Source organism: Lysinibacillus sp. SGAir0095, from assembly GCF_005491425.1.
In the GTDB taxonomy this organism is placed as follows: Bacteria; Bacillota; Bacilli; order Bacillales_A; family Planococcaceae; genus Ureibacillus.
Map to the genome: position 1 here is coordinate 3,376,200 of NZ_CP028083.1, position 57,671 is coordinate 3,433,870.

Genomic DNA, 57,671 nt, shown 5'->3' on the forward strand with positions numbered 1-57,671 from the left:
ATCTCCATTTTGAACTTCAGCAATTAATTCATGTCCCAGGTCGATTAACTGGTTTTCATACTCAATTGCTGTTTGAATTTTTTCATTAAATTCCTTATGAGCATTAATTTCTTGTAAGTCAACTAGGAAACCTGATACCTCATCAAGTCGTTGTTCTAGTAATTCCAACTGTTTTGATGAATCTTCCAATATGTATGAGCGCATTTGTAACTGTTGTAATGGTACATAGCGTCGAATGTCATTTATGACAGCAAGTTGTTTGATATTGTCCTCAATTACTCTTTCATATTCCTTGTTTACATGGTTTAAACTATAGATACTAGTTCCACCGATTATTATCATTAAAATAATAACGGCTGAAAATGAAGCTAGCATTTTTTTTGCAATGCTCAAAGTATTTTCCTCCAATTACTAATTTATTACTATAATACATACCTTTTCATATTATAATAGAATCATTTTTGTATACAATCAACTTATCTGCTCAATTGTATCTATAAATCTGTTAAATATAATAGTAATTGGTCCTAATATTTTCCCTTTTATTAACTCGCTACAATGGTAATTTAATATTATTTTGAAAACAATTGTATAATTTTGTAATTCATTCACTTATACTTTAAGTAGTTATGACTATTTGAAAATTAGGAGGATGTAAGATGCAACTTGGTTCATTTTCTATCAGTTTAAATGTAAAAGATATTAACGCTTCAAAAGCTTTTTATGAGAATCTTGGGTTTAATGATCTAGGAGGAGATATTACACAGAATTGGCTCATTATGAAGAATGGAGATTGTGTTATCGGTCTGTTCCAAGGAATGTTTGAAAAGAACATTATGACATTTAACCCCGGTTGGAATCAAAATGCTGAAAATCTTGATTCCTTTACAGATGTTCGTGAGCTACAAAAACAGCTTAAGCAAAAAGGCATTAAAATTTTAACTGAAGCTGATGAATCAACTGAAGGACCAGGATATTTCACAATCGAAGATCCAGATGGCAATCCTATTCTTATTGATCAACATAGATAATCTTCCGGTTTGGCTAATAAGCAGCATGAAACAATTAAAGTTTTCATGACCCAATGTAGAATAATTTGAGTGAAACTTTGTCATAAGTAAAAGGAGGTGTTTCATATAGTGGAAACACCTCCTTTCTTCGTTTGAAGTAATTTAGTTTTCAATCGTTTATAGTCTGACTTTTGCTAAGTCACTTTTATTTTATATCGTTAATATTTCTCTTATATCTTCTTCCGTTAAAGAGGTTTGAGTTTTTCCATCGGAATCAACAATCTCCGAAATGAGGTCTCTCTTTTTTGCTTGGAGTACATTCATCTTTTCTTCAATTGTCCCCTTTGCCACCATCTTAATCACTTGTACATCATTTTTCTGACCCATTCGATAGGCACGGTCTGCGGCTTGATCCTCTACTGCTGGATTCCACCACAAATCATATAAAATGACCGTATCTGCTCCAGTCAGGTTTAAACCCGTTCCACCAGCTTTTAATGAGATTAAAAAAAGATCCTGCTCCCCATCATTAAAACGATTACACAAATCTACTCTTTCTTCAGAAGGTGTTTTTCCATCGAGATAGAAATAGCTTTGTCCATGCATCGTCAGTTCTCTCCCTATTAGTTCAAGCATTTTAGTAAATTGAGAGAAAATCAAAACTCGTCTTCCCGATAGTCGAGACTCCTCTAAAATTTGCATAAGCTGTTCAAACTTTGCCGAACCACCTTTATATCCATCAACAAACAAAGCGGGATGACAACAGATTTGGCGTAATCTTGTTAGACCTGCTAAAATCCGAATTCGATTCTTTTGGAATGTTTGTTTATCAAGATGCTTTAACGTATCATGTCGGAGCTTGGCTAACATGGCTGTATAGAGCTTCTTTTGTTCTGGAAGCAGCTCGGAAATATCAAGATGCTCATGTTTTTCAGGCAACTCCGGCAACACGTCAAATTTAACACGGCGGAGTAAAAATGGCCGAACACGACGGGCAATCGACTTTCTTGTTAGATGACTGTATTCCTCAAGCCCTTGGAAAAGCTGAGGGAATACGACATGATAGATGGACCATAGCTCTTCAAGTGAATTTTCCACCGGTGTTCCAGTTAAGCCAAATCGATTTTTCGCCTGGATTTTCTTAACAGTTCTAGCTGTTTGCGTATAAGGGTTTTTAAAGCTTTGTGCTTCGTCATAAAAAACCGTATGAAAGGATTGTTTCTCATACCATTTACTGTCCCGACGCAGTAGTGGATAGGATGTGATAATGACATCGACTTCATGTAGTTCCCTCAACAGCCTTTCTCTATCTTCCTTTTTCCCATCAATAACAATTGCTTGAAGCTCTGGTGCAAACGTAATGATTTCATGGAGCCAATTATACGTTATAGATGATGGACAAACGATTAAAACAGGAAGTTTTTGTTCACGTATACTTGCTAGCTCCGAAACGATAAACGTAATACTTTGCAAAGTCTTCCCGAGACCCATGTCATCTGCCAGCACTCCGCCAAAACCGTAACTTGCCAGTGCCTTCATCCATTTAAATCCTTGCTTTTGGTAATCCCTTAGAATAGGATGTAAATTTTCAGGCACAGTAAACTCTAAGTTGGATGGCTGCAGTAATTGATCAACAAACTGACGGAAGGATTCTTCGGGAGAAAACACTTCACTTTCATCCATCAAATCAAGAAACTTTAGCCCTTCTAGAATTGGCATATTTAAACTAGCTTCAAAATCATCTTCTTGAGCAGGTATTGCCGATAGAAAACGACGAATCTCCTCCATTTCCCTAGTTTGCAGTGATAGCAAGGAGCCACTGGGAAGTCGATAGTATTTTTGTTTGATTTCAAGTGCTTTTAAGATTTCCTTTATGTGCTTGTCGGCAATACCGTCCATCTCAAACTTAAACTCCAGCCAATCAGTTCGTTCTTTAGGTACCTTCACTTTTATTTTCGGAAATGCATTGTCCCTCACAATACGAACACGGACAGCAGTAGTTGCATAAACTTGGGCAAGTCGCTGAAGCTGAGGCACTGTATGATAAAGAAATTCATACTCCAATTCCTCATTTTGCATATAATACCCGCCTTCGGTTATTGTAAAGCCACTGTCCTCCATCAGTTCCAGTATTTCATCTTCTTTAGTTAGATCTCTAATAATCATGGGACCAATAGGCGTTTCTCGACTTTCCAATGGTTGAATCACGACATTTTCATAATGAAATTCAAGACCTGCAAGGAGGCGATTTTTTAAACGGTCCAAGTAAACCTTAACCACCAGTGGAGTTTTCATGAATTGTTCTGTTACCCCTCTGGATAGCTGCACATTGCCGATTTTTTTTAAACCAGGAACCACTTTTTTCATAAAGAATTCTATTTGGTCCTTATTTATGGAAATCGCATTTGATGCTGGAGTTACAATCATTTTCTTCAGTTGAACCAGTCGTTCACAATCCTGTCCATCTAACTGATAGATCTCTCCCTCACTAATCACAACATTATAGGCATCCAAAATGATTAATTGATTAAATCCTTTCATATGGAGAAGATAGTTTTGATGATCTTCCACTAAATAAAATTGTAAAGGAGGCGGATCATTTTGAAACTTTAAGCTTGTATAGGAATAGTCACTCCTCTCCAGTGTTACAGAAGGTGCATTTAATAGTAAAGGTTTTAGACTGGGCCACGCAGATGGAGGAATAAGCAAATGTTCATTACTGATTGCATACCCGGTCATATCAGCTTTTGTTTCTAGATAAACCCTTTCGTCCTGAGCCACATGAATTAGCTGGTGAATTAATGCATCGACTTCAGCAGAAAAACATTGCAGCGCTGGATCATAGTTTGCTGTCGACGAAATAGAACTTGTTTTCCCTTCACGGACATCCTGTAAAAATTGCCGGATATTTTGCACCTTGGCAGTTGCAATATCTGCTTCAATTCCAAACAAATACTCATTCCCTAGTATCATAACTGGTTTCAAGTTAAAACGAGCCTCAACAACTCCTCTTTTTTCAAAATGAAGCTGTTGTCCACTTTTCCTGCTGGCTTCTCGCGTAAAAAGTGTCATGAAATCATTTGTTAATTCGCGTTCCTTTTCATTATGTATATTTTCATAAGAAATTCCTTGTTTTTTCAGTTCGTAAAGTGCAATTAGAACCGCTGCAGTGTGCTGACAGCTGTGTTTAATATTTGGCAACGATGGGCAGCTACAAGAAGATAGAAATTCCCCATTTTTCAGCCGCTCAATTGTCACATGGAAGTCTTCAGTTCCCTTGACGGTTGCTTCACAAATTTCTGTTGTATGGTTGTTAATGGAAACTTTACCTGCACGATAAAAAGAGTCTCCTCTTTTAAAGGAGACGGTTCCACACATATCTTTGATGGTTTTTAAATTTATTTTAATATCCATGTTTGGCTGCTCCTTTCAAGAGAGTATCTGTATTTTTACGATCAATTCTTTATCTACTTTCATTTTATCATGGAATTTAAATGTGTTCGAGAATGGGGGCCGTAAACAAAGTCATCCCACCGAATAAGCAAATCGAGTAGAGGGAAAATAAATTAACTTATTTTCGCCCCTCTCACAACACCGTACGTACGGGTCTCGTATACGGCGTTTCAATTTATATTACAGTGTGTACTTCTAAGTAACGTTCAAGAGCAGAGGGTATTCCCCTCTGTTCTAGTCTTTTATTAGACATTGCTCTTTGAACAACTTTCGATAATCCGATAAATCGATAACCTTTCCTACAGAATGTTAAGCCTTTGGCTTCTTCTTCGGGTATCCCTAATTGGATTAGCGACCGAATCTGTTTTCTTGGTACCTTCCATTGTTTCCAAATAATTACCCTTATTCTTAAGCGTAGTTTCATATCAATTTCACGCATAGCCGTTTTCATGTTTGCAGTTCTAAAGTAATTTACCCAACCAAATATTACTTGTTTTAGTTTCAATATTCGGTAGTCTAACGGAATGCTCCAGTTTCGCTTAGTTAGTTGCCGAAGTTTCCTTTTAAATTTCTGTACTGACATTGGATGTGGTCGAACTTGATATTTCTTGTATTTTGAATCGTAATAATATCCAAACCCCAAGAATTTCAAATCTTTTGGACGAGCGATTTTACTCTTTTCTGCATTGACTATCAACCCTAATTTCTTCTCTATAAACTTCACGACTGATTCCATCACTCGATTTGCAGACTTCTCGCTCTTTACGAAGATAAGGGCGTCATCCGCATATCTCACGAATTGAAGCCCTCTACTTTCTAGTTCCTTGTCCAGTTCATTCAACATTATGTTACTTAACAGTGGGCTGAGGTTTCCTCCTTGCGGAGTTCCAATTGGTGTTTCTTCATATGTACCCTTTACCATGACCCCACTGACCAAGTATTTTCTTATTAAAGAAATGACATCTCCATCAACGATTGTATTGGATATAATTCGCATTAGTTTATCATGGTTGACTGTATCGAAAAATCTTTCAAGGTCAATGTCCACTATCCAATCGTGTCCATCATTCAGAAATTCGAGGCTTTTTATAATTGCCATCTCACAACTTCTATTTGGTCTGAAACCGTAACTGTATTCACTAAACTCTTTTTCAAATATCGGGCTGAGTACTTGATGAATTGCCTGTTGAACGACCCTATCCACTACTGTTGGTATTCCCAGTTTGCGCATCTTACCATTTTCTTTTGGGATCTCCACTCGTAAGGCAGCTTGTGGTTGGTATTTTCTAGTTCTGATGCGCTCACGTAGCTCATCCTTGTTTTCTTTCAGATACTGTTTAAGTTCATCGACCGTTATTCCATCGACCCCACTTGCACCTTTATTTCTAAAGACACATAAGTAGGCTTCATTCATATTTCGATTGCTTAGAATCTTTTCTAATAGTTGCACACTCGTTTCTCCTTTCCTCTCACGTAGTAAGTAATATCTCCATTTTGGCTATCATTTGAGATACGCTCATACTTTCACCATTAACACATTCGGAGTCCGTCACTTACGCATTTGTGGCGTTGAAACACTATAAATTGTTCGGCCCTTCATGACCAAATGTCATTACTATGGCTTCTGCTGACTTCTTGCGACTAACCGTTTTCGACTGTATCTATATACATCCGCAAGACCTCCCAGGGTAAGACAACTACCTTTCCTCTTTTACTCGCCTGATTTACCCTACAAAGTTACGCACACCTTTTGGACTTTGACTTGTTATGGAGTCTTATCCCTTTGTATAGCCTTGGTATCAGATTTCTGTTCGTCAAGTCAAGATTTTATTCCACGCTTCCTCCAGCCCTTATCTCACGATAAGTACCTTGCGCTTCCTTAGTGGTTGGTCGATGTGTACCCCCACAGTGGACTTTCACCACCTAGATAGTTGCCATGCCTGGCACACATAAAAAAGAAGAATTCTCTTTGGAATCCTTCTTTTTTATCTTAATTGGTTATATTATTTAGTGAAATCAATCTGAACCATTAATGGATCATGGTCGCTTGCACGGCCCGCTTCTTCAGTAAAGTCAGCATTTACATGTAAAATATCTAGGATTGACTTTGCTTTTAAATTATCTGATACGAAGATATGGTCAAGAGCCTGTGAGTTACCCTGATACGTATAAGAGTAACGGTCATTTTCAGGTAAAGTATTAATCATATTAACCATGGATTCATTTTCTCCTTCGAATATTTGAAGGGCAGGTGTCCATTGGAAGTCGTTGAAATCACCGACAGCAACAATATTTGCATCTGGATTCGCTGTTTGAATTGTTTCGACGAAGCCACGAACAATTTGTGCAATTTCTTTGCGTTGGACTTCACTTCCTAATACTGCTGGTTGCTCTGTACCAAATAATGGTGAATCCCCACCTTTTGAATTCCAGTGGTTAACAACTACAATCACCTGTTCGCCGTTAAAATTAAATTCTGCTGCAAGTGGCTTACGGCTACTGTTGAATGCAGAACTTGTCGGATTAATACGCCCTGGATTTAAAGTTAATTTCCCATCCACATACTCAGTTCCATTATTTGCAGAACCAGTAATTGAACCTTCTGGTAAAGATACTTTTGCTGGATTGTATAAGAATCCAACTCGGATATTACCTCCAGGTGCACCACCGTCTTGATTGTATTCAGGATCAATATTCACATACTCATAAGTGGGACCACCAGCAGCAATAATTGCCTCAATTAATTTTTGATAGCTCTGATCTGCAGATGAATCTCCTGAAGCTGTTGCTCCATCATTGTCTTGCATTTCTGTAACTCCAATAATATCTGGTGAATTTAACCCATCTACAAATGCTTCAGCAATATTTCTAACTTTCGTAGCATTTGAAGTTGCAGAGAAGTTCTCTAGATTATAAGATGCAATTGTTAACTTGCCTTCTGCTTTTTCAATTGATGTAGTCTCTTTTGTTGTTGCACCTTTTGTTGTTGCAAATGATGATTGATCAACATAGACTTTAAAGTTAGAATAGCCATAATTCACAAAACCAACAACAGGAGCATTTACATAATCACCTGTATTAATATTCCCGCCATTCGTTACTTCTTTTTCGCCATTGAATAATTTAAATTGAATACGCTCACCGTTTGCGTCATTCTCTCCCAATAATAAACCACCGTTTAATGTTGTTGCTTGTACTTCATCAAATACAGTGATAATCTCGCCATATTCCTCAGGAGAAACAACACGTAATTTAGATGTTGCATCCGTTCCTATTTGTACGCGCATTCCTTCCAAGCTTTCCCAGTAATCCATTGCATCTGTTGAAGGAGTAAATACATCGAATCCATTTGTATCAATTTCTGTCGGAATATCATTCGAAGTAATAACGATTGGTGTTGGTAATTCAACATTTTCTTCCAGAACTTGAATTGAACCATTCTTTGCATTTAATTGAGTTACGGTTAAATCCGTATCTGCATCAGCATACCCATCGATACGATATTCATCTACTACTCCAGAGACGCTTACCAAATCGCCAACTTTAAAAGTATAATTTCCAGATGCACTGCCAGCATATACAACAATACCTTCTGACGTACTTGAAACATTATCTGCTTTTGAATCTGGTGTTTGCATATGGAAGTATTGTTGATTATTTAATTCATACACTGAAGTAATGATCCCTTCAACACCTTCTACAGTCGTACCATCCATTGGTGAAGTATGGCCCTCACCTTGAATATCACTGATTGAAACCACACCATCATAAACGTCATACGAGATACTAAATACATCACTATTGGATAAACCTTCTTTAACTGCAATTGCTTTCAAAGTCGTTTTTTCAGTTATTACAATCGGTGCAGTATATTCCATACCATTTTCAACTGTTGGCTCAGTCCCGTCAGTAGTATAGTAAATTGTAGCTTCATCAGTTAATGTTGATAATTCAACTGCTGTTCCTGTTGGAATTGATGTGGATGTTGTAGAAGCTGTAATAGTTCTTACTTTTGAAGCATCTTCAACTACATCCTCTATACCACGAGGGATGATTTGGAATGCACCATTATACTCCTGAATAATCCCCGTAATAGAATCATATGTTTTCCCTATTTCAAGACCAAGCACACTATTTTCATCACGAACGATAAACACAGTACCCACTTCGTCTTTTGCCTCATAATTACCCGAGCCATTATTTTTAGTTATGGTTACTTTTGTTACACTGGCTAATTTTGATTCATTTTCTTCTTTTAAATCTGCTCCAGCAAGTTCTGTTGGTGTAACTTCTTTAGTTCCTACACTCTCAACTAATGCTGGACTTTGTAATTGCAACAAACCGTTGTATTCGGATAATTTACCTTTAACAACAATTTCATCACCAATATTCACATTTTCAGCCAAGCCATATAAAGCCATTGCGCCAGTTTCATCTTGGATATGAATTGTATTTTTTAATTTAGCTGTTACAACACCTTGAATTTGTACTTCACCAGTTCCTAAAGTACGAGCTTCTGCCATCGAAATGGTTTGTAATTGTTCAGGAATATATGGATGTTTACCTAAGTTATCAAAAACATCCTTTCCTAAGTTAGTCCACTCTGTTTCAAATGAAAATACATCATTAGGATTCTTGTCTCCTGTTTTAATTGACTCATTACGAACAAGGGTAACATCTTTTGCAAAGTCTGTAGATGAACCAATTTGTCCTAATGAATCAATAATTTCTCCATTTTTCTTAAGGACTACTGGATCGTTCCCGTTAAAATTAATCACCGATGAATTTTCAATACCATTTGTTCCTGCTAGGGATTTAATATCAACATTAGCATCTTTATGATATAGAACGATAGTTTTACCCGCTTCTAAAGTACCCGCTAAGGTAATTGATTTTGGATTATCTGCTTTCCCATCCGCATACAGCTCTAAAGAGTATTGTGATAAATCAAGTGTCTCATTAGTATTGTTATACAATTCTAATGCCTTATTGAAACTTCCACCTTCAATATATTGTGAGATAATTAAATCTGTTTCCTGCTCAGTTTCTTCCACTTCAACAATTCGTCCTTCAATTTCTGTTGGAATTGTTTGAAGTGATTGTAAATGATCTCTGAAGTTTTCCCAGTCAGATAATCCTAAGTCAGTTACACGCCCCTGTTTATAGGCTTCTCCAAGCATATCGTAGCCGTCCCCACCTTTGGCAGTAAAGGCGTTTGTTGCTACAGTGTATGTTTGGTCATCCTTAATTTCAGTATAAGACCCGCCTTCATTTTTATAAGAAATGGAAATGATTCGTTGTCCTTCTTCAGTGACAACCCCATCCTTAGCAACTCTTGCTGGTTTAGAAGAATCGTATTCAATCTTTGCACCAGCTACATGTAAGAAGCCACCGTTTTCTAATGGATATTGACTTAAACTTGTTTCAAATGCAGCTTTTAATTCCGCTCCTGTAACGTCCATTAATGCAAGTGTATTACCAAATGGCAGTACACTGATTACTTCACCAATTGTAATTGGACCTGCTCCAATGCTCGATCGAATACCACCACCATTTGTGAATGCCATTACAACATTTTCTTCGTATTCTTTTGCTTTAGAAAGCATTCCATCCGTGATTAAATTACCTAAAATCGTTTCATTTTTACGTACACTTAATTTCTCGGTATTTCCTTCATCGGAGGTACGTGGATTTGTAAGTGGTGCTGTTAGGTTTACACCGATTTCAGTCTCATTCAGTTCCTTTACTTTATCTTTATATGGTTTTAAAATTTCAACAGCTTGTGGATCTTCTTCCAACTTTGAAACTTCTAACAGCTCACCATCATGCGCTGTTATTACACCATTTCCATCAAATGTTACATTAAGATTTCCCAAGAAATCGCTATATTGATATGCTTGTACAATAACTGTAGGATCTTTTTTCTTTCCTTCTGAATCTTCTTCTACAATCACAGGCTTCTCGATTTTTGTATGACTATGTCCACCTACAATAACATCTATACCTTCTACTGATTTCGCTAGTATTTGATCATTATCAACTGCTTCATTATCGTCATACCCGATATGCGTGACAGCAATAATTTTATCTACACCCTTATCTTCAAATGCTTTTACAGCTTTTTCTGCTTCAGAAACATAGTTTTCGAAGGCAATGCTCCCCGGTGAGGAAATTGATGTAGTTTCTTCTGTTGTTAGACCAAAGATTCCGACTTTTTCACCGTTAATTTCTTTTACAATTCCGCTATAAATTTGACCGTTCTCCGGATCACTTGAGATTAAATCATTAAATAATCCAGCGAATTTTTCGTTTTGAGAAAAGTCGACATTCGACGAAACGAATGAGAATTTTGCTCCTTCAACAAAATCAGCCAATGCTTGATGCCCTTCTGGACTTGAACCAAGGTCGAATTCGTGATTACCAAAAGTCATCACGTCATAACCCATATAATTCATTAGTTTTAAATCAGCTTGGCCTTCAAATTCATTAAAGTAAAGTGTGCCGCTAAATACATCCCCTGCATCAATAAGAAGTGAATTTGGATTTTCTGCTCTTACCTGTTTCACTGCAGTTGCACGTTTTGGCGCAACATCAGTACGACCGTGTGTATCATTCGTATGCATTAACGATAATTTAAATTGTGAGTCAAATTCATATACTGCCACAGTGCCTGAAATTTCATGTGTTGCAGTTAATAAAGCATTGCCAGTTGGGCTCTCTTCAGCAGGAATGAATACTAATCCCTCAGGTGATACATCTCCTGCTACATCTTCAGAGAAATCACGACTTGAAATAAGCGTAACAAATTTAGGGTTACTCACATCAGATAGATCATAAACCATCACTCCGCTATAGCGTTCTAATGCGATAAATGCATATGGTACTCCGTCAATTTCACCAACAACAGCTGATTCTGGCTCTGGTCCTTTATCATCACTACGATTATCCATTTTAATTTCATCGTTCGTTGTATTAAAGTTAGCTGGATCCAATTCCGCAAGTATTCTCTCGAAGTCACTTCCACTGTCATAAACTAATTCCATTGTATCAGCATCAAAGACAGAGAAACTTCTACCGCCAAAACTATAAAGTGCTTCATATTGACCTTCTGCATTCTTGCCATTTTCTTTTGAAACTTTTACTTTACTGAAAGCTGCTAACGTTCCATCGTCGCCTTTTTTTACTTCTTCCACGAAAGCATCCAACTCTTCTTGTGTATAACCATTATAGTTTTCTGCTTTTAGATCAAGTGACTCGATAATATCTCCAACTTCTACTACCTCAGAGTATGCTTCGTAATCACGGGAATCACCTTCATTAGGTGTAATAATGTATGTTTTACCATTTACCGAATACGTATCAATTGCATCTGGCATGTAATAAGAAAGAATCGGTTGTTTTTCAATTTTAACTTCTTTATTGTTCAAGGCATCTAGTTCGTTCCCGACTTCGGAGTAGTCTTTCACTCCAAGACCTTTTACAGAAACGATTTTATTTTTTACTAGATCGATAGTAGCAATTGCATTATTTTCTTGTAGCGTAACATACGCCGTTTTACTATCTTTTGAAACGGTAATATATTCAGGTTCTAATTGTGATAAAATGGACCCCTCTGAGCTTACACGGACATTTTCATCCAGCATACTTTCAGTGAATTCCAATGTGTTTGCTTCATAAGTTTCTAAATCAATTACAGATATTGTACCGTTTGGATTGGCAGTGTAATCATCACTTGGTTCACCTTCATTTGCAACAAGAACCTTTTTACCATCCGGTGTAAATGTCACCATATCCGGTAATGAACCAACTTGAACAGCTTTTATAAAAGTACCATCCTTCTTAGTAAAGATAATATAACCCGGATCTGTTTTTGGATCACTTACAGCAGAGATTGCAATGATATCTTCTGTTGGATGTGAAGCGATACTTGAAATATCTTTCACACCAACAATTCCATAGTCTTTTAATAGGAATCTGTCAGATTGAATATTTTGCATATTCCCTGATTGCAATTCTGCAAGTGATTCAAATGATAGAATATCGAAACCGGCTACAGCGCCATTTGTTACAAATGCTAGTTTACGTTTGGCATCATATGCAAGAATTTCAGTACCTGTTTCTCCTTCGCCACTATCATACCGAGCAATTTGAGACCACTTTAATTGGTTTGATGATTTAACAACACTTTGTGCAATCTTTTGGATTTGCGCCTTTGCATTTTTAATATTCGTTAATCCTGCAAAGTCAGCATCTACTGCTCCTGCCTTTTTCGCAGCGGAGATTGCTAGCTCTGCAGTGTCAATCGCAGATTTTACAGTATTTTGATTATCTGCAGTAATTTTCGTAGCTACTGGAATTGCGGCTATTTTTTGATTTGCAGTATTAATTAATGCTTGCTTCACCTGTGCTGAATTATTTCCGCCTGTTGAGCCACCTGTGCTTGGTGGAGTTACAGTTGAGCCGGCTTCATCTTCAATGTCTTTAATTTTATCTTTAACACTGTGGTAGTTTGAAACAACCTCTTCTACTTTTGAATTTTTAGGAACAACTAATTTATCAATTTGTACATTAACTCCGACTTCTACCTTTGTTTCTTTGTTCCCAACAACTAATTCCTTGACTTGTCCTGCTACTTTAAGGGCAAGTTCAACTGCTTTTTCGATATCGACTTGCTCAATAGTACCAGTACCTTTTAATTCGATTTTTACATTAACATTAATACTTACTTTTTCAATATCCGCATTTACTTCAATAGAAGACACTGTTGCTGAAACTTTTACTTCCGGTAATTTTTTATCTGAATTTAACTGAACATTATTTCGTTTTACTTGAATACTTTTTACTGTTGAATTATTTAAGTTAATTTTAGGGCCTTCGTTCGTGTTTGCAATAAATGCAAATATTGATGCTACAGGATTTGAAGCCGCTTCATTAATAATCAATTCACCATCTGTTACTATAGTGTTCGATGAAAATTCTTTTGCGACTTTACTTGTTAATATAATATCGCCTTTTACTTTAAGGCTATTTACTGCAATATAATCGCCATTAACAGTTACATCACCTTCAATTACTGTATTTCCACCATTCAAAACAATTGGAGAACCATCTTTCCCTTCAGCATTTAATGTTAATGCAGAAATTCCAGTAATTTTTCCATCTCTAACTGTGGCAGTCATCTCTGCACCTTTTAATGCGGAGGCATTGTTTGTAGCGAAAAATGATTTTAAAGATGCATCAAAAGTTAGCTTCCCATCAGTAGTTTGAACGCTGGAATTAGAGAAATTTTCAATTGTAAAAGAAACAGTATCAGATTTAGCACTCTCGGCACGTACTAGGAACTGTGCAAATTGACCACGTGTGACGTTTGTTGCACCTCCAAATGTTGTTTTTGTGGTACCAACTGATATTTCATTTTCATACAATGCAGTAATATATTGTTTATAATCAGGGTAAATATCTGTAAATGGGGTTACTGCTCCTGTAGATGCTTTCAAGTCAAATGCTTTTGTAAGTATAATCGCCATATGATTTCGTGTGATGGGCTTGGCTGCCCCATATGTGCCGTCTTCAAATCCCTTGATATAACCTGCATTCGCTAATGCCGCGATTGCACCAAAATAAGGATGAGAAGCAGAAACGTCTTTAAAGTTAGGGTTTTTAACATTTTTAGTATCTAATTCAAGTGCACCAGCCAAAATAACCGCAGCTTGTCCACGTGTTAATTCGCTATACGGTTTAAACGTACCATCCGGAAAACCCTTTATTAACCCACGATCTACTAAATCAAGAACTGCATCAGAAAAATAATCATCTGCTTTTACATCAGGAAAGGCATTTCCGGCAGCCTCTGCAATATTTGGAGTTACTACTGAACTAGCAACAATAGTACCTGCCATAGTTGCCATAAAGTACTTTTTACTTCGTTTCTTAGACATAATATAGCCCCTTTTTCATTGGAATATTTTACTACCTATTTACTTTATCTATCTTAATAATTGATTGTGAAAGTTATTGGACACCTTTTTTAATATTTTGTAAAATTTTGTTAACTATTTTTAAGAAAAGCTTTAAAACTAGCAAGAACTATAAATAAAAAAAGAACCCAGTCACTAAAAAGCGTGACTGGGTTTTGATGTTGAAACTTCTATTTATATAGCAGTGCATATTCTAAATATCCTGGGAAATCTCTTTCGAAAGTCCTATAAAGTAATTAATCGAATCTGGATTTGCAACTGAACCACGATTAACTACCTTTTCTACTGGCTGTCCTAATAGAATTTTACGAATGGGGACTTCTAGTTTTTTACCACTGAAGGTTTTAGGTACTTCTTTCACTTCAAATATTTCATTTGGTACAAATCGTGGAGATACTTTTTGTTTTATTTCAGCTTTCATCTTTTCTTTTAAGTGATCATCCAGCGTTACATTTGGTTTTAATACGATAAACAATGCTAAAAATGAATTTCTGCCAAGGTACTCTAAATCAACTACTAAACTTTCTATTACTTCATCAAGTGATTCGACAACCCGATAGATTTCACTTGTTCCTAAGCGAACGCCCTGCCGGTTAATCGTTGAATCAGATCGACCGAAAATCACACTGCTGCCTTTTTCATCGATTGTAATCCAATCTCCATGGCGCCATATACCCGGGAACATTTCGAAATAGCTTTCGAGATAGCGTTGATGATTCTCATCTCCCCAAAAATACAGTGGCATGGATGGCATGGGATCGGTAATTACCAGTTCTCCTACTTCATTTAATACAGATTGACCTTCATCATTAAAGGCTTGGACATTTGCACCAAGAGCTCGTGATTGAATTTCTCCGGCGTATACCGGCAGCACAGGGCAGCCACCAACAAAGGCTGCACAGATATCCGTTCCGCCACTTGCCGATACAAGCCACATATCTTTCTTCACATTTTCATAAACCCAACTAAAGCCCTCTACTGATAGAGGTGAGCCTGTGGAATAAACGGCCTTCAGTTTTGAAAAGTCATTTTTTTCATTCGGTTTTACACCTGTTTTCATACAGATATTCAAGAATGCTGCACTTGTGCCAAAGAAAGTTATCCCTACTTCATCGGCATAATCCCATAAAACATTCATATTTGGATAAGCTGGACTGCCATCATAAAGGACAACTGTACCTCCCGCCAGTAAACCAGCCATTAAAAGATTCCACATCATCCAACCAGTTGTCGTAAACCAAAAGAACACATCATCTTGATCGATTCCTTGTTCGACTGTTATCGTTTTTAGGTGCTCGAGTATAATGCCTCCCTGTCCTTGTACAATTGGCTTTGGCAATCCAGTTGTCCCCGAAGAGAATAAAATCCACAACGGATGGTCAAATGGAACAGCGTCAAACTTGAGCTCTACATTTTCTTTCAACATCTCGTCCCAATAGATTGTGCGATCATTTAAAATCTTATTTTCGCTTTGTACATATGGGAATAGGATGGTTTTTGTTAGCGTGGGTAGTTCAGCTTGCAGGTCTTCAACGCTTTGCATTTTATCGTGGATTTTCCCATTATAGGAGTAGCCATCAACTGCAAACAAAACGGTTGGTTCAATTTGTTTAAATCGATCGATCACACTGCCCGTTCCAAAATCAGGGGAACAGACCGACCAAATAACGCCCATACTTGCACAGGCTAAAAAGGCAATGACCGTTTCAGGTATATTTGGCATATAAGCAACAACACGGTCTCCTTTTTTAACGCCTAAACTGATTAAATATTGTCTCACAATGGACGTTTTTTCCTGAAGTTCTTGCCAACTCACCTCTCGATTTGAAACTGTTTCTGATTTGAAAATCAATGCTGGTCGATCTTCTCTACTATTTCGGAAAACATGCTCTGCATAATTTACGGTTGCTCCTGTAAACCATTTGGCGCCTGGCATTGTTCGTGCTTCCAACACTTGTTGATAATTAGTGTGGGATTTTACATTACAATACTTCCAAATGCTTTCCCAAAACAATTCTAGCTCCTCAACAGACCATTTCCACAGCTCATTCGGGTTCTCGATGGCTAGCCCCTTTTCATCATTTAGCCATTTTCTAAAATGGGTAATGCTCGAGTTATCAATTTGTTGCTTCGACGGCTCCCATAACAATGTTCCTTCTGTAATCCCTTTCATATATTCCCCTCCTATATTCCAAAACTATTAAATAAGTTATTCTTTATTATAGTGTATTATCATTCAATTCAATTATTACTATCTATTTTTCATATTTGTTTGAAGGTAATCTCTTTGATTTTTATCTAACATATTTTTGAGTATATTATGCCTTTAAGATAAGATAGCTAATTAAAACGACATCATTTAAACAATCTATAAGGCGACCACTTCAAGTATACTCTTTGACCGTTAAAGGTGAATATTTTTTTTCCGAAAACCTAAGCGGGAACGACTATTGAATTTTTGAAGGATATTCAATAAATTCAGTGTTAAAACTCTATCCAGCTTCTATTCGAGAAAAGGAAAATCGACTTACTCAAGGTATAAAAATTGAATGAAAAAAACAAAATCTGAAAATTGAAGGAATTGTAAAGATACAAAATGAAAAGGGCTATATGGCTAGTGCGAACAGGCTGTATGACAATAACTTGGAGTTCATCGAATATAATTGAAATGCCCATTTATTCTGTGGCACAAGAAAATAAAGATTGAATGTCGTTGTGAGACTGAAATACTTATAAAAGTTATAGATACCGAGCACGTATGACGAGTTTGTTGTAAAACAGAGGGTGATCATCACTTTATATATAAATTAGAGTTTAGATATTAGTCTTCTGCTCCAATTAAATAATCTTTCATTGTTTGTAGGCGGTAGAAATTGATTGTTGTAAACCCGTGTGACTTGTCTTACTTCATAATAAAGGAAACAAAGGCGCAGATTTTGATTTATCAATTCTTAGCTCTATTCACCATTTGTAGACTATATTTATTCATAATAACCACTTCCACTCTTCACAATGGAAATATTTTCTGTTACTCTAGAATCGACCACTATGGTCTAATTTAGAAAAAAATTAATATACTCTAAACAGGGGGTGGTGAGAAATTAATCATACATTTCTTAACCTCAATCACGAAAAACAACAACGCATTATTAATGCCGCACTAGATGAGTTTGCTCAAAATGGATTTGAAAAAGCTTCTACAAATCAGATTGTAAAAAACGCGAGAATTGGCAAAGGAATGCTTTTTTACTATTTTCAAAATAAAGAGGAGCTCTTTAACTATCTGATTAACTACAGCTTTGACCTTGCCAATACAAAATTAATTGAGCAGGTTGATAGGAAAGAATCCGATTTTATTGAACGTTTAAAACAAATCGCTCATGCCAAAACTGAATTTCATCTAACACATCCGAATGTATTAATATTTTTAGGAAATCTCTTTTTAAATGATAATACTGGTATTTCTGACAGCTTCAAAAACCGTTACGAACAGATGATGAATAGTCGTATCTCTCTTTTGTATGATGGGATTGATAAAACCTTATTTCGAAAAGATATCGATACAGAAAAGGCGTTCAAGCTAATCCAATGGTCAATTGATGGCTATCAAAATGAGCTAATCGCCAAATTGAAAAATCATAACTTAACAACCATAAATTTTGACACTTATTGGGAAGAGTTTTATGAGTTGCTAGACATTCTTAAAATGCTTTATTACCAAAATAAGGAGGGACAAAATGAGCGTTCTGCAAATCAATGATTTAACAAAAAAGTTTGGTAAGTTTACTGCATTAGATAATGTGAATTTTGAAGTGAACAAAGGTGAAGTCTTTGGATTTATTGGTCCAAATGGTGCGGGTAAATCAACAACGATTCGGATATTGCTTGGTATTTTAAAAGCTACTGCTGGTGAAGTCCGAATCTTCGGCAAAGATGCCTGGTCGGATGCAGTGGAACTTCATAAACGCATAGCCTATGTACCAGGAGACGTGAATTTATGGCCAAATTTGACTGGCGGTGAAGTGATTGATTTGTTTGTTAAGCTACGAGGAGGAAATCATAAAAGCAAACGCGATGAACTTATCCAACTTTTTGATTTAGATCCATCTAAAAAGTGTCGGACCTATTCAAAAGGTAACAGACAAAAGGTAGCCCTTGTGGCAGCTTTTTCATCTGATGCAGACCTTTATATCCTAGATGAGCCTACTTCTGGATTGGATCCATTGATGGAACAGGTTTTTCAACAATGTGTAAAAGATGCAAAAGAAGCAGGAAAAAGTATCCTCTTATCGAGTCATATTTTATCTGAGGTCGAGCAGCTATGCGACCGCGTTGGCATTATTCGCCATGGTCAAATCATAGAAACTGGCTCTTTAAGTGAGCTACGCCATTTAACTCGCCTGAATCTCTCAGTGGAAACAAAAGAGTCGATTACTCAATTACATGAAATAAAAGGAATACACGCTATTGATGAAAAGAAGGGTGCAATTTCTTTCCAAGTAGATACTGAGCAATTAGATTTAGTCATTAAACATATAAGTCAATTTGGCATTGTAAAATTAGAAAGTACCCCACCAACCTTGGAAGATTTATTTATGCGTCATTATGAAAACAATGACTTACGAAAGCAAAACCATGGAGGAAATTCTAATGGCTGATATAATTTTTAAACGGACGGGGATTTTATCTCGATTAATTCTGAGACGCGATCGATTTCGTATTCCGGTATGGCTTATCGGTATTGGTTTTTTTACTTTCATAGTACCCGTAGCATTTACCGAGTTATATGGAACACAAGCCCAACGCGATATCATGGCACAAACCATGAAAAACCCGGCTATGATTGCCATGGTAGGAACACATGATTTAACCCACTATACCCTTGGTGTAATGACTGCACATCAAATGCTGCTCATGACAGCAGTCGTTGTTGCCTTAATGAGTATTTTACTTGTAACACGCCATACTCGCGAAGAGGAGGAAAACGGTCGGATCGAATTGATACGGTCCTTACCAGTTGGTCGACTTTCAAGTTTAAATGCCGCATTATTTGTTTACACAGGCGTTCATATTCTATTAGCGCTTCTAATTGGATTTGGACTATATGCACTAAATCTCGAGAGCATGGATTTAGAGGGTTCTGTATTATACGGAGTAGCATTAGGGGCAACCGGCATATTTTTTGCTGGTGTAACAGCCTTTTTTGCTCAACTTTGTGAAAGTTCACGTGGGACAATTGGATTTTCCATCGCTATCCTGCTTATTTCTTATATTGTACGTGGGATTGGAGATGTAAGTAATCCAGCTTTAAGCTGGTTCTCCCCTCTTGGATGGTTATCGAAAGCAGAAGTTTATGGCTCCAATAATTGGTGGCCAATTGGATTAATGATAGGGATATCCCTTATTTTATTTTTCCTGGCAAGCTATTTAAATGCAAGTCGCGATTTAGAATCGGGATTACTGCCATCAAAGCCTGGAAGAAAACACGCTTCAGCGTTACTACAAAGTCCAATCGGCTTAGGATTACGGTTACAGCGCACAGGGATCATATCTTGGGCAGTTGGAATGTTTTTAATAGGAGTGTCCTACGGCTCGGTATTAGGTGATTTGGATTCCTTTTTTGAAGGAAACGATTTAATGAAGCAAATGCTCTCATCATCAAAAAGCCATACCTTTACTGAGCAATTTATGTCCATGATTATGATGATTTCAGCTATTATTGCATCTATTCCAGCAGTAATGTCCATGAATAAACTGTATGGAGAAGAAAAAAAGGGACGAATCGAACATTTACTTGTAAGGGCTATTTCCCGCACAAAGCTTTTGGGAAGCTATCTAGTCATTTCAATTATCAATGGTTTTGTCATGCTCTCAGTTGCCTCAATCGGAATGTGGTTCGCAAGTTTGGCTGTCCTAGATGTGTCACTTTCATTTAGAAAGGTTTACGGAATGGGATTAGTCTATTATCCAGCCCTACTTGTCATGATAAGTGTAGCTGTTTTATTTATTGGCTATCTACCAAGATTCACTAGTTTCATCTGGCTCTATGTATTTTATACCTTCATCGTTTTGTATATGGGGGGCTTATTCCAGTTGGACGATTGGTTTGGAAATCTTTCACCATTTGGTCATATCCCACAGCTGCCTATAGAAAAATTGACATGGGCGCCAATGATTACATTAGTAGGAATCGCGGTGATTATCTCGGCTATTGGTATTATTGGGTATAAACGACGGGATATTACAGGGTGAGATTTGGAACTTAAATCTATTAAGGCAGGGTAAGCTACTCGCCCCTGCCTCTTTACTTATAAGAAGGTTTAATTTTTATGGCGAGCAGTAGATGATCCTTTATTTCGTCTTTGTTCATCTGGAACTTTAGGCTGCTCTTTAATTTTTCTCTTACTATCTGGACGCGAATTTTTAACCATAATTACCCCTCCGTATAAGTATCGTTTTTTGGCTATTATACAATTACTGTTGTAATACTCAATGTCCCAATCCTTAATAGGATGTTTGACAACAAGCATCACAACCATAGCCAATCTTAGATTAACCGGAATGAGGAGAAATATTCTTTTGAATGATGATAGGCTTAAATTTACAGCTTTCTAAGTTTTTCTAGCTGAAACTTTTTTTTCAAAAGGACAGACTTATTAAAAAATGTACTAACTTTTATTTAACCCATATTTTCAAATTCCTTAATTACTCTTTTAAATTCCAATTGGGTATCTAATATTATCCTTTGTAACTCATCAGTTATTTTACTAACTCGATCTACTTCTTTTGAAATATTTTCTACATTTGTATTTACATTTCCAATAGCATCATCAACATTTCCTGCTAATCTTCTTACTTCATCAGCTACTACTTTAAAACCTTGCCCTTGTTCTCCTACACGCGCTGCTTCGATAGCTGCATTTAACGCCAATACATTTGTTTGCATGGAAATCTTGCGTATGGTCTTTGTAATTTCAATTATTAAGCCAGTCTCTTGCTTTAATGATTTAACAGCACGCATTTTATTATTGGAATTTTCAACAACCAAGTCTACTAACTCGATTGGCATTTCTCTTAATTGAGAGATGATTTTGACTGTTTTATTTTCTCTTTCTGTTATATCTGTTGCAATTTTAAGGACAGCCTCAACTCTCCCCTCTTCATTTAATATTGGTATGTAGTTAGCCTCAAGCCAAAGAATATTTCCCGATTTACCAACCCTTTGAATTTTTTCTTGAAACTTTTTTCCACTTTCAAGATTTCCCCATAATTCTTCATATTCTCTGCTATTTCTAAATTCAACAGTACAAAATTGTTGATGCTTCATATTACTCATTTCACCAACTGTATATCCAAGTGTCTTTGCAAAATTTTCATTTACCCAGATAACTTCTTTATTTAAATTAAATTCTATCATGGCTAAGTTTGACTCTAGTGCTGCTAAAACAGATGTAACATCTAATATTTGTGTGCTCAAATTACTATTTGATTTAATGACCATATGAAGAATCTCTCTTTGTTTAGTAAATTTATATTTAATTATAACTTGTAGTAGGTATTTTCTTCTACAATAGTGCTCTGCTCGATATAAAACAGAAAATAACAGTAGTCCAAAGAGCATATTTTCTATTCTATAAGAAAGAGTTGATTCAAAAATTCACAGTGATTCGTAACAATTCTAATAATACTTTTCTTACTATTTCTCATTGAAAAGCAATAACGGAAAAGCTAAAAAAAAGCCTCTACAAATTGTAGAGACATTTTCAGACAGTTAGTTTTCTTTGTTCAAATGTAATTGATTATAAGTAATATTTCATGATCTGAGAGTGGGTTAAAAATACTGGTAAAGTATTGATTTTATTATGCATGTATAAATGACAGGTAAAGTTAAGCGGACTGCTTTAATTTGTTACCGTTTCTGTGCTCCTAAATATCATTTGTAATTCCCAGATTCGATTATCTTGATATCGACCTTTACCTCTTTTACCGAATTTATATCAATATTATTAATTGTATCGCTATCCCATTTGTTTAAATGAAATTTGTAGGCATTTTCACTTATATTCAAGACATCTGTATTTAGAGCATCCCCTGCTTTAATGGTTGATATTATTTCATTTTCTATCACTTTGTTTAGTTCTTTTTCTGCATCACTATAGTTCTCCTTCTCAAGATTTTGTAGTAAAGTCGCATCTCCTTTTATTAAAATCTTGTATGAAGGTTCATCACCATTTAAAACGGAAATTTTTGACTTAGCTTTATAGATTCTTACCGCAATATTTCTAGTTCCTGCCCGAATAGTTATATTTGAAGCATCTTCAGAGAACCACCTTATCCCACTAATATCCTTTTTACTTAACCAACCCTTATATTGCTTTTGAGATAGCAAATATTCCCCATTAATATTTGCAATATTTTTGGCCTTATCTTCTTTAAAATGACTACTATCTACGTTTAAAGATGGAATCAATATTGTGCCAACAGCTAGATAATAGCGAGAAATAAATTGATTATACCTAAGGTCTGGTAGTGAATAATTTTGTTTGATTAATTCATCTGGTCGATGAAGAATTGAATATATCTGAGGAAAATTGAAAAAACTCTGTGATTGCAAAATTTCTTCCATATCTCCCTTTGTACCGAATAAATACAAGTTATATCTTAGAAAAGGGGAGTGCCCTACTACATCTACAACTTCATCCATTTTTTCTTTTATGATGCTTTCACTTAAGATAATTGTCTGGACATGACCCAGATTTAGAGGCATGGCGCTTATTTCTTCTAATGAAGCAAATGCCATGTGCAAATTTTCACCTTTTGATTTTCCAATTAAAATAGGCAGATCTTCTACTGGTGCGCCTTCTTGTCTGGCGATGTTCCCGAAATTTAATCCCTGATAATATACTTGGAATTCACCTTCCTTATAATCAAATCCAAGAGCAGTAATATATACTTGTCCCTCAAGCCTCTTTGCCCCCCAACAACCCGATAAAAGCAACAATAAGCTTGAGAAAATTATGAAAAGTACAATGTTCCTCATTCAAATTACTCCTTTTGCCTAGTTTTATCTTTCGGATGATAGGCAGGGTTCCTTTTTTTCAATAAGGTAGATGGGAACTTCAACATTACTTTTGCTATATTCACGAGTTTTGGATTGGTGAAAAAAGAAACATAGGACTGTCCAAAACTTTCGAGAGCAAATAAAAAAGTAATAATGAGAAAAAAAGAAAGGAAAAAACCATATAACCCCATACTGGAACAAAAAATCAGGACAAAATAACGAAGAAGAAGAACATTCCCTCCAATGTTTTGGTTAATTAACGTATAACCAGAAATCACCGTAATCGAGATAACAACAAGCATGGCTGGGGAAGTTAAACCAGCTCGAATAGCAGCATCACCGATTATTAATCCGCCCAATACAGCGACAGTTTGTCCAACTGCTTTAGGTAGCCGTAAACCTGCTTCTTTAAACAGTTCGAATAAAGTTATCATAATAAAAGCTTCTGCTGCACCGCTTAGAGGAAGTCCTACTCTTGTCATGGAAATGGTGGCGAGCCATGTATATGGTATTTGTTCGGTTTGGTAAGTAATTAAAGCAACGAAAAAACCCGGTAAAAAGATAGTTGTCACCAATGCGATCAACCTTAATAACCTAACAAAGCTGATATAAAAAAAACTATTGTTTGTATCTTCTGGAGATAGCATTAACTGAACCATGCTTGTAGGACCAATCAAACAGCTGGGATTTCCATCAACAAGTATAGCAAAACGACCTTGATTTAAGGAATCTACAACATAGTCAGGCCTTCCTATATAATCCATTAATGGGAAAATTGAGTATTTTTGATCATAAAGCATTTCTTCTAACTGATAGCTACTATTTAAAACATCTATGTTTATAGATTCTAATCGGTTTTGTACTTCATCTAAAATAGTTGGATTTAGTATATCCTCCATATAAAGTAGTATTATTTTTGTTTTACTTCTTTCTCCTATTGTAAACTCCTTACTTTTTAATGAAGATGTTTTCAATCTCTGTCGTATTAATGCCATATTATCCGAGATATTTTCCACAAATCCATCTCTTGGTCCTCTAACGGAAGTTTCTAAATTCGATTCCTCTGGACTTCTCTTAGGAGCATTGGTAACTGGAATGGAATAAACAGCAGTGGATTGCTCGTCAATAATGATTAAATCTCCAGAAAAAAGTCTTTTTTCGATTTCATTTTTTAAATTTTCTTCTTTGGAGAGTTCAGAAACTCCCAAAAGTCCGCTTAAACTCTCGCTTTTAAAAGTTTGTTCCATTGCTATCTCTTCTGTAATTTTAGGGAGTATCGTCTCATTTATCGCATTGGTATCAACTAAATTTGAACAATACAAGAATGTAAGTTTATGAGTAGCATACTTTCCTTTCTGCGATTTCGTAATTTGGACAATGTCGGATACGTTATGAAACCATGAGGATAAGTCCAATTGATTCATGAAATATCACCTTTCTTCTTACTAAGGAGGAATAGCAGAAAAAAAGTAAAAATAAAAAAGATTAGGCTCACTGGAAAAAAGATGTTATATATAAATGAAAAAAAAGACTCAAAATTCCAAGGAAGGATAACACCGATAGTTAATAATATATAAATTAAACTTAGAATCCAGATATTTTTTTTATGACTAAAAAGCTGAGATACTATAAACATACTGATACTTACTCGTATAAAGGCTCCAGAAAACCACTGAAATATAGATAAGAAATCAAGTCGAGTGATATTGTTACCCAAAGTTAAAACTTTCCACTGTTCATATGCGGGAACTTTCATCTTTGAAGCTTCTTCCGCACCAAACATCGCAATGGCTGCAACCAGGGGTCCAAGGGATAACCAGAAAATAAGTACCGTTACTGGCAAAAATGTTTTTATTCTAATACGATTCTTAAGAAATGGTGTAAAAAAAAGTAAGTAGATTATTTCAAAGAAACTAGCACAAGAATACATAATTCCGATAAATAACTCCTTATACCCGTTCTCAAAAATAGGCAGTAGCATACTATAATCTTTAACTTTCATATTCCCCATTCCTACAACTATCCCAAAGACAATAACCAGTGGTAATAGAAATATCGAAATAGCAGAAATCGTTTTAATTCCTTTAAGTGATGCATAATAACAAAGTGCTATAAATGGTACAAGCATCATTATATCTGGTACTTGAAAAGTATAATTTGTTTTTGCCCAATATCCAGTATATTTGCATGTAATATAGGCAGTGAAAATAAAATACAGACTCAATAAGATCTTTATAAAATTAGAGATAAATGGGTGCAAGGAATTGATTAAGGTAAAGATATTTTTATTCTCCAGCTTTTTATTCAAACGAAAAATCATGATTGCCCATATCATCAATGGAACAAAGCTGCATATTACTGAAACCCATGAGTCCCTTTTAGATGAAGTTAATATAATTGGATGGAACAATACATGGACCATAAAGCCGGTAGACAAGATGAGTAAAAAATATAGATGTGTCGGATAAATTACCTTTGAGAGCATTGTAATCTCCTTTTAGTCTTTCAAAAATTTATGTACCTTCTACAAAGATAGTCTTTCCATTTAATTTAAAATAATCCTACCTTTTTAGAAAAAATAAGGATAAGTAACTAAGTAAGAACATGCTCACAAAATTGGTTCTATGTCAAATGTTGGGGTGATGTGTTTTTGCACGTCACCCTATTAACCTAAATGAACACCGAATTCTTTATATAAATCATTCAATAAAATCTTTGCTTTAAAATGCTTAAAGCTCCTAAAACCATAAGCATTACGTTTCATTACCTTCGATTTATTATTAATTCCTTCTAAAAAACCATTTGAATAGCCAAAACTAAAACTATTTAAGATCTCTACTTGCCAATTCTTAAAGGTTTGAATGGCTTTTATAAATGCTGGGATATTTGCTTCTTCTACCTTACGGTAATAAGCTTCTAATCTATTCTTCACTTCTGCAATATCATTCGTCGTTTTTGCCCAATCAAACCATTTACAATAGGCTTCTTTTAGTTCATATGCTTGCTTTAATTCCTTTGACATTCCCGTGTAGCGATTTAAATACCATCGATTCTTTTCCGTTAACTTATCAAAGCGTTTATATAAGACATGACGCATTTTTTTGCACTTTTTTCGATCGTATGGATGCCAATCCTTCTGCACTTTACGACGCACCTCGTCTAGAGCCCAATAAATATAACGACAATAATGGAATCGATCGGCAATAATGATAGGACGATTTAAGGCTTTTTTAACAGCTGCTTTAAAGCTTGGATTCATATCCATTACGACGACTTCTACATCTGATCCATATGTCATTAGATAATCCTTAATCGTTTCTTTTCTACGATTCGGTAAAATATCAATTGGTTCGTGCGTTTCAGCGTTGGCAATGATTAGTTGATAGGTCCCCGCATCTGTATCTCCTTTATATTCATCAATCGCAATACATTTTGGTAAATGGACCCCTTCATTTAGCTGCTCTTTTACCACCTTTTTAAAGCGACGAATTACCGTCGAACTGGATGTTCCAAGGACTTCTGCTGCTTCTTTAAATGTCTTTGCCTTTACTGAACGGATTCCAACAACTTGATTCCATTCTTTTGAGTAACGTTGATACTTATCCACGAAAGGAGATTTTTCCGAGAAGCGTTTTCCGCACTCACATACATAACGTCGACGTTTATAGAAAAGGATGGTTAATCGTTCAAACCATTTTAAATGTTTAATTTTTTGAATTCGATAATCATGTATTTTAGAGGTCATTTTATTACAGTCTGGACACTGATGTTCTTTCTTCGGAATTGAAACGTAAAGAGCGATACGCTCCCCGATCTCTTCAATCTTATGAACAGTTACACCTTTTAATCCTGGGATATTTCTGTTAAAATTCATAATGCACGTATCACCTTTCATTGCTTGTTTCTCGACAATTCAAGTATATCGAAATCGGTGATTACGTGCTTTTTTTTATTTCAAATTGTAGTAAAACCCCAACAAATATTATAGAACCACAAAATTGTTCATTTATCCCAACTTCAACTAATTTTGTCATGTACAAAAACCAATAAAAAAACGTCTATCTACATTACTGTAAATAGACGTTTAATAAATTGATTTAATAGATACCGGTGGTCGGGGTCGATTTAGCCTTCAAAGTATTGTTCTGATAAGGTTTTGGAATAGCTATGTGTAAAATTTGTGTAAAATGATTTTGGGTGTAAATAATCTCAAAACAATCAACTTTTCCAATTGCCCTTATTAAATAATATAAATAAATATTACATCATGCCGCCCGTAAGGTGAAAGTGTGTAATATCTTTCACTATATGATCCAAAAGTGCGATATATCAACATTTCAGAAAATAAGAATTGTAACATCTTTAACGGATTTTTATATTTTTTATTTGATTGCGTTAGCAATATGTTATCATTTTAACGACTTAATGTTTTAATTCCAATAACAACACTGATAATACCCAATCATGTAACCTTAGAAATAGATAGTCTCTAGCTGGCATTTAACCCTTCCTCTAATTGTATTCTCCTTTTTTCATAATTATATTAATTCAGATTGAATCTACATCCACAATTTACAAAGATCAATATTGTCACTATTTGGTCTTTTTTCCTTTCCATAAACTTGTTCTACTTGTGTAAATACTGGCATTGACAGTGCTGTACCTGATACTATACAAGTTCCACTCGCTAAAGTTGGAATTGCGGCTTTAGAAACTCTGTCTAAAGTTGGAATCGTATTATCAATCATTTCTAGATCTTTATTATTAACTAGCCGATGAATAAAATAGTTGTGAACTTGAGATATAATTGTCGGTGAAATATCAAAGGGACGCTGACTACAGATAGTTAGGAAAAATCCAAATTTCCTTCCCTCTTTTATCATTTCTTCAAATAATTCTAAACGATAACTATGCCATCCTTTTCCTTCATTCATTAATTGATTGGATAAAATATTATGGGCTTCATCTATAATTAGGTGAATTGTCTTTTCAATGTTATCTTGTTTGGTTTCTTTTTTATGAGTATCAAAGAGCATTTTAGCTATTAAAGAAGGTATAACCTTTTTTATATCAGAACTACATTCCCTGAAAGAATAGATTGTCATTATAGGCATTTCTTCTATAGATTCTTGATCTGTTAATTCTATTATTTGTTCAAGTTCCTTTACTTTAGATTCAATTCTATGTATTAGAGGGTTTATATGATCAAATTGTGCGTATCGATTTAACATATCACTTACTAATTGCAATTTAGCATTTAATATAAAATTATCACACCAACCAATACCAGTATCTATTCTGGAACACCATTCAACCAGATAACCAAACCCAGTCTGAAAACTATAAGTATGTTTTATATCCTCAACAGTATTAAAGTAACCTACACCACTAATGAAATAGTAATTATTCTGCGTATGCCATTGGATTGCATTAATTAACTCAAGAAAACTACTATGCCCCTCATCCTGAATATCCTCTGATAAATAGTCAATTATCTCCTTAATATATTGAAATACGTCTTTTGATGAGTGTACTAAAGATTTTGCGAATAAGTTAGGTAAATAGTTTTTAAATCCCCAGCCATTTTCCTCTGCATTCTCCATACGTTTTAGTAGTCTTTTAATAAAGGGCTTTTGGGTTTGTTCTTTTGCACTGAACAAAACAGATAATACCTCCGGTGTATAAAAATATTCAGAAGTAATTTTCAATCTGCCTTCACCATGTTCTTCATTTGTACTTAGATTGACGATACTTACTTCATTTTGCTCTAAACCAAACACACCTTTATGAGCATATTCTCCGTTAAAATCAATAAGGTGAAATGAACTAGCCCTTTTTATATAGGAAACACCAACCGTTTTAAATAACTCAAAGTATAATTTAGTTAACGTGTTAGACTTTCCGCTTCCTGTGTTCCCAAAAATACCCATATGGGAAGCAAAAAAAGAATTCACAGGGAAATCAACTGAGATATCTTCATGAATGGACTTACCTATGGAAAAGGTGTTCTCATTGTTATTATTACCACTTGTTCTATTTCCTGCATAGATATCTAAAATTTCTTCTCTCCTTGGTATGTAGACAAGATTTCCAATCATAGGTAAATGTTTTACTCCGTTATTAAAGAATTTTTTATCGAGATACCCTAGAATTTGAACTTCAAGTAATTTAGAAATTGTACCCTTGTTATATCGATAATCTTTTTCTTGACTTTTTTTATTATTTATTAAGTCTTCAATATATTCAGCATCAATTTTACCAACTAACTTTAATAAACCTTTTTTAATTATAATAAAACTATTTACTGAAATATTATTAATTACCTCGCCCTCATAGATAAAAGATGAGTGATTCAATTCTTTATACACTTGAACTTTTACCCTTGTTCCTCTTACTTCTATAACACTCCCTACCTCAAGTGAAATTGTCATTCTCTTGCCCCCTCAAAAAGTAACTTACTGAAATGATATAAATCAATTGGAGGCATTTCCTCTGTCGGTTCAATAATAACTACATTGCTTTGATACTGACAATTTAGTAATTGCATTATTTCTTTACGCATGCCGTTTTTATAAACAAATATGTAAATACGTAATTGTGGATTATGAAACGACCTTTTAACCAAGTTTCTAATATGTTCATCTGCAAATGAAAAACCAAAAACAATTAGTATAGTTTGATCCTTTTCTAATTCATAACTTAACAAACGTAACATACTGTAATAGTACTCATCTAAAACAGTATTTTTGAATTTATTCTTCTCTGGATTGATAATCATAAGGCTTTTATATTCTTGAAAAAATAAATCTAAAGAGCTGAAATTAATTTCAGCAATTTCATGAATCTTCATATCAAGTTGTTCATCATATTCCTCTACCCAAAGATAATCTTCAATTAATTTTTTATCATCTTCTTTTAATTTAATTTCATTCGCTGCATTTCTAATTTTCTTTATTAGTTGTAAATCATTTCTTATTTCAATAGTTTGCTGGTTCTCCAAAAACGAATTAACCCAATTTACCGAACCATGACATTTAATTAAATTGATTGTTGGCAATTCTTTGTGATAGTTGTCAAATACACCATTACGTGATACAGTCTTATGGAAATTTTCTGAACTAAGTGTCCTTAATAAATATCCACTTCCTCCATCATTGAGTATTAATGATGAATTACTTCTTTGTTCATGATCGGTAGCTCTTTCAAAAAACATATCATAATTGGTAGTGAAAATATTAGCTCGTTTTGGAGAAATTCTTGCATTTCGATAGTTCATAATGTTTACTAAGCCTTTTATGAACAAGCGATAATTCTTTGTTACATAATACTCACATTTTACAGTTTCATTTATTAAATCGAAATTTTTATTAATTATCTCTGTAAAGTAATGTAGATAGATTAATTGACGAACGGATGGATTATACTGTCTTTCAGTCAAAACTTTTTCAATATTTCCGAGGGAAGGGAAATAAGGCACGGATGCCCCCGATCCGATTAAAAAGTTTACGTTTTTTTCTGCAATTTGTGTTTGCAATTCATTAATTATTTTTTCAATTTTCATTTCAAATCACCTTTAACCCTTATAGTCTAGTTTGAAAAATTAGATACTATCAATCATAATACTTTGTATTATTTATACTTCATAAATGTTATTCGTTCACCATGAGGATTCGGTTTAGCTTATTTTCATCCCCGTCTTGCATATAACGGACTTAATTCGTTATTGATTAATCGACCATGATTAGAAAAGTTATAACTTTCTATAATAAAAAATTATGAATTTTGATTTTGTAATCATATTGTTGACTCTATTTTTTCATTTTAACTATACTATATACCAATTGTGGAAATAAATTGAATTAAATTAACATCAGTGATTACTTTCTAAAAACTAATTATTCTATCCAAAAAATAATTAAAGCCTAGAGATTCAATATGAATCTCTAGGCTTTCTTTCATAGTTACTTCAACATCAACATCACGAACCTCACAATGTATTTGGTAGCAACCAGAGTGATGGTAGTTTCATTGAAACACTTAGTTAAGTATGAACATTTTTTTCCTAAAAATACTCTTCAACCAAAGGCAACCGATTTAAAGAGAGAAATTTATCAATTTTAACTGTAATAAAATGTATGGTTACTACTTTTTGCTACTCTGTATCTTCTGTTACACCCAGCACATTGCCGTAATTGTACTGTAATTAGATTGTATCGAGGATCTTTAAAAGTCTTTTCATTAATTAATGTCCATACATTGCTATTACAATCAGGACACCCAAGAAGTTTATACTGATTCATTATCCTTCACCCTACTTTTTCTATTCTCTAATTAAACTACTTAATATAAATAAAAAGGAACCTCCTAAATTATACTAATGGAGTCTCCACTATAATTTATTTTTGCAAACCGTATAACACCCTAAATATTATCAATAAAAAATTAGATAACCAACACTACTAAGATAAAAAGCCAATTGCCTTTCCATAGTTATACAGCTTAGTTAATGTATAATTTGCTATTTCTGCTCTACTTGTTTGGGATCTCCACATCATTTCAATTCTAATTTTACCATGTGAATTTTCACATAAAATATCTGTTCTTCGTGTCAAACCATTACCTAAATCCTGTTCCAATAAACAACTAGAAAATAAACCCAAATCCTTCATAGCATTTCCAAATGATCTGTTCAATATTTTATCATTAGTAGATGCAATTCTAGCTAGCTTCTCAAAAGCAGTACGACTATTATTGCCTGTTTTATTTCCTTTTCTTCTAGGACCAGATGGATTTCCAATAATGGCATTATACAATTCACTGTTTTTAAACCTTTGTTCTGCTGTATTATCTGATTTAATTCGCAAACCAACTTCTTTCATTTTTTCAATCAGTTCTTCATCAGCATAGTCCCTTGCAATTGCAGTGGCTGTCAAAATTGGAATGTAAAGTATTTTACAGTCAAAGACATTTGAGAGTAGTCCTATTTTTTCAGGATAATCTTTTAAATCTGTAACAATATTAGCATTTGTTGATACCATTAATCTTTCTATATCAGCAGCTGACGACTGACCCCTTGTTAATGCTGCAACATCATTTTCAGGTTCGTTACCAGCCAGTACAACTACCCACATTTTACATTGCTCATTACCAACTAGTTTTTTTACTGAACGGGTATTGATAAGAAGTTGTTGTCTTAAAGAGCTAAAATAATGGCCAATTGTATTAGAATTCGTTGCCAATTCTTTAGCTTGTTCATCTGTTATTCCCATGTCACTTAAAGAGGCACCATTGTTCAGAAGCTGAACTGTTCTTTTAGCAATATCTAAATAGTTTTCTTTTTTAGGACCATTAAAATAGAAAAAAGGCTCATTAATACCTAATAAGGCATCTCCCCCTATGCTATCTGCAATATTTATTAAAATATCTTTCATTTCATCAGTATTGCATAACCAAGCAATTAGAGTTTTTTCACCTTTATCTGATCTTAAAAATGTATTAATTACATGTAAATCCTTTTCTATATCAGAATTTTGTTGACCTATCAAAGCTTCTCTGCCCTCAAGTATAATTATTCTCATATCAGAGTCAGTAGAAGATAAATTCATTAACATTTTTGCTATTGATTGATTGTTATTTATCGTTTCAACACATACATTTTTCTTGAATAAACTAATAGTATTAAAAAATGTTGACTTTCCCGAACCAGAAGTTCCTCTAACGATAAGGAAAGCACCTCTGTCAGCTGCTATCATATCTCCATATATTTCATCTATTTTATCTAGAGCATCACTTACTTCAACTATTATTGTATTTAATTTTCCTTCTGCGTTCTCTTTTAACTTTTCAAATCTATCAGGTACTAAAAGATTGTCCATATCTAAACCTTCTTCATGTCATTTTTTACCTTAATTATAACATTTTACTTTTCCTTTTTCAGACTTCTTTTCACTTTAAATATATTGTAGTAGATTACTCATTGGTGATTATAGAATTGCTGATTGTATTGTATGAATGTGTAATATTAATGGATATCAAAGGGATTATTAATAATGGATAATATTAATTTGGAAGGTCTTTTAAAAATGGTGTATTTTTTCTGCAATTTCTAAATGAATATCGAGGAGAGGTTTTATCAGTTGAGCAAAGGGCAAGTTAGTTAACCGAGGTTTATTGCACTAAGAATTTTATGAAGTTAATGTAAGCAGTTTTATAATACTTGTACAATTCTATTTTAAACCTATTTAGAACCAAAATATCAGCACAAAGGTACGAAGATAAAACAACACCCAATCTTTTGAAAGAGGAAATGAATCTTATTAATCAATTGTTTTAATAAAATATTGAAATGAGCCCTTATACCTATAAGAATCTTTTCAACTTAGAAGTAGGATATTAACGCTTGAGACTATGAGCATTTAATTTATATAACAACATCTAACTAGAAAGGAGGAACCCTTCCGTGGAGGATGAAAATAAAATCAGTACTAATTGGTACCAGCAATGTCTTGAACATTGTGAAACATTTGGTATTTCTAAAACTATCATCAAATTGTTCATCCACCTAAAGGAACAAAAACATGAACAAGATAATAAAGAAGCTGAAAATTCCCGGCTATGAAACAAGCACTGTTATTAAGCCAAGAAATCATCACTCATTGAAGGAAATTAATGATGTCCAGTTATCACTTAATTTCGAAGATATGAAAACTACTAACACAGATAAAGAGAAATAAAGTATAAAAAGTTCCCTTCATGTTAAAGCTGAATACAAAAATAAGACTGGAGGGAACTATATGAAAGAGCAATATCGTGTTGTAAAAGTCAGTTACTCAGAAGAACTATCATCTGAATCTGAACTGTGGTTTAGAAGATTTATTGAAAAAATACTTCTTGATCATGTTGCAAAAGAAGATTACAGACTTCGAGCTTTATTGATTAGTAAAAAATAATCATTGAGAAAGGATAATTTTATGAACGAAAGAAAATTAATTGTTATTTATTGCAGAGTGAGTTCCGCTGCACAAAATCTAGATTTACAAATTTCTGCAGCAAAAAGGCATCTCGAATCAGTCGGATTAAAGGAAAACGAAGATTTTATTATTTATCTAGATGATCACGACGTATCAGCAACGAAGTTAAAAATGAACCAACGGCCGAAGTTGATGGAGCTAATTCACTTAATAAAAGAAGGAAAAGTTAAATCCGTTATTGTATATAAGCGGGATCGGTTAGCAAGAAACTTTTATGAATTTGTAGATATAACGAAGGTTTTTATCAAATATAAAGTTGAAGTTATTTACACTGCTAGCAATGAGCCTCCATTTAAAAACAAATTGGCTTTAGAGGCATTTTATGGGATGTTTTCTCAAATGGAAGGTCAGAACATTAGTACACGAACTGCCGATGCTCGAAAGCAATATCCATCAAATATTTTTGGATACAAACGTATTACTGATGATGCAAACAAACCAAAATATATTATTAATCAAGATAAAAAAGATGCCATTCAATCATTATTTATCGATTTTAGTAATGTTCGAGACGAAGAACATTTCCTTGAGTTCTTGTTGGTACGTAGAAAAGGTCTAAATAATCCGGACAAGATTCTTAGAATTTTAACAAATCCATTTTACTCCGCACATTATGAATCAAAAAATGGTTATCAGGTACTCCCTCATGTGGAACCAATCATAAGCCTTAATCTTTATCTTGCAAGCAAATCACATATTGATAAGTTTATAGCATACTACCATGAAAAACTAACAGAGCTTAACAAACAACACTTAGTATATCCAGAATGTGGGGAATGCGGAAATATGATGAAACACCGGAAAGAGAATCAACTTGATTTAGGCTATTTTGTATGCAGCTCTAACCACCAAAGACTTTCAATATCTGTTGAAGAAATTAATGATTCAGTAACCCAAGCTGTCTTGGATCATGTTCAATCACTCTCTATTACACTTGCAAAAAAGATGGTTCCGAAACAAATTACTGTAGCGCATAAAAAGTTACAAAATGCTCTAGAAAGTACTAAATCCGAGTATCTAGAAACTACTCTAAGGCTTTGCACAATAGATAGAAAAGCGAAATCCACTATATCCAATTATTTGAAAGAGATTCAAGTCCTTAAAGACAAATACAATGAATTAGAACAAGATTTATTAACTTTACAGACACTAGGTAAAGAAATTAAAGATACTACTCAACTCTTATCGCAGCTTAATCATGATTTTACTGAACAAGAACTTTATCGACTTGTCGAATTATTTGTTGATAAGATATTTGTTTATGAAACTTACATCCAAATCGATTTGTTTCTTTCAACCTTCGCAAAGGAATCTAATGCATCATGAAAAACAGTAAAAAATTTAAATTAAATAAAACTTTGAAAGCAACTGCTTACCTTCGTTATTCTGATAAAAAACAGGATGATAATAACTCTTTAGCAATTCAAAAAAGCCAAATTCAACAATTAGCTGAAAGAGAGAATTTGGAAATTATTGAATGGCGTGCTGATAAGGCTACAAGTGCCTTTCATAATAACATAAGTAAGCGGGAAGGTATTCAACTTCTCTTAGAGGATATAGCAAATGGTGCTGAAGCAGTCTGTTTTTATGAGGAATCAAGGGTTACTAGGAGTATCACTGATTTCTATAACGAGATTTATATTCCTATAAAGCAACAGTATCCTCATGTAAAATTTTTCAGTACTCAATCGGAAGGTGAATGGAATCCAGATGACCCCATCACACAAGCTAAGTTTGTCTTTGCGGCAGAAGAATCTGAAATAAAGTCAGTCCGCGCAACAGACGCTCAAAAGAACCTGCTACATCGAGAACAACCGAAACGCCCTGGTTCCCGAACGCCAGTTGGATATGATTTGGAAGATGGAGTTTTGTCTCCTAATGAAGATGATGCTAAAATCGTAGAGTTAATTTATTATCTGAAAAGTTGGGGCCATTCACAGAACATTATTGCTCAATTTTTGAACCGTTGCGCTATCACAACAAAGAAAGTGAAAACTTGGAATAGCAGTACAATCGGTTATATCCTATCAAACCGTGCTTACTCTGGTAACTTAGCTTGGAATGTAAGGAAAAGCTACGAAATTAGCAGCCCCAAACCTGAAGAAGATATTGATTTATTTAAGAATGTACATTCCCCTATTATTAGTCCAACCGTTTTTCATTTATTAAAGCAAATAAAGGATTTGAAAAAGCGTTATGGAACGATGAGTACACCATATTATCTCCGTTCGATTATTAAATGTAAAAGTTGCAATGCATATTTAACGGCTAAAGATCAGTCACCTAAAGGAAGACGCGGAGATTATAAAATATATAAGTGTACAACCTGTAATAATAGTGTATCAATTATCCCTGTACATCAAACTGTTTTATGTGATATACAGAAGAAATGGAGTAACCAACTTAATACTTTTTCAGTTACTTCTAGGGAACAACTTAATCACTGGATTGCTAAACTTAGCAAAACAAAAGATACCCTAAAACAGCAAAGAAAATTAGTACTCCTTAATGAAAAAATGCCAGCAGATGAAATATCTTCTGAAGTGTATTTAACAGCACAAAACCACGTACAAAATAAAATAATTAATATAAGTAAGACTATAGATGAAATTAACCTGCTTCTTGAAGATGAAAATGACTATCTTTTATTAACTTTAAATGAAATGCTGCAACATAGTTTCTATGATTTTTCAGACACTGAACTTAGAGTATTCTTCTTAATGTATTTTGAAGAAGTATTGATTGATTTTGATAAAAATAACGAGATTCATATCAGTTACCGTCTCTCTCCCTTTGTTTCATTAGAAAATGTAATAACTGGTTATATAACCGAACAAATGGGATAATAAGAAATTTTGACTGGTTAGGAAACCGAAAGTTGAGACGCTAAATTTATTTTCATCTAATGATCACTCATGGAATCCCTTGCAACCAAGGCTTTTAGAGTATGTTCATTCGGTTTCCTGGCCATCTTGGAATTCCTCGATGGTCACGATACCGAACGCTATATTTTTATAATGGTCATAAAACCGAAAATCTAAACCTAAAAAATAATTATTTATTAAAGAGACTTAAAATATAAAAATACGAAGATATAACGAGTTATGTTTTAACAATGAAATATTCTACCGAACAAGCGAATCCCACAGAGATTACTAAGCTACAAGCTAGCTTTGTCCTTATGTGGGATTTTTTATTTTCAAATAAAATATTACGGAGGATATATAAAATGCAGAATAGAAAAAATACACAACTTGGGAGCATTCTCTTCGCCATATTCATACTTTTGGCTGAAGTTGCGGTAGGTCTTGAAGGAATTATAGATCGATTAGGTCACCAAGATGATGACGAGACTAGAAAATATATCTTCATGTAACCACTGACATGAAAACAGAAGCTGCAGATAAATTTAGCGGTTTAATGAAAAAAACTCGCATGATGTAACGGATTATGCTTTCTAAATACATTTATTAATTTCATATTTAATAAATCAAAAAGAGTGGAATTTTAGGTTATTCCTAAAAAACCACCCGTCATAACTTTGTGGATTACTATTATAATCAATTTCAGGATTTTTAATGCATGCATAACTTATAGTAAAATTTAATTCCATTAAATCAAGAGTAGAAACTTCTATGTTATTCCACAATCGCGCCCGATCGTATTATAAGGTCAGCCAGAAAAAATTTCTGGTTGACCATTTTTTATATCGATATATGATAACGGTAGCCGGGGTAGAACGTTCGCGCCCGTGGGGCTAGACCCCGTCCGCAAAACAGTTCGCCCCCTACTTGTAGAAACATGTTTGAGGCTGGTTGGGACAATGATCTCGTATAACAAGCGAAGCTATGACACTACAAAGAGGATTTAGGGGTTACCGGCAATTATCATTTTGAAGGAGGAATTATAATGAATCCAGTCATTGGTCTGGATGTAGCAAAAGGTGAAAGTCAGGTTCAAGCATACTTGGAAAGAAAGAAGCCCTACAAGAAAAGTTTCAAAGTAAAACATGATCTTGATGGGTTAGCTAGTTTATTAGATTTTATTAAAGAAGTAGAAGATATTTCAGGAGAACGCCCCCCTCTTGTTATGGAATCAACGGGTCATTATCACACACCAGTTGTTCAATATTTTGAGGACAAAGGCTATTTAATCATTATCGTAAATCCTCTCATTTCTTATAAAGCAAAAAGTTCTAGTTTGCGAAAGGTAAAAACAGATATCATTGATGCCAATCACCTCTGCGAGCTGTATTATAAGGAGGATTTAGAGCCTTATAAAAAGCGTGGTATCCAACTTACGAACTTACGTCATCTTACGAGACAGCACGATAATATTACAGGCATGTTTGTACAAACAAAACTACAATTTCAGGCAGTTTTAGATCAAGTTTTTCCTGGATATAGTAATGTTTTTGGAGACTTATATTCGGATGTTTCTTTAAAAATACTACATACATTTCCTACTTCAGAGGATATATTGAAAGCCAATACTGAAGTATTAACAACGAGAATAAAAGAATTTTGTAATTCTCGTTCTTTACAATGGGCAGACAAACAGGCTGAAAAGCTAATGACTGCAGCAGCTCAAAATCCTTTTCAGAAGGCTTTATATTCTAGTCTTGCCCTAAGCTTAGAAATGTATATTAATATGCTCTTTGAATATAAAAAACATCTATCTATGCTAGAAAATGAGATAGATGCTTTAGCAAAAAGTATTGAAGAATCTAAGATTATCCGAACAATTCCCGGTATTGGCGAAAAAATCGCTGCAACGATTATTTCTGAAATTGGGGAAATTGAAAAGTTTAATCATCCTAAGAAACTAGTCGCTTTTGCCGGTCTTGATCCAAGTGTCTTTGAATCTGGTACCTTCAAAGGTACCTACAATCGAATAACCAAAAGAGGCTCGAGCAGACTACGGCAAGCTTTGTATATGGCTGTTAAATGTGCTATTCGTGACTGTCGTAAACAGAAAACAACGGATGAAATCCTTCCTCGTAATAAGAAATTACGGGCGTTTTATGATAAAAAACGAGAAGAAGGAAAACCATTTAGAGTAGCTGTAATAGCTTGTGCAAACAAACTCTTACATTGGATTTATGCACTATTAAAAAACAAAGCTTCTTTCCAAGACTTAGCTTAATTTAACAGTTTAACCAAGTGATCCTGAACTTTCCAAATCTAATTTGGACGGTTATTTGGTATGCACAAATTTAGTATATCATGATATTTTTATTATTTTTAATGAAAATTATTGACAACTATTAGCTGGTTTTGTTGAATAACGATTAGCTTATATTAGCTGGTTTAATGAAATCGTACTTTACAGTAAAAATTACAAAATATTCAAAAATATGTAAAAATAGAGGGGATTTTAAAAATGAGACGAATATTTATATAGAATGATAGATTTCATGAAAGGAGAATTAATAGTAATGAAGAAATTAGCATATGTTTTAGTTATTGTCCTTACAGTCATTTTTACACTTCCTACACCGACTTTTGCCGCTGCTACTAAACACTTAGGAACTGAACAAGTATACTTCCCTATTTCATCATCCGGGGAGGCAATAGTTGAAGAAACCAAATATTATTCAACTGGTGGAGATTATAGGCTGTGTTTTAGTAATATAACACCTTATAATCATCTTGGAGTAACCGTATTGGAAACTGATGAAGCAGGTAATCCGAGTGAATATGTACTTTTGGATTTATACACTGTTAATAATGCAACCTCATTTTGCACCACCTTTAATGTGGAACCATATGTAGATGGTACAAACAATTTAGCTGAGTTAGAATTTAGATTTGAGGCAACTAAAGCTGATACTATAAATGTTGATTTTTATGACTGATTTTAATATATATATTTTTATAAATTAAAAATTTAAGACAATAAATATTAACAGTATACTAAATAGAACATTATTAAAGTACTGAATTAAAGTTTCAATTCAGTACTTTTTTGTTACACTATTTAATCTTATAATTATCACAAAATTAATAATAAACCTTTTTACAATTATTCATACATACAATCTTGTTTTTAAAATCAAAATATTTATTTTTTATCTTATAAAGGTATTTTTATACTATCTCCTACTTGAAGAGTAAGACCCGCTTGCTCATAGACAGGACCAAAAACTAATACCTGTTCTCCAAGTTCACTTGGTACCTCGCCCTTGCTAAAAATAGGAACGATTCTTTCTCCATTAGCTATTAATAAAACACCCGATTTAGAATTATCAAAAGTATAACCATACCCATTAACTCTTTTCCTTGCAGTAAGGAATTGATATTCTAGTTGACTCATTACATGATATTGGTTTTTAATTTCATCCTGAATGTTTAAAATATCAGAACCCGTAAGAATTAATCTTGTTTCTAGTGGTGAAAATTCCATACGGATGATTTTATATGTTTGGCCTTTAAATTCAAATTCTTTGTTAATATTCACCGATTCTCTACCTAATATAGCGGATTGATCAATATAAAAATCAAGTCCCCATAAAGCTTCTTTATATTCAGTTTTTCTTTCTTTATATATTGTTAGGTCTTCAATTTCTAATTGAACGCTTTTACCAGCAAATTCTTTTATTGATTCAAAGGAAAGTGCTTCAAATACTTTATTCTCTTTACTATTATAATATCTGCTCCCCCATCCCACACTCTTTAATTTCTTATGCTTACCTTGAACTATTAAATTGATTGAACTTTGTCCTTCAAACAAATCAATATAGTAATTTTCAAGACTGGTTTTATTACTCTGATAAGTTAATAAAAGTTTTGTTTCCTTATCATCAATCATTAGCATCTCAAAATTAACTTTTATATCGTTTTTTTCATCAAAAAATTCTTGAGCAAGTGCTTGTCCATAGCCTTTAATTACTCCCATTCTTACTCCTATATCATCTATATGCATACTCGAAAATATGTTATTTATTTGTCCTATTTTATCTTCAACAATAACACTTTTACTATCAACCTTTTGAAATGTAAAACTACAAGCTATCAACAAAGTAAGTATTGATGAAACAATACGTAAAGTATTAGCCATTGTAACACCTCCTAATGAAAGTATTCCAAATGCCTATAAAATTAATACTAGGTACGAGTATAATTTTATATTTCATTATTTTAGATAAACCAAAATTTTGTTCCTTCAAATAAAATAAATTGCTTAAAAATAAGAGCTGTTGCATAAAATTGCGTTAAAATGGATTCTTTTTATATTTTTTAAAGTAATGATTTTAACTAGAGGATACTTATTTGCAAACGAGAATTAATACTCTTGAATTACGTCGATATTAGTTCAAAACAAACAAATCCATTTCTACTTTTTTACTGTTTGTATTATAAATTCAACTTCATTCTCTTTATTCAATAGCGATATAGTTTTAGCTTTTTCAATAATTTCCAAATAATGTTCCTCAATTTCCTTTGTATTTTTAGGTTTATCTGTCAATACATCAATATAAATATAACGCTTTGGAAATTTATTAATATCCAACCTAATTGCTGAAATTTGTGTTTCTGTATCAGTATTGTTTTCTTCAATAAAAGACACTAATTTTAAATTTATTTCCTTAAACTCATTCATTGTTTCTTTCGCTACAAGTTTACCTCCAACTTCAACAACCTCCTCCATCTTGTTATTTTTCACCTGGACATTTATGAAATGTATAATACCCACCAATGTAATAAATGTTAAAGCAACAAAAAAAATCTTATTTTTTTTCATTTGAACACACCTCCTAGTAGAGGGTATGTCTAAATTCTTCAAAACATTAACCTATATATCTAAGTACGGTATTCAACAATCTGGCCCTTTTGTGGAATAATAAATTCATTTGAATAGCTCTAAACACCTTCCAAACATTGATGTTATTGCATTGTTGATTTTATAGACCATTTATAAACAGTGTCTCCAAAGGAGCGAATATCTTTGAGATAGTCGTATCCTTCTGGTGAACCATATCGGTTGAACATTCTTACTGCTACTACGTTTTCCTCTGGAATGACGAGCAGAGCCACATTTGTATAACCGAGTAATTGATAGGAGCCTTTAGGAACTGTATCCCCTATTTGATTAAAGTTATGGTTTGTGTCTTTAACAAACCATAAAAATCCGTTCTTATGAATAGGAAGTCTTGGGTTGGGCGTCTGAATGGATGTTGCCATTTGAATGATTTCTCTAGGAATAAGTTGTTTTCCTCCCCATTTTCCTTCTGTTAAATGAATGTAACCCCATAGGGCAAGCTCTTGTGCAGACACATACATATTCATTCCTGAACCATCTACTACATCTGTCTCAGTCCAAATGATGTCATCTGCATCTCTTAAAGTGTTTGCAATTTTTAAATGAGGCTGACTCATCTTAATCCATTCTGTTGATTGGAAGGCAAGTGGCTCAAAGACTTGCTCATTTACAATATCGGCAACAGATCGTCCCGTTGTTTTTTTGATAATAGTTGTCAACAAATCAATACTGGGACCTCTATATGCCCATGATTCACCGGGTTTATATTCACTTATTAATTTACCATTTTCTATTTTTAATCCATGGGTGTGAGTTAATAAATGACGAATGGTTACACCTTCGTATGCTGACAAATGAGAGTCTTCAACAAACTGTCGAATCGAATCATCAATGGAAAAGTAGCCATTGTATATAGCGTAAGCAGCAGCAAAACCTATATAAGCTTTTCTTACAGAGGCAATGTGGAATTGAGTGTCTGATTTCACATCTCTAGCATGTATATCATTCGACTGTTTACCAAAATAAGATTCTGTTACGACTTTGTCGTTTTGAATAATATATAAAGCGCCTCCGCTGGAACCCATCTTTTCTGCACTTTCTTTTACATGAGTATGTACTCCTTCAAACGTGTTTGTGTAATCTTTTTCTAATATCAATTTAATCACTCTCCTATAAAAATCGAGTAGGAGACTAACCATTATTTGGCTAGTCGACCTCTCACACCACCGTACGTACGGTTCCGTATACGGCGGTTCAACCTTTTAAGTATCGTTGCTCATAAAGTAAGGAGATGTCTTTTAGTTTCCACTTTATGAGCCTATCTTTTGTTATTGCTCGTTGGAGGATTTCACTTCGTGATATTCTCCAATATCCCTTACGGGAGTTTGCTAATTTCATTGCGTCATCATGGTTAGTTCCATATTTACGAAGCATCTTATATTTAGTCTTTGGTTTCTTCCATCTCTTCCATATGAGTTGTCTTAATCGATGGTTTAACCATTTCTGAGTTTCAAAAATGAATTTCTTCATTCTTGAGATCCCGTAGTAATTAATCCATCCAGTTGTGATTTGATTAATTTTCTTTACTATTTCCTCAAAAGTTCCACTCATTTTCCGGCTTGTATTCTTCTTTAACTTGTCTTTGAATCGTTGCTTGGCCGACTTACTTGGTCGGCATCCGACTTTCCCATTAAATTTTGAATATTAAAGCCGAGGAATGTTGCTGATGTTGCACCACAAACCTTACTTTTCTTTTGGTTAATTGTTAAATGTAGGTCATCCTCGATGTATTTCTTGATACTTTCCATTACCCGCTCCCCAGCTCGAACACTTTTCACATAGATGACGAAATCATCCGCATACCTAATAAAACGATGTTCTCTCTTTTCTAATTCTCTATCTAGTTTATTTAAATAGACATTTGCTAAAATAGGAGACAAAGGTCCACCTTGCGGAGCACCATCTTTCGTTTCGATATAGATATCTCGGTCAAGAATACCTGAACGAAGGAATTTCCATATTAATTTTAAAACAATTTTATCTGATATGAATTCTTCTAAATACGCTCTTAACCTTTGATGATGTATTGTGTCGAAGTAACTTTTCAAATCACAGTCTACTACAACTCGATAACCTTCTTCGTAATATTGTTGTGCTGATTTAATAGCTTGGTGGGCGTTTCTGCCCTTCCGAAATCCAAAACTATATTCTGAAAAGTGTGGGTCTATAATCGGTTCAATTACTTGAAGAATAGCTTGTTGGACGACTCTATCTAAAACGCAAGGTATTCCTAGATATCGTTTAGAACCGTCCGGTTTTGGTATGGCAACTCTTTTGACTGGTTGAGGTTGGTAAGTTCCATCTTTTAGCTTCCTTTTAAGAGGTTCGTAGTATTTCTTCATGTGTGACTTTAATTGTACTACTGTAATTCCATCAACCCCTGGTGCACCATTATTTGCTTTTACTTTCTTGTATGCTCTCCAGAGATTGTTATTTGCAATGACTTTATCGATTAAATTGATACCATCCTGTTCTTTCATATCCATATTGATATTCCTACGCACTCCTATTTACCCTTTAGTTTCCAACTTATCTCTTAACAGGTAGCCATCTTTCGGACTTTACCACGATGTTTTCTGCGATTATACGGAATATCTATACCTCCTTGTTTTCCAAGATTTAAGATTGTTCAGTCCTTCATTTCCGAAAAGAAACTACTATGACGTCTGCTGACTTCTCATAATTCATCAAGTTATCACTAAATTGATTGTTAATTGAATAACCCTCATGAGACCTCCCCGGGTAAGAGTAATAACCTTCTTCTCATGTAACTGCTATATTTACTGTACGGGATTTGGGCAGTATTGGACTTCGTTTTGTAATGCAAACTCGTCCGTCCCGATTCAGCCTTGTATATAGTTTCTGTTCGTCAGTTCAAGAATTTGCGTCCGGCTTCCTTCAGATTCCGCGTCACCACGGACACCCTTGCCATTCGCTAACAGTTCCTACTGCCAAGCCTGTAGTGGACTTTCACCACCAAGTTATTACCCATGCCGGGCGCACATTAAAAAATGCCCCCAATATAATTGGAGGCACTGTGCAACATTACTGTTTTTAACCATTAAGGACACCAACACAAGTTATTTCACTTACGTCACCTGTATAACTATTATAATCATAGTATAATTTAAAAATTTTAGAAATAATCAGTTTTTTTAATTTTGAACATCATTTACATCCTAGTCTATTTCTTTCAGTTAACCTTAACCGGCCCTGTTCGTCTAAATGTAATCCTTCACCTCGACTACATTACATAAATAATTTGTTTTATCTTGCTCCACAATCTAGCCCAATTCATGAAGAAAGAACCTCTCCTTATTTAAGGAAAGTTGGCAATAGGTAAGCATTTGATGTTATCTCCAGCTTTTCCCCTGCTCCACACGGAACGTGATAGTTTCCCATCATTCCGCGTTCCATCTAGCGATGGTTTTGTTAATTATAAGTTTCAAGTTACTCTTAGTGATTTGGGTTATTCGATTAGTTGTAACTCACATTTCTTCCGATATTTATTAATATTTTCAAGCATCGGTTGTGTGATACCCAAACTCTTCATGAGTGTGTTTATCTTAGATGTGTCTGTCATATGGATTAATTTATGAACATCTTTATGGAGGATCCGTAAGTTATTGAACTTGTCATTTCCTCCTAGATGCAGAGGAATAAAGTGGTGACAGTGCACCTCTTGTGCTTGAAGGAATATACCTGTAATTTCACAGTTTCCTTTTTTCATACTGTATCGACTAATCCGGTTATCCATATATTCGACACTTCGTGTTAGAATCTTCGATTCCATCAGTAGGGCTATTTCTTGCTTGATATTTTTGTGTAGATTTTTATGAATCTGCCCTCGTCCTTCTGCCGTGAATGGAGTAAGGCTTTGAGTAAAGCAAATAGTATTCTTTGTCTGCACATTTGCTAGTGGATAAAGATAAATATCAGCAATTTTAAATGTTTTACATCCCACGCTGTAAAATTTCTTATAAGATGGGGGTGGATTCGTTGGATGTGCATACTTCCCGATTGACCTAAGACGATTGTACATCATTGCACTGATTTCATAGGCAAGACGTGAGAACGCTAAGTTGACGTGTGTCGCTCTATTAAAGTAATTATGTAACCCTAATACAAAGCTATTGAAACGCATAACGTTTTGAATGGTTGGTGAAGAACGAAGTTCTTTTACTCGTTTCTTCGCTTCAGCTTTTATCTTCTGTATCTTTTCGGGACGAACAAAAGTGTGGGCCACTCGCTTTTCACCTTTTCTATTTGCGCGAATGGTAAAACCAAGAAAGGCTGATTCATTTTTACGTAGGTTAATAATCTTCGATTTTTCTGGTGAAATATCGAGTTTTAGCCGTTCTTTAAGAAATAGCTTTACAGCATGAAACCACCTTTCGGCGGTTTTTGCATCTCGACAGAGAATTTTAAAGTCATCAGCATAACGAACTAAATATCCTTCTTTCAATTGGGTTTTCTTTTTAGCAAGGAGTTGACCTTCTCTTGTCTTGAGTGGTTTATGTAGGGGGAACAACTCCCATTGCTTGGCTACCCATTGATCTAATTCATTTAATACAATGTTTGATAGTAGTGGTGAGAGCAGCCCACCTTGTGGAGAGCCTTTTGAGGGTACACCTTCTCCATCAATCTCTGATTTTAGCATTTTGGCTATACATGCAAGGACTTGCCTGTCTCTAATACCTAAATTCCAAAGTTGTTTAATCAGTAGGGTGTGATTGATATTGTCAAAAAAGCCTTTAATATCAATGTCCACAACGTAGTGGAGTTGTGACTGATTGACTAGGTATTGGATTCTGGCCATTGCATGATGAGTAGACCTTAACGGTCTAAATCCATAACTATGATTGAAGAAATGGGCTTCTGCTATTGGTTCTAATACTTGTTTGAAACACTGTTGAATAATTCTATCGAGGATACATGGAATGCCGAGTGGTCTCATTTTGCCATTATGTTTTTCTATTAGCTTCCTTCTTACTTTCTTCGGGCGATAATTCTTGAGCTGTTTTCGTATTTCTTCTATTAAATCGTTCTCAGTATATTTCTCAATATCTAAAATGGTTTTCCCATCTGTACCTGGGGTTTTGGAGCCTTTATTTGACTTGATTATGCGATACGCCAATAAAATATTATTCCTCGACGTGATGATGCCGTATAAATGGTGGAATGTTTCTTTATTATTAGCTCGCTTATGTAAGTCTGTATATGTTTCGGTCATACCATAATAATCCCAATATCGTAGAGCTTGCACTGTGGCATCATTCCTTCATGAAGTGATGTTCCCACATTCTTACCCGACCGGTGCAATACACATTTGAAAAATAATTATAACTACCACTAGACTTGGGGCTGTTCCTCCACCTACATTACAAAGGCTTCGTCAGTCGTACCCCTACCCTCACAAGGATAAATGCATTTCGATTAAATTCTTATAGCAAACGTTTCAGGTGACAGCCTTCATTACAACGTTCCTTACTTTCCAAGTACCTTACAACGTAGCTATCCATTCTTAACGTAGGTGCTTCCTTTAAGCCTGTGAACTAGATACCGCCATTGTCCGGTATAGTGTATTTCAGAGGGCGCATTTTTACTCCACACCATTCACCCCATCGTAAGATGGTACTTGCGTTTCCGCATGCTCAATCTATAGACCCTTACCTTCGGAAGTTTGTCAGTTCTTTTATGATAGAACTATTCTCACCATATCAAGTTTTTCAGCCGTGCGGCATATCCGTTGGCATACCTTCTCTAAAGGAGTGGCTACAGCCTTCGTTCTGCCGAATCTACCTGTGCTTCACACCCTATAACCTGTCAGTCATAACGCATGCAGGAGTATTGACGGGATAGTTTCAGAAAACATGGTTTCTTCATTCCTATCCTCCGCTATAAAGTTAAGATTTTGCCGTGCAAACTCTCCTGTATTTCACGTAGTGAAACGCTTATAACAGAACTTGTCGCGCGCGCCCGATTGTTGAATAACGATTTGTTTAAAAGAACTAATTTTTGGTTCCTTTTTCTTGAAAGTCATTTATTAATATCTATATTCAGGCAAAAAATTCCCATTGAGAAAATTGGAATCCTTTTTATTATTTAATATTTACATCAAAGACATATGAAATATTCCCTTCATCCCACTTTGCATTAACTTCATAAATATAATACCCCTCATTTGTAGGAAGGGTGATTTCATCTTCTCTAATATCTATAGAATTAATGATCCCGTCTTCACCTTCCTCGCTCATTTTTAACGAAAGAGGGCTTTCATCAAATTCAATTTTTATTTTAGTACCTTTCTCCAACTCTAACGTATCAAATTCATCTGCTAACCCTTTTTTATCTAAAAGGCTTTTTTTATTAGCTTCAAAATCCTCTTCAACCCACCCGAAATCTCCTATTATCATTGTATATTCTTTATTATCACTAACAACTTTGCCTTCTATTGGTTCAAACGTATCAAAAGAAGATAAAACATTACATCCAGATATACAAATAACTGAAAATATCAAAATAAGAATTTTTTTCATACTTCTTCCTCCTATATATCACTATAAGTACTCCTCTAAAGATTTAATTCATTTTAACAAAAAATAACTATTAACTATAAATTGTATTAAATGTTTTACAATTTATTACAATCGCAATACATTATTGTATAATTTTCCCATAAACTATAGGAGGTTGGATATGAGAAAATTATTCTTAGGATTTCTCTTAATGGGAGGCAGTTTTTTATTTTATGATGAGGTAGATGCAGCCGAATTAAGTAATTCGACTGAAGAACAGCAAGTAGCACAAACTGAAGCAGAAGTAGAAACGATTTATTTTACTGAAGATCAAGATATTTTAATAACTGATGATGTCATTATTAGAAGACTCTCTGATTCACCAAGTGTCGAAATGGCTAATTTATCATTAAAAAGGAACTATATTAATACAGGTATTTCACTTCTAGGTGCTGGAGAATGGGACCTAATTGGCGACGAATTTGTTGGAAGTAAATCTAGTATTTATCCATCCCATGGGGGAGATTACCGCGTATCTCTCGTTCAATCTAAGTATGGTCCTTATCTATACTCTTTAAGAGAACATGATACTTTAATTGATACTACTGTAAAAAATTTCAATTTTTCTGGTGCAGGTGTTTTTGAAATGATATTCCCTAATATTTCAGGATATTGTGACGGGGATGATGGGCTAGCTGAATTTTTCATTTATAAATCTACTATGCAATCTACAGCAGACTATATATCTTTTTGGGATTAATTGGAATATTAATAGTCACAATTCTACTATTGTTTTATAAAAATAAGAAGGGGCTTACTTTTATATAGATGAGTAAGCCTCTTTTACTATTGAAGAAAGGATTTATATCGAGTTGTATTCTAATAACTTAACCTATTGCTAAGTGATCAAGCTAATAAGTTCTATTAAAAATAGGGGAAATACTCACTTATAGTGAATAAATCTAATAATGAATGTGCGTTTCTAAAAAACAAGCTAGAATGTTGACTATCAAGATTATAATTATTCCCTTTTGCATGTTGAACTAAAGCATCTGTTAGTTTATTAAAAATACTGATATCTGACCAAAGTGCGTACCATTCCCTCAAAATCCAGGCCCTGCCATGATAGAAATCAAAACAAAAAAGAATATAATTAAGGATACTATAAAAATTTCTCTTTTATTAATGTGACTAGCTTTTCTATTTTTATATATTTTTTTCCTATAATTCCCTTGAATTTCCCTTTTTTTCTGATTTTTTTTTTCTACGGTCATTACACCAGGCTCCCTTTCATCTAATTATTAATCTTGTTGTCTAATTATCCCTAATATTTCAATACAATATATATTTCTTAAACTAATCTGCTCCGTTATTTAACTATATTAAATACAATCTCACCTTAACATTAACAAAATTATACAAAACATTTACTGATTCTTACTATCGTGATAGGTAAGCTTTTGAAGTTATCGCCAGCTTTTCCCCCACTTCACACCGTACGTGCGACTTTCACCGCATACGGCGTTCCAATTAATTCAATTCATTCGATTTTTATGTAAGGACAAGATGTAATGTGGAATTAGATTGCTTCATTCAGACATTGCTCACGCAATTCATTTACTTTGTTTAGTTGCTTCTTATCTAATTGAAGTACTTTCGTTAGTACTTTTATTTTATCGTGGTCTTTAAGGTGGATTAGTCGATGAATTGATTCATTGACAATAATTAGATTGCCATAAGAATCATCTTGCGATAGATAATATGGAGTTTTGTGATGACAGTGCCAGTCGTCAAAGCAAAGTTCAACCCCTGTTACAGCGCATTTACCATATTGCGCAATGAATCTACTAATACGGTTATCGTTATACTCGATGGAACGTTGAGGAATAAACTGTTTCATCACAGTAATAAGCGTTTGTTTATTAATAGCTTTCAAACTATGATGAATTTTGTTTCTACCTTCGGTAGTATAATTACAGATGGTTTGTGAGAAGTTTAAATTTATTCGGCAACGTTGGGCATGAACTGGAGCGAGTGCCATCTCTTTAATTTTATAAATCTTGCATTCGTATCCGTTATACCTTTTCAGTAAGGATTTCGTGAAGTCTTGAAGCGTTGCTTCTTTTCTAATGCCTTTTAAACGATTATGTAGCGCTCTGTGAATTCGATGGCTCAGCTCGGTTAAATCATCTGTAATGTGCGACGCAACAGCGTAATAATTTTGAATCCCCATTACAACCGTATTAAATCGCCAGATATTTTCAAGACATTGATGTTTTTGTATCGCTATAATTGCCTTTTTCAACTTTATTTGTGCATTTCTTAGTGCTTTCTTCGTCATATGTGAGTGTGCAACATATAGGGTACGTTTCGCTGTTTTCTTAGGATGTGCTTTAATACGAAAGCCTAGAAATTCTGAAGAATTTTTCTTTAGGTTCACAACCTTCGATTTCTCATCGCTAATCTCTAGCTGCAATCGTGTTGAGAGAAAATCTTTAACTGCATGGAACATTCGTATTGCTTGTGAGCGTGTACGACAGAGAATCTTAAAATCATCTGCATACCTCACGATATAGCAATGCTTTAGATTCGACTTTTTTAACGCTTGGTTCTTACTCATTTTGTTTTTGTAAGTCCTCTTCGTTTCGAAGTTTTCCCATTGATTACTAACCCACCAATCAAGTTCATTTAATACAATGTTTGATAGGAGTGGCGATAGTATACCACCTTGAGGTGTTCCTCTTGTTGGATAGCCTTCAGCTACGATTTCTGCTTTTAAAAGGCGAGAAATAATGGAAAGAAGAGCTTTGTCCCGGATGCCCATTGTCCACATTTGTTTGAGCAGTTTCGCATGATTTACGTTATCAAAGAATCCTTTTATATCTACGTCTACACAATGATATAGACACGCTCGATTTATTAATGTTTCGAAACGCGCCTTTGCGTGATGTGTACTACGGTTCGGTCTAAACCCATAGCTATGCTTATAAAATCTCGCTTCACAAATAGGTTCTAATACTTGTAAAATACACTGTTGAAATAATCTATCCCAGATTGTCGGGATTCCTAGCGGGCGTGTTTTACCATTCACCTTCGGAATAAAAACACGTCGTACTGCCTGAGGGCGATAGTGTTTAAACATCTTTTGTATCGTTGATACAACTTTAGATACTTGTAAATGTTTAATATCTTCAATTGTTTGTCCATCAAACCCAGCTGTTTTACTACCCGTATTTTTCTTGATATTACGGTACGCTAATTGAATATTTTCACTTGATTGCATTAAATCTATTAAATCATAAAAAATTTTGACCACTAACACTGCGAGCATATAACCTATCAAATTGTTTTTGCATGTCATAGTATTCGTTATGTCTCAGTTTCTTTCGTTTTAACAAGTCGGTGGCTCCTTATGGAGCTGAACCTCTATTAGTCTCACGAGAACCTTATTAATCGTTGAAGAACTGCCTTTCATGGTGAATAAATCTTTTATTAATCTAGTGGCGATCCCTCCACGTTCATTACACGCTTCGTCGGTACTGTGCCACCACTTTCACTGATATAAAGGAAAGTTATATACTCGCTAATCTCACGGTTATTTTCCTTTCCAACGTCTCACCGAGAGTAAGCTCTCCACGTTATCAGCTTACCACGTTGAATATTATCTATTATGGAACAAACTTAGGTGCCTCCTATGAGCCTGTTAGCATTTCATGTGCCTGTAACACAAGATGGACTTTTATATTATGGATTCTTACTCATCCACAGCTAACTTCACATTTAGTGATATACACATTTCTATGTATTGCCAGTCTAGACCCGTACATTCAGAGGTTCGTCAGCAATATGGTTTACTGTCCAATTACGTTGCATTCTCACCTTATTCGTTCAACCCAAGCACCATGATTTACACCACCCCATCGGGTAGGATTTCGGCAGCCGAACTGTTACGGTAAATTCTTGTGCCTATTAGCCGAGCTTATAACACGCTTTTCCTTACTAAGCAGCGTGCTATTCGACGCAGGGGAAGTCCTTCGGAGCGTTACTTCCTCATTTGACTTCTTGATAATATCCTTCAATTTCAGTTCATAAATTGCCTGACCTTTACCAAGATTGCGTTGACCACATCTCATTTGAATCAGGAACGTGTCGCACCCACAATATGGCCCTATTGTTGAATAACGCTAGATAGAATTTTACATAGTGAACGTAACTGTAGTATAAACGATGAGGAAAAAATTAAAGTAATCGAATTGCAAATATTTTGGAGATACAATCGAATCAAAAACTACTCATGAGTTCAGTAATGCAAATTCGAAGCAGTTATATTATTGACGGTTCGGGCTACCCAAAAAGTATTTTCGATTCATACCCAGAAGAAGAACATCTCAAAGAATTATCGGAATCTAACAGAAGTGCAGGAACATGTTTGCATTGAAACATACTTCGCTATGTACTTTACCAGATTAGTTAATAACATTATGCTCGCTTTCTGGAATTGTACAGCTATCATAATAAATAAAAAAATAAATAATAAATCTCTTGATAGCTATTAAAATATGAAAATAAAGTGGTTATAATGTTTCTGATTAACTAGTTATATCATAAATAATACAAACAAATATGCTAACAAGGGAAAACCCCAGGCAACAGTTATTCCAATACATTTTATCGTTTGGAATTACTTCTGCTTGGGGTTTTTGTGGTTGTGTAAATAAAACGGAGGAAAAGAAAATGCAACAACTATCAGTAACATTGACAATCCCCATACCAGCCGATTCAGTAGTCATTTCAAAAGTAGAATTGGAAGAACTAAAAAATGCACAGCTGGTAGGCGTTTATTGGTCCATGAAAGATCTTGAAAATAGAATTAAACGAAAAAACGAGTGGATAAAAGAAAACATTCTGTACCCAGCAAATTTCAAGAAAATTCTTGATGTTGAATCGGGTGGCTTTGTCTTTTATCCAAAATCAAAAGGCCAAACTTGGTCTTTTCAGGCCACGAAAATGGCTGAGTTTTTAGAAAAACATTTTAAAGATATTTATTCTTAATACCAAGAATATTAGAGGGATAAAATTTATCGATTAACTTCTCTTTAAAATTTATTGCTTATAAAAAGGAATTTCATTGTTAATAATAGAACACATGTTCGCAAATTATATTTCATTAGAGGTGAATAGCGATGGCCAGCATTCAAAAGCGTGGAAAGACATATCAATATACAATTAGCCGGATGGTCGATGGGAAACCACAACCTATTCGAAAGGGAGGTTTTCATACAAAAAAGGAAGCAACAATTGCAGCAGCTGAAATGGAAGCTATGTTAAATAAGGGGGTTATCCCTTTCTTAAAACCAGCACCCTTTGACGAATACTTTGAAAACTGGGTAAAACTATACAAAAGCAACTTAGCAAAAGCAACTTTAAAACATTATAGCTACACGTATGACCGCATTAAAGAATTTTTTTATAATACGCCTTTACAAGAAATTTCAACACAAGATTACCAAAAGTTTTTGAACCAACTAGGAGCTAACCGTTCAAAAGAAACTGTAGAAAAAGTAAATGGTCATATTCGTGCGTGCGTACTTGATGCAGTTGACGAACAAATTATACCCCGAGACTTCACTAGAAAAGGTGAATTGAAATATACTGTTGATGCAAAAGAAGAATCGGAAAAATATTTAAATTATAATGATAGCATTTTGTTATTAAATCGTCTTAAAAAGCAATTAGATAAAGGATTAGAATATTATTTGCTGTTACTAGGTTTAACATCTGGAGTACGTTTTGAAGAATTGGTTGGACTTATATTTAGTGATTTTGATTTCGATAATAATGAAATTTATATAGATAAAACATGGGGATATAATAGCAGAATGCCTATGGGATTTGGACCACTAAAAAATAAAGCTTCTAAAAGAAAAATCAAATTAGAGAAAACAACAATGGAGCTATTTAAAAATCTTTTTAAAACAATTCCAGATAATGAACATCATTTAGTATTTTATAACGAAAAATCAATATATAAAGTAATTACGAATGAAAGAGCAAATGATGCTTTAAAGGAAATTTTACTTGAATTAAATATTCGACCCTTGGTTACCATGCACGGTTTACGACATACTCACGGTAGTATTTTATTACACAAAAAAGCATCCTATCAATACGTGAGTAGACGTTTAGGTCATAAAGACATACAAACAACCTTGAGAGTTTATGCACACCTTCTAAAAGAAACATTAGAAGAAAATGATCAAATAGCGCTCGAAACATTTACAGAAATGTATGATGAGTAGTCATTAACATATTACATTGTACAAGTACAACTAATTCGTCATAAGCTCACGTTTATTTTTCTAAACGTGGGCTTTAGTTTTTCTCTTTTTTATATTTAATGTACCTTTCAATTGTAAGAAGATAGTGGTCTTTTGAATTAGGAAATTCTTTTTCAATAGTCTCTTTTAGAGTGTTAGTAATTTTATCATCTCCATTATATAACCCTCTATTGATAATACCGTTAAAACGCCCTACATAGTCCTTTGCAGAACTCTCGCTAATATTATACTCCTTCATCAAATAATCCTTAAATTCCATCTTCATCCCCCTTTAGAATATATTATTCAAAAGAATTCTATAACCATTCATAAAATCCTTTTTGGATAACAGCTTGTGTAAAAACTTGTGTAAAAGAAATCTGATAATGTGTAAAAACTGTGTAAAACAATATCAATTCTTATCGTTTTCTATCGTAATCCTGAAAATGCAAAAAGCTCATAAACCCTATCATATCAAGGTTTATGAGCTTTCTTAACTTTTTAATCGTAACGTAAATTAACGTAAAGATACCGGTGGTCGGGGTCGAACCGACACTCCAGAGGAACACGATTTTGAGTCGTGCGCGTCTGCCAATTCCGCCACACCGGCATATTAACATATAAAAAAAATCGGTTATCCCGATAAAAAAATTGGAGGCGGCAACCGGATTTGAACCGGTGATAAAGGTGTTGCAGACCTGTGCCTTACCACTTGGCTATGCCGCCATTAACTGTATTTGGAGCTAAAAAACAGGGTAATCTTCAATAGCATCTTGGCAATATGGTATTCTACCACTGAAAAAATTCCTAAAATGGCTGGGGTACCAGGATTCGAACCTGGGCATGACGGAATCAAAATCCGTTGCCTTACCGCTTGGCTATACCCCAATAGTATTAATAAGAAAGTATTTATAAAAAATGGGGCGACTGATGGGAATCGAACCCACGAATGCCTGAACCACAATCAGGTGCGTTAACCACTTCGCCACAACCGCCACAATAGTATATTTTATTTCAATAAAAAATGGGGCGACTGATGGGAATCGAACCCACGAATGCCTGAACCACAATCAGGTGCGTTAACCACTTCGCCACAACCGCCATAATGTTAATATTTTTTATGAAATTGGCAGGGGCAGTAGGAATCGAACCCACACTGACGGTTTTGGAGACCGTAGTTCTACCTTTAAACTATGCCCCTATAAAAGGAATGGTGGAGGGGGACGGATTCGAACCGCCGAACCCGAAGGAGCGGATTTACAGTCCGCCGCGTTTAGCCACTTCGCTACCCCTCCAGATAAATGGTGCCGGCGAAAGGAGTCGAACCCTCGACCTACTGATTACAAGTCAGTTGCTCTACCAACTGAGCTACACCGGCATTTATCTATATGGTGGGTCAGGACGGAATCGAACCGCCGACACTTAGAGCTTCAATCTAATGCTCTACCAACTGAGCTACTGACCCATATATTTTATAAAAAATGGCGGTCCCGACCGGGATCGAACCGGCGATCTCCTGCGTGACAGGCAGGCATGTTAACCGCTACACCACGGGACCATTTGGTTGCGGGGACAGGATTTGAACCTGCGACCTTCGGGTTATGAGCCCGACGAGCTACCACTGCTCCACCCCGCGATAATAATATTGTGTTTCTTCTATTGTACCATAAAGTTAATATGGTGGAGGATGACGGGCTCGAACCGCCGACCCCCTGCTTGTAAGGCAGGTGCTCTCCCAGCTGAGCTAATCCTCCGACTGGATATTTTATAAATTCAAATGGTGACCCGTACGGGATTCGAACCCGTGTTACCGCCGTGAAAGGGCGGTGTCTTAACCACTTGACCAACGGGCCAATTCATTATGTAATCTGGCGGAGAGTAAGGGATTTGAACCCTTGAGACAGTGTTAACCGCCTACACGATTTCCAATCGTGCTCCTTCGGCCGCTCGGACAACTCTCCAAGAAGCATGGCTCCGAAGGTAGGACTCGAACCTACGACCGATCGGTTAACAGCCGATTGCTCTACCACTGAGCTACTTCGGAATAATTATATGGTAAGCCTAGCGACGTCCTACTCTCACAGGGGGAAGCCCCCAACTACCATCGGCGCTAAAGAGCTTAACTTCCGTGTTCGGTATGGGAACGGGTGTGACCTCTTTGCCATCATCACTAGACTTTAAACGAAAGACAAGATTTATTATATCATATTCGATGTGAAAGTCAATACTTTTCAGTAAAAATTTTCTTCGAATTTCTTATTCTTTCAAAACTGGATAAAGACATTGATTGCGTTCAAGATTTGGTTAAGTCCTCGATCGATTAGTATTCGTCAGCTCCATGTGTCACCACACTTCCACCTCGAACCTATCTACCTCATCGTCTTTGAGGGATCTTACTTACTTGCGTAATGGGAAATCTCATCTTGAGGGGGGCTTCATGCTTAGATGCTTTCAGCACTTATCCCGTCCACACATAGCTACCCA

At 34.7% G+C, this 57,671-nt stretch carries 36 protein-coding genes, 15 tRNA genes, 2 rRNA genes and 1 pseudogene (2 of these 54 cut by a window edge); 14 read left to right on the plus strand and 40 right to left on the minus strand.

The genetic code is table 11. From position 1 onward, the window contains the following. Positions 1–393 carry the 5' end (the start) of a methyl-accepting chemotaxis protein gene (locus tag C1N55_RS16745; protein ID WP_137729878.1) on the minus strand. 1,293 nt of this gene lie to the left of the window's left edge, so the window shows 393 of its 1,686 coding nt (coding positions 1–393); the start codon lies at positions 391–393; its stop codon lies beyond the left edge, outside the window. A 266-nt stretch (positions 394–659) separates the two neighbouring features. On the opposite strand from C1N55_RS16745, the gene C1N55_RS16750 reads away from it, so the two are divergent. Beyond that, a complete protein-coding gene (locus C1N55_RS16750; protein ID WP_137729879.1) occupies positions 660–1,031 on the plus strand; it encodes a VOC family protein in 372 nt (123 codons plus the stop codon). A gap of 189 nt (positions 1,032–1,220) precedes the next feature. On the opposite strand, the gene C1N55_RS16755 is transcribed toward C1N55_RS16750, so the two are convergent. The 4 genes from C1N55_RS16755 to C1N55_RS16785 all read right to left on the minus strand — a co-directional run bounded on the left by C1N55_RS16755 (position 1,221) and on the right by C1N55_RS16785 (position 16,613). Further along, the gene (locus C1N55_RS16755) at positions 1,221–4,424 is read right to left on the minus strand and encodes a DEAD/DEAH box helicase (protein ID WP_137729880.1); all 3,204 of its coding nucleotides are present in this window, start codon (positions 4,422–4,424) and stop codon (positions 1,221–1,223) included. A gap of 214 nt (positions 4,425–4,638) precedes the next feature. Then, positions 4,639–5,913 (minus strand): group II intron reverse transcriptase/maturase, encoded by a 1,275-nt coding sequence (gene ltrA / locus C1N55_RS16760; protein WP_137729881.1) that lies wholly within the window; start codon positions 5,911–5,913, stop codon positions 4,639–4,641. 553 nt (positions 5,914–6,466) lie between these two features. Then, positions 6,467–14,401: a choice-of-anchor I family protein gene (locus C1N55_RS21055; protein WP_370452541.1), complete on the minus strand. Its 7,935-nt coding sequence runs from the start codon at positions 14,399–14,401 to the stop codon at positions 6,467–6,469. Positions 14,402–14,633: 232 nt separating this feature from the next. Next, the gene (locus tag C1N55_RS16785) at positions 14,634–16,613 is read right to left on the minus strand and encodes an acetoacetate--CoA ligase (RefSeq protein ID WP_137729882.1); all 1,980 of its coding nucleotides are present in this window, start codon (positions 16,611–16,613) and stop codon (positions 14,634–14,636) included. Positions 16,614–17,588: 975 nt separating this feature from the next. Here C1N55_RS16785 and C1N55_RS16790 point away from each other — a divergent pair. The 3 genes from C1N55_RS16790 to C1N55_RS16800 are packed head-to-tail and all read left to right on the plus strand — an operon-like array spanning position 17,589 to position 20,692. Continuing rightward, positions 17,589–18,200, plus strand: a complete 612-nt coding sequence (locus C1N55_RS16790) for a TetR/AcrR family transcriptional regulator (RefSeq protein ID WP_255502547.1) — start codon at positions 17,589–17,591, stop codon at positions 18,198–18,200. Next, on the plus strand, positions 18,178–19,098 hold the full coding sequence (locus tag C1N55_RS16795) for an ABC transporter ATP-binding protein (protein WP_137729884.1): 921 nt from the start codon (positions 18,178–18,180) through the stop codon (positions 19,096–19,098). The genes C1N55_RS16790 and C1N55_RS16795 overlap by 23 nt, the downstream gene beginning before the upstream one ends. Further along, complete coding sequence (locus C1N55_RS16800; protein ID WP_137729885.1) at positions 19,091–20,692, plus strand: ABC transporter permease; 1,602 nt, start codon at positions 19,091–19,093, stop codon at positions 20,690–20,692. The genes C1N55_RS16795 and C1N55_RS16800 overlap by 8 nt, the downstream gene beginning before the upstream one ends. Before the next feature lie 427 nt (positions 20,693–21,119). Here the strand turns inward: C1N55_RS16800 and C1N55_RS20960 are convergent, their stop codons facing one another. The 8 genes from C1N55_RS20960 to C1N55_RS16840 all read right to left on the minus strand — a co-directional run bounded on the left by C1N55_RS20960 (position 21,120) and on the right by C1N55_RS16840 (position 33,376). Beyond that, positions 21,120–21,941: a methyl-accepting chemotaxis protein gene (locus tag C1N55_RS20960; protein ID WP_137729886.1), complete on the minus strand. Its 822-nt coding sequence runs from the start codon at positions 21,939–21,941 to the stop codon at positions 21,120–21,122. A 432-nt stretch (positions 21,942–22,373) separates the two neighbouring features. Next, the gene (locus tag C1N55_RS16810) at positions 22,374–23,480 is read right to left on the minus strand and encodes a Ger(x)C family spore germination protein (RefSeq protein WP_137729887.1); all 1,107 of its coding nucleotides are present in this window, start codon (positions 23,478–23,480) and stop codon (positions 22,374–22,376) included. Positions 23,481–23,485: 5 nt separating this feature from the next. Continuing rightward, the gene (locus C1N55_RS16815; protein WP_137729888.1) at positions 23,486–24,925 is read right to left on the minus strand and encodes a spore germination protein; all 1,440 of its coding nucleotides are present in this window, start codon (positions 24,923–24,925) and stop codon (positions 23,486–23,488) included. Then, positions 24,922–25,986, minus strand: a complete 1,065-nt coding sequence (locus tag C1N55_RS16820; RefSeq protein WP_137729889.1) for an endospore germination permease — start codon at positions 25,984–25,986, stop codon at positions 24,922–24,924. Before C1N55_RS16820 ends, C1N55_RS16815 begins: the two co-directional genes overlap by 4 nt. 180 nt (positions 25,987–26,166) lie before the next feature. Next, positions 26,167–27,375: an ISL3 family transposase gene (locus C1N55_RS16825; protein WP_137727947.1), complete on the minus strand. Its 1,209-nt coding sequence runs from the start codon at positions 27,373–27,375 to the stop codon at positions 26,167–26,169. Positions 27,376–28,060: 685 nt separating this feature from the next. Continuing rightward, positions 28,061–29,932, minus strand: a complete 1,872-nt coding sequence (locus C1N55_RS16830; protein WP_137729890.1) for an ATP-binding protein — start codon at positions 29,930–29,932, stop codon at positions 28,061–28,063. Then, entirely contained in the window at positions 29,929–31,062 is a 1,134-nt protein-coding gene (locus C1N55_RS16835; RefSeq protein WP_137729891.1) for an SIR2 family protein, read from the minus strand. The genes C1N55_RS16830 and C1N55_RS16835 overlap by 4 nt, the downstream gene beginning before the upstream one ends. A gap of 898 nt (positions 31,063–31,960) precedes the next feature. Beyond that, positions 31,961–33,376: a hypothetical protein gene (locus tag C1N55_RS16840; RefSeq protein WP_137729892.1), complete on the minus strand. Its 1,416-nt coding sequence runs from the start codon at positions 33,374–33,376 to the stop codon at positions 31,961–31,963. Positions 33,377–34,078: 702 nt separating this feature from the next. Here C1N55_RS16840 and C1N55_RS20600 point away from each other — a divergent pair. The 7 genes from C1N55_RS20600 (at position 34,079) to C1N55_RS16860 (ending at position 40,388) form a co-directional block, all read left to right on the plus strand. Further along, positions 34,079–34,234 (plus strand): hypothetical protein, encoded by a 156-nt coding sequence (locus C1N55_RS20600; RefSeq protein WP_168193886.1) that lies wholly within the window; start codon positions 34,079–34,081, stop codon positions 34,232–34,234. Between the two features lie 60 nt (positions 34,235–34,294). Beyond that, a complete protein-coding gene (locus C1N55_RS20605) occupies positions 34,295–34,450 on the plus strand; it encodes a hypothetical protein (RefSeq protein WP_168193887.1) in 156 nt (51 codons plus the stop codon). A 21-nt stretch (positions 34,451–34,471) separates the two neighbouring features. After that, positions 34,472–35,857, plus strand: a complete 1,386-nt coding sequence (locus tag C1N55_RS16845; RefSeq protein WP_137729893.1) for a recombinase family protein — start codon at positions 34,472–34,474, stop codon at positions 35,855–35,857. Further along, entirely contained in the window at positions 35,854–37,377 is a 1,524-nt protein-coding gene (locus C1N55_RS16850; protein WP_137729894.1) for a recombinase family protein, read from the plus strand. Before C1N55_RS16845 ends, C1N55_RS16850 begins: the two co-directional genes overlap by 4 nt. Before the next feature lie 383 nt (positions 37,378–37,760). Next, positions 37,761–37,907, plus strand: a complete 147-nt coding sequence (locus C1N55_RS20610) for a hypothetical protein (protein ID WP_168193888.1) — start codon at positions 37,761–37,763, stop codon at positions 37,905–37,907. A gap of 533 nt (positions 37,908–38,440) precedes the next feature. Further along, a complete protein-coding gene (locus tag C1N55_RS16855) occupies positions 38,441–39,676 on the plus strand; it encodes an IS110 family RNA-guided transposase (protein WP_137729895.1) in 1,236 nt (411 codons plus the stop codon). A gap of 292 nt (positions 39,677–39,968) precedes the next feature. Next, the gene (locus C1N55_RS16860) at positions 39,969–40,388 is read left to right on the plus strand and encodes a hypothetical protein (RefSeq protein WP_137729896.1); all 420 of its coding nucleotides are present in this window, start codon (positions 39,969–39,971) and stop codon (positions 40,386–40,388) included. Between the two features lie 218 nt (positions 40,389–40,606). Here the strand turns inward: C1N55_RS16860 and C1N55_RS16865 are convergent, their stop codons facing one another. The 7 genes from C1N55_RS16865 to C1N55_RS16895 all read right to left on the minus strand — a co-directional run bounded on the left by C1N55_RS16865 (position 40,607) and on the right by C1N55_RS16895 (position 48,891). After that, complete coding sequence (locus C1N55_RS16865) at positions 40,607–41,590, minus strand: hypothetical protein (protein ID WP_137729897.1); 984 nt, start codon at positions 41,588–41,590, stop codon at positions 40,607–40,609. Positions 41,591–41,866: 276 nt separating this feature from the next. Continuing rightward, on the minus strand, positions 41,867–42,274 hold the full coding sequence (locus tag C1N55_RS16870; protein ID WP_137729898.1) for a hypothetical protein: 408 nt from the start codon (positions 42,272–42,274) through the stop codon (positions 41,867–41,869). A 143-nt stretch (positions 42,275–42,417) separates the two neighbouring features. Next, positions 42,418–43,449, minus strand: coding sequence for a serine hydrolase domain-containing protein (locus C1N55_RS16875; protein ID WP_240758322.1), 1,032 nt, complete (start codon positions 43,447–43,449; stop codon positions 42,418–42,420). Between the two features lie 97 nt (positions 43,450–43,546). After that, a complete protein-coding gene (locus C1N55_RS20825) occupies positions 43,547–43,903 on the minus strand; it encodes a group II intron maturase-specific domain-containing protein (RefSeq protein WP_137727147.1) in 357 nt (118 codons plus the stop codon). Positions 43,904–43,923: 20 nt separating this feature from the next. Then, a complete protein-coding gene (ltrA, locus tag C1N55_RS16885; protein ID WP_240758276.1) occupies positions 43,924–44,838 on the minus strand; it encodes a group II intron reverse transcriptase/maturase in 915 nt (304 codons plus the stop codon). Positions 44,839–45,821: 983 nt separating this feature from the next. Then, a complete protein-coding gene (ltrA, locus tag C1N55_RS16890; RefSeq protein WP_137729900.1) occupies positions 45,822–47,585 on the minus strand; it encodes a group II intron reverse transcriptase/maturase in 1,764 nt (587 codons plus the stop codon). An 868-nt stretch (positions 47,586–48,453) separates the two neighbouring features. After that, positions 48,454–48,891, minus strand: coding sequence for a hypothetical protein (locus tag C1N55_RS16895; protein WP_137729901.1), 438 nt, complete (start codon positions 48,889–48,891; stop codon positions 48,454–48,456). Between the two features lie 160 nt (positions 48,892–49,051). Between C1N55_RS16895 and C1N55_RS16900 the strand changes: the two genes are divergently transcribed. Next, positions 49,052–49,630, plus strand: coding sequence for a hypothetical protein (locus C1N55_RS16900; protein WP_137729902.1), 579 nt, complete (start codon positions 49,052–49,054; stop codon positions 49,628–49,630). 343 nt (positions 49,631–49,973) lie between these two features. Here C1N55_RS16900 and C1N55_RS20615 read toward each other — a convergent pair whose 3' ends face one another. After that, positions 49,974–50,144, minus strand: coding sequence for a hypothetical protein (locus C1N55_RS20615; RefSeq protein ID WP_168193889.1), 171 nt, complete (start codon positions 50,142–50,144; stop codon positions 49,974–49,976). 305 nt (positions 50,145–50,449) lie between these two features. Next, positions 50,450–52,268, minus strand: a pseudogene (ltrA, locus tag C1N55_RS16905) (group II intron reverse transcriptase/maturase). Positions 52,269–53,604: 1,336 nt separating this feature from the next. Here ltrA (C1N55_RS16905) and C1N55_RS16910 point away from each other — a divergent pair. Both C1N55_RS16910 and C1N55_RS16915 read left to right on the plus strand, forming a co-directional pair. Further along, positions 53,605–53,922 (plus strand): DUF771 domain-containing protein, encoded by a 318-nt coding sequence (locus tag C1N55_RS16910; protein WP_137729903.1) that lies wholly within the window; start codon positions 53,605–53,607, stop codon positions 53,920–53,922. A gap of 131 nt (positions 53,923–54,053) precedes the next feature. Next, positions 54,054–55,169: a site-specific integrase gene (locus tag C1N55_RS16915; RefSeq protein WP_137729904.1), complete on the plus strand. Its 1,116-nt coding sequence runs from the start codon at positions 54,054–54,056 to the stop codon at positions 55,167–55,169. A gap of 73 nt (positions 55,170–55,242) precedes the next feature. Here C1N55_RS16915 and C1N55_RS16920 read toward each other — a convergent pair whose 3' ends face one another. From C1N55_RS16920 to C1N55_RS17005, 18 genes are all read right to left on the minus strand, one after another. Beyond that, a complete protein-coding gene (locus C1N55_RS16920; protein ID WP_137729905.1) occupies positions 55,243–55,467 on the minus strand; it encodes a hypothetical protein in 225 nt (74 codons plus the stop codon). A gap of 249 nt (positions 55,468–55,716) precedes the next feature. Next, positions 55,717–55,797 (minus strand) — tRNA-Leu (locus C1N55_RS16925). A gap of 42 nt (positions 55,798–55,839) precedes the next feature. After that, positions 55,840–55,913 (minus strand) — tRNA-Cys (locus C1N55_RS16930). A gap of 87 nt (positions 55,914–56,000) precedes the next feature. Then, positions 56,001–56,075, minus strand: a tRNA-Gln gene (locus tag C1N55_RS16935). Positions 56,076–56,106: 31 nt separating this feature from the next. Beyond that, positions 56,107–56,182: transfer RNA gene (locus C1N55_RS16940), tRNA-His, on the minus strand. A gap of 30 nt (positions 56,183–56,212) precedes the next feature. Beyond that, positions 56,213–56,288: transfer RNA gene (locus tag C1N55_RS16945), tRNA-His, on the minus strand. A 26-nt stretch (positions 56,289–56,314) separates the two neighbouring features. Next, a tRNA-Trp gene (locus tag C1N55_RS16950) sits at positions 56,315–56,388 on the minus strand. A gap of 10 nt (positions 56,389–56,398) precedes the next feature. Further along, positions 56,399–56,482 (minus strand) — tRNA-Tyr (locus C1N55_RS16955). 7 nt (positions 56,483–56,489) lie between these two features. Continuing rightward, a tRNA-Thr gene (locus C1N55_RS16960) sits at positions 56,490–56,565 on the minus strand. A gap of 11 nt (positions 56,566–56,576) precedes the next feature. Then, a tRNA-Phe gene (locus tag C1N55_RS16965) sits at positions 56,577–56,652 on the minus strand. A 17-nt stretch (positions 56,653–56,669) separates the two neighbouring features. Then, a tRNA-Asp gene (locus C1N55_RS16970) sits at positions 56,670–56,745 on the minus strand. Between the two features lie 3 nt (positions 56,746–56,748). Next, a tRNA-Met gene (locus tag C1N55_RS16975) sits at positions 56,749–56,823 on the minus strand. A gap of 42 nt (positions 56,824–56,865) precedes the next feature. Continuing rightward, positions 56,866–56,941: transfer RNA gene (locus C1N55_RS16980), tRNA-Val, on the minus strand. A 24-nt stretch (positions 56,942–56,965) separates the two neighbouring features. Beyond that, a tRNA-Glu gene (locus tag C1N55_RS16985) sits at positions 56,966–57,040 on the minus strand. Positions 57,041–57,056: 16 nt separating this feature from the next. After that, positions 57,057–57,148: transfer RNA gene (locus C1N55_RS16990), tRNA-Ser, on the minus strand. Positions 57,149–57,156: 8 nt separating this feature from the next. Continuing rightward, positions 57,157–57,231: transfer RNA gene (locus C1N55_RS16995), tRNA-Asn, on the minus strand. Between the two features lie 15 nt (positions 57,232–57,246). Continuing rightward, positions 57,247–57,362, minus strand: a 5S ribosomal RNA gene (gene rrf, locus C1N55_RS17000). A 125-nt stretch (positions 57,363–57,487) separates the two neighbouring features. Next, positions 57,488–57,671: ribosomal RNA gene (locus tag C1N55_RS17005) — 23S ribosomal RNA — on the minus strand (it continues 2,737 nt past the right edge of the window).

Coding starts and splice junctions, on each gene's coding strand:
- C1N55_RS16750 (WP_137729879.1), top strand. CDS start 660: ATGCAACTTGGTTCATTTTCTATCAGTTTAAATGTAAAAGATATTAAC.
- C1N55_RS16755 (WP_137729880.1), bottom strand. CDS start 4,424: ATGGATATTAAAATAAATTTAAAAACCATCAAAGATATGTGTGGAACC.
- C1N55_RS21055 (WP_370452541.1), bottom strand. CDS start 14,401: ATGTCTAAGAAACGAAGTAAAAAGTACTTTATGGCAACTATGGCAGGT.
- C1N55_RS16785 (WP_137729882.1), bottom strand. CDS start 16,613: ATGAAAGGGATTACAGAAGGAACATTGTTATGGGAGCCGTCGAAGCAA.
- C1N55_RS16795 (WP_137729884.1), top strand. CDS start 18,178: ATGAGCGTTCTGCAAATCAATGATTTAACAAAAAAGTTTGGTAAGTTT.
- C1N55_RS16800 (WP_137729885.1), top strand. CDS start 19,091: ATGGCTGATATAATTTTTAAACGGACGGGGATTTTATCTCGATTAATT.
- C1N55_RS20960 (WP_137729886.1), bottom strand. CDS start 21,941: ATGGTCATTAAATCAAATAGTAATTTGAGCACACAAATATTAGATGTT.
- C1N55_RS16810 (WP_137729887.1), bottom strand. CDS start 23,480: ATGAGGAACATTGTACTTTTCATAATTTTCTCAAGCTTATTGTTGCTT.
- C1N55_RS16815 (WP_137729888.1), bottom strand. CDS start 24,925: ATGAATCAATTGGACTTATCCTCATGGTTTCATAACGTATCCGACATT.
- C1N55_RS16820 (WP_137729889.1), bottom strand. CDS start 25,986: ATGCTCTCAAAGGTAATTTATCCGACACATCTATATTTTTTACTCATC.
- C1N55_RS16825 (WP_137727947.1), bottom strand. CDS start 27,375: ATGAATTTTAACAGAAATATCCCAGGATTAAAAGGTGTAACTGTTCAT.
- C1N55_RS16830 (WP_137729890.1), bottom strand. CDS start 29,932: ATGACAATTTCACTTGAGGTAGGGAGTGTTATAGAAGTAAGAGGAACA.
- C1N55_RS16835 (WP_137729891.1), bottom strand. CDS start 31,062: ATGAAAATTGAAAAAATAATTAATGAATTGCAAACACAAATTGCAGAA.
- C1N55_RS16840 (WP_137729892.1), bottom strand. CDS start 33,376: ATGGACAATCTTTTAGTACCTGATAGATTTGAAAAGTTAAAAGAGAAC.
- C1N55_RS20600 (WP_168193886.1), top strand. CDS start 34,079: ATGAACAAGATAATAAAGAAGCTGAAAATTCCCGGCTATGAAACAAGC.
- C1N55_RS20605 (WP_168193887.1), top strand. CDS start 34,295: ATGAAAGAGCAATATCGTGTTGTAAAAGTCAGTTACTCAGAAGAACTA.
- C1N55_RS16845 (WP_137729893.1), top strand. CDS start 34,472: ATGAACGAAAGAAAATTAATTGTTATTTATTGCAGAGTGAGTTCCGCT.
- C1N55_RS16850 (WP_137729894.1), top strand. CDS start 35,854: ATGAAAAACAGTAAAAAATTTAAATTAAATAAAACTTTGAAAGCAACT.
- C1N55_RS20610 (WP_168193888.1), top strand. CDS start 37,761: ATGCAGAATAGAAAAAATACACAACTTGGGAGCATTCTCTTCGCCATA.
- C1N55_RS16855 (WP_137729895.1), top strand. CDS start 38,441: ATGAATCCAGTCATTGGTCTGGATGTAGCAAAAGGTGAAAGTCAGGTT.
- C1N55_RS16860 (WP_137729896.1), top strand. CDS start 39,969: ATGAAGAAATTAGCATATGTTTTAGTTATTGTCCTTACAGTCATTTTT.
- C1N55_RS16865 (WP_137729897.1), bottom strand. CDS start 41,590: ATGGCTAATACTTTACGTATTGTTTCATCAATACTTACTTTGTTGATA.
- C1N55_RS16870 (WP_137729898.1), bottom strand. CDS start 42,274: ATGAAAAAAAATAAGATTTTTTTTGTTGCTTTAACATTTATTACATTG.
- C1N55_RS20825 (WP_137727147.1), bottom strand. CDS start 43,903: ATGAGTGGAACTTTTGAGGAAATAGTAAAGAAAATTAATCAAATCACA.
- ltrA (WP_240758276.1), bottom strand. CDS start 44,838: ATGGATATGAAAGAACAGGATGGTATCAATTTAATCGATAAAGTCATT.
- ltrA (WP_137729900.1), bottom strand. CDS start 47,585: ATGACCGAAACATATACAGACTTACATAAGCGAGCTAATAATAAAGAA.
- C1N55_RS16895 (WP_137729901.1), bottom strand. CDS start 48,891: ATGAAAAAAATTCTTATTTTGATATTTTCAGTTATTTGTATATCTGGA.
- C1N55_RS16900 (WP_137729902.1), top strand. CDS start 49,052: ATGAGAAAATTATTCTTAGGATTTCTCTTAATGGGAGGCAGTTTTTTA.
- C1N55_RS20615 (WP_168193889.1), bottom strand. CDS start 50,144: ATGACCGTAGAAAAAAAAAATCAGAAAAAAAGGGAAATTCAAGGGAAT.
- C1N55_RS16910 (WP_137729903.1), top strand. CDS start 53,605: ATGCAACAACTATCAGTAACATTGACAATCCCCATACCAGCCGATTCA.
- C1N55_RS16915 (WP_137729904.1), top strand. CDS start 54,054: ATGGCCAGCATTCAAAAGCGTGGAAAGACATATCAATATACAATTAGC.
- C1N55_RS16920 (WP_137729905.1), bottom strand. CDS start 55,467: ATGGAATTTAAGGATTATTTGATGAAGGAGTATAATATTAGCGAGAGT.